Genomic DNA, 56,239 nt, shown 5'->3' with positions numbered 1-56,239 from the left:
GTTGATCCCCGGATCGTCGCCCAGGCTGATATCGCGGCTGCGCACCGGCGAACCGCTCATGATCTCCTGCGGTAGCAGGCGCATCGGCAGGCTGTCGGTCACCAACGGCAGCAGGCCGGTAGGACGCAGGGTCAGCACCAGGGTGGAGACCAGGATACTCGACGGCTCAAAGAAACCGCGAATGCGGTCCACAATGCTGGCCGCTTCGCCACAGGTGATCGACACCTCATCACCGTTGGTCATATCAATAAGGATTTCGCGGCGTTCGCCTGGCGACAGCGCCAGCTGCTTCACGGAAACCGGCGCCGGTAAAAAGCCCTGGTCGCCGGAGATGACGTGTAGCGCGCGGCCATCGCTCATTTGCAGCTGGTAGCGGCGCGAGTTAGAGGCATTCAGCAGACGCAGACGTACCCATCCGCGCGACACTTCGACATACGGACTTTGCGCGCCGTTAACCAGCAGCGTATCGCCAACGAAGCCACCGCTGCCCGGCTCGCTGTATTCCGGCGTGCCGAAATTATCCAGCCGTTTGTCCTGAATAATGACCGGAAAATCATCCACGCCATAGTGGTTCGGGATTGGCAGGGATTTACTGATTTCATCTTCCACCAGCCACATACCGGCCAGGCCGTTATATACCTGCTGGGCCGTGCGGTTAGGGGTATTGGCATGATACCAGAGCGTCGCCGCGCTCTGACGAATCGGCAGAACGGGCGCCCAGTCAGCATTAGGCGACATCATGCGTGCCGCGCCGCCAAGCAGCGGGCCAGGCACCTGTAAGCCACTGATGGTCATGGCGACATTTTCTGTCGTACGGTTACTGTAGATCAGCTTAACGTCATCGCCATTCCACACGCGTATGGTCGGCCCAAGGTAACGTCCGTTAATGCCCCACACCGGCGCACGCGTGCCCTGGGTAAAGGACCAGTGGCTGCGCTGTAGCGTCAGGAAAAGCGGCTGCCCGCGACGGGATTCTATTAACGGCGGAATGGGCAGCGGCTGTTGCTGCCCGGCGGCGTTGGCTGTCAGCGGCAGCGCACCCGCACAAAGGGCGATCCCGGAAGCCTGAATAAACTGACGCCGACTGAATGACATATAAGCTCCATCTGAAACGACTAACAACGCGGGAATTCGTTTTCCCTTTTAACGCCGGCTTACTTCTTACCGGCGGCTTCTCTCTCTGCGACTTCTTTGTCGAGCAGCGCAATATGCTGAGCCATCAGTTCACGGCAGTGTGCTGCCAGCTCGCGAACCTGATCTTTACCGTATTTGCTGGTATCCACCGGCGGCAGCATTTCGACAATCACCAGCCCGTTATTCAGGCGGTTAAGATTAATCTTATTAGAAGTATTGGAAACACACACAGGAATAATTGGAACACCTGCCGCAATTGCAGCATGAAACGCACCGGTTTTGAACGGCAGCAGGCCACGGCCACGGCTGCGCGTCCCTTCCGGGAACATCCAGATTGAGATCCTGCGCTTTTTGAAGTGATTAACCACTTCAGCAATAGTGCTGTGCGCTTTCGCGCGGTTGTTACGGTCAATCAGCAGGTTACCAGTCAGCCAGTACAGCTGGCCGAAAAAAGGGATCCACAGCAGGCTCTTTTTGCCCACGGTCACGGTCGGTGGCAGAACAATGTTGGAGGCCGTCACCATATCGTAGTTGTTCTGATGATTAGCGATAAAGATGGCGTTACCGAAGTTCTCAGCCCCTTCCGGCAGGCGTTTTTCAACCTTCAGGCCAAACAGCGGCGCAAGGCGGCCGAACATATGGCCGAAGGTGGCGACATGTTTCGGATTGCGCGGACTGAACAGGCAATAAATAGAGCCGAAAATACAGACCAGAATGCAGTAAATAATGGTAAGAATTAAACGAACAATGAATAGCATAGCGACCTCTGAAGCCCTGACAGCTGACAATTATACTTCACCTGTGGCCAGGTAAGGACTTTATTACGAGCGCGTATTGTTAATCGCAACGCACGAATTAACAACGATTTTACGGGAAATTTTATTGAAATTCCCCCTCCGGAACAGAGGGGGAGATAACGGCGTTACTCTTCGCTGTCGCCCGCGGTACTGCGCGCGGGAGAGTCAATCTCCACGCGGTCAATACGCTGCAGGCCGCGCATCAGCGAGCCGCGTCGACCGCGCTCGCCCACCACTTTCTGCAACTCTTCCGGACGAAGCTTGATTTTACGTTTGCCGACATGAATGGTCAGCGTGCTCTGCGGCGGCAGAATAAAGAGGTGCGCCAGACCATCTACCCCTTTCGCCGCTTCCGCTGACGGGATGCTGATGATCTTGTTGCCCTTGCCTTTTGACAATTCCGGCAGGTCGCTGACCGGGAACATCAGCATACGTCCGGCGGCAGTGATCGCCAGCAGCATATCGCTATCGTTTTCCACCACCAGCGGCGGCATCACATGCGCGTTGTCAGGCAGGCTGATCAGCGCCTTACCGGCACGGTTGCGGGAAACAAGATCGTTAAAGGTACAGATAAAGCCGTACCCCGCGTCAGACGCCAGCAGCAGTTTCTGGTCATCGGCTTCCATCAGCATATGGTCAACCGTCGCACCCGGCGGCAGCGTCAGCTTACCGGTAAGCGGTTCGCCCTGTCCGCGGGCAGATGGCAGCGTGATCGGGTCGATGGCGTAGCTGCGCCCCGTCGAGTCGATAAAGGCGACCGGCTGGTTGCTCTTACCTTTCACGGCCGCTTTAAAGCTATCGCCCGCCTTGTAGCTCAACCCTGGCGCGTCGATATCGTGACCTTTAGCACTGCGCACCCAGCCGCTCTGAGACAGCACAATGGTGACTGGTTCTGATGGCTGCATGTCGTGCTCATTCATCGCCTTCGCTTCTTCGCGCTCATGCAGCGGAGAACGACGGTCGTCACCGAATGCATCGGCGTCAGCCTGCAGCTCTTTCTTGAGCAGGTTGTTCATCTTGCGTTCGGACGCGAGGATCGCCTGCAGCTGATCGCGCTCTTTTTCCAGTTCGTTCTGCTCACCGCGGATCTTCATCTCTTCGAGTTTGGCGAGATGACGCAGTTTCAGCTCAAGGATTGCTTCGGCCTGGGTTTCACTGATGCCAAAGCGCGACATCAGCGCCGGCTTCGGCTCGTCCTCGGAACGGATTATCTCAATAACTTCGTCGATATTGAGGAACGCCACCAGCAAACCTTCAAGGATGTGCAGGCGTTTAAGCACTTTTTCCAGTCGATAGTTCAGACGGCGGCGAACGGTATCGCGGCGGAACGTCAGCCATTCGCTCAGGATCTCCAGCAGGTTTTTCACTGCCGGACGACCGTCGAGGCCGATCATATTCAGGTTGATGCGGTAGCTTTTTTCCAGATCGGTGGTGGCAAACAGGTGGTTCATCACCTGCTCCATGTCCACGCGGTTGGAACGCGGCACGATCACCAGACGCGTCGGGTTTTCGTGGTCGGATTCGTCGCGCAGGTCATCCACCATCGGCAGCTTTTTATTGCGCATCTGGGAGGCAATCTGTTCCAGCACTTTCGCGCCGGAGACCTGGTGCGGCAGCGCGGTGATGACCACTGCGCCGTCCTCTTTGGTCCACACCGCACGCATGCGCACGGAGCCGCGGCCGTTCTGGTAGATTTTGCGGATTTCCGCGCGCGAGGTGATGATTTCGGCCTCGGTCGGGTAGTCCGGCCCCTGCACGATATCCAGCAGATCGTCCAGCGTGGTTTTCGGCTGTTCAATCAGGGTGATGGCGGCTTTCGCCACTTCACGCAGGTTGTGCGGCGGAATGTCCGTCGCCATACCCACCGCGATACCGGTAGTGCCGTTCAGCAGGATGTTCGGCAGACGCGCAGGCAGCATTTTCGGCTCCTGCATCGTACCGTCGAAGTTTGGCACCCAGTCCACGGTTCCCTGACCCAGCTCGCCCAGCAGCACTTCAGCGTAGCGGGAGAGACGGGATTCGGTATAACGCATCGCTGCGAAGGATTTCGGATCGTCCGGCGCGCCCCAGTTCCCCTGACCATCCACCAGCGGATAACGGTAAGAGAACGGCTGTGCCATCAGCACCATCGCTTCATAACAGGCGCTGTCGCCGTGCGGATGGTATTTACCCAGTACGTCACCGACGGTACGGGCGGATTTTTTGAACTTGGCGGTCGCATTCAGCCCCAGCTCGGACATCGCATAGACGATGCGGCGCTGAACGGGCTTCAGGCCATCCCCGATAAACGGCAACGCCCTGTCCATGATGACGTACATGGAGTAGTTCAGGTAGGCGTTTTCCGTGAATTCATGTAGCGCGAGGCGCTCTGCCATATCGCTCATTATGTGTGATTCCTCAACTCAGAAACCGAAAGGTTTCAGGCAATATTGCCGCAGATACTACCTTATCTGGCGTGTTGAGTCACAAAGAAAAAGGGCCGCATCCGCGGCCCTTTCGGGGTTATTTGTTCAGTTTGATAACCTGCTTCACGTCGATTTCAAAATCGTTCCACTCTTTATCGACTTTACCCTGGATTTCCACCTTATCCTGCGGGGTTACGGTCACGCCGTTCCAGCGCTTGTGGTCAATCTCCACGTTAACCGTACCGGTCTCATCGCGGAAGGTGTAGCGGTCATCAGACAGGCGCTGAGTGATGTTCCCGCGCAGCTTCACCCAGCTGTCGTCCTTCATGTCCTTCACTTTCACCGCGGTGGTGAGGTTCGCGTCATTATCGACAAAACCGCCCGCCTGCGTCTGGGCCTGGGTTTGTGCGGCAGAGGGGCCGTTAAATCCGCCCTGTGCAGCAAAAACAGGGGCAGTGGTCATCATCATGATGGCGGCAATCGCAGCGAATTTTTTCATATTAACTCTCCCTTTAATGTGGTTTCGCAGTCCATTTAACAGGGTAAACCTTAACAACTTCTTAAGGGAAAAATTTATTTATTATTACTGTACAGCAGGCTGATGCAGAGGGTTTACTGACGTTATCAAGGAGGGAACATGCGCATTTTACTGGTTGAAGACGACAAGCTGATCGGCGATGGCATCAAAGCGGGGTTAAGCAAAATGGGCTTTAGCGTGGACTGGTTCACCGACGGAAAAACCGGCCAGACCGCGCTTCATTCTGCACCGTATGATGCCGTAGTGCTGGATCTGACGCTGCCGGAAATCGACGGACTGGAGATTCTGCGCGCCTGGCGCGAAAGCGGACGCCGCGAGCCGGTATTGATTCTGACGGCGCGGGATGCGTTGAACCAGCGTGTCGAAGGGCTGCGTCTGGGGGCGGATGATTACCTGTGCAAGCCCTTTGCACTGATCGAAGTGGCTGCCCGCCTTGAGGCGCTGGTGCGCCGAAGCCACGGCCAGACCCGCAGCGAGTTGCACCACGGAAAGGTCACGCTCGATCCCTCCAGTCTCGTGGCCACGCTGGACGGCGAAACGCTGACGCTCAAGCCGAAAGAGTTCGCCCTGCTGGAGCTGCTGATGCGTAACGCGGGCCGCGTGCTGCCGCGCAAGCTGATCGAGGAAAAGCTCTACACCTGGGACGACGACGTCTCCAGCAACGCCGTTGAAGTCCACGTCCACCATCTTCGTCGTAAACTGGGCAGCGAATTTATCCGCACCGTGCACGGTATCGGCTATACCCTGGGTGACGCATGAAACTGACCCAACGCCTGAGCCTGAAGCTGCGCCTGACGCTCCTCTTTTTAGTGCTGTCGCTGACGGCGTGGTTTGCCGCAAGCCTGGTCGCCTGGCAGCAGACCACCCACACGCTGGATAAGCTGTTCGATACGCAGCAGATGCTGTTTGCCAAACGGCTGTTGACCATGGATCTGGATGAGATCCGGGCCCCCGAACGGATGCGTGAGATCCCCAAAAAAGCGAAGCACGGTCGTCTGGATGACGACGCGCTGGCCTTCGCCATCTACGCCACCGACGGCAAGATGATATTAAATGACGGCGAAAACGGGCGGGACATTCCGTACCACTATCGCCGCGACGGGTTTGATAATGGACGGCTACAGGGCGACAACGACGAGTGGCGTTTTTTATGGCTCACCTCACCCGACGGGAAGTACCGCGTGGTGGTCGGCCAGGAGTGGGAGTATCGCCAGGAGATGGCGGTAGATGTGGTCAGCTCCCAGTTGACCCCGTGGCTGGTGGCGCTGCCCCTGATGCTGTTGTTGCTGATCGTTTTGCTGAGCCGGGAACTGAAACCGTTAAAAAAACTGGCACAGACCCTGCGCTCCCGCTCACCGGATGCCACCGACGCGCTCCCGACTCAGGGGGTTCCCACTGAGGTGCGCCCGCTGCTCGACTCGCTGAACCATCTGTTCACGCGAACCCAGGAGATGATGACCCGCGAGCGTCGTTTTACCTCAGATGCCGCGCACGAGCTACGCAGCCCTCTCGCGGCCCTGAAGGTGCAAACCGACGTGGCGCAACTGTATCAGGACGATCCGCAGGCGCAGCAAAAAGCGCTGGCGCAGCTGCATGCGGGTATCGATCGCGCATCCCGGCTGGTGGATCAGCTCCTTACGCTGTCGCGTCTGGACTCGCTGGATAACCTCGACGATATCGAACCGATCGTGATGGCCGATCTCCTGCAGTCGGCGGTGCTGGATATCTGGCATCCGGCACAGCAGGCCGGGATTGATATTCGCCTGAACATTCATGCCCCGCAGGTCACACGTCAGGGCCAGCCGCTGCTGCTGAGCCTGCTGGTGCGTAACCTGCTGGACAACGCCGTGCGTTATAGCCCGCATGGCAGCGTGGTGGACGTCACGCTGGACACCCGGCGTTTTACCGTGCGTGACACCGGCCCCGGCGTTTCCACCGATGCGCTGGCGCGTATTGGCGAGCGTTTTTATCGCCCACCGGGACAGGATGCAACGGGTAGCGGCCTGGGGTTATCTATCGTCAGGCGCATTGCCGCCCTGCATGGTATGCGCGTCGCGCTGGGCAATGCGGCAGAAGGCGGCTTCGAAGTGAAGGTCAGCTGGTAAGGGATTATTGCGTTTAATGCAAAAGACTTTGCACATTTTGCTCATTTAACCGCATCGCTCGCGCGCGTAGAATCCTCGCCATACTTTCATCTTCGAGGACACCTCATGAGCAACATTCTGATTATCAACGGTGCAAAAGAATTTGCGCACTCTAAAGGCCAGCTGAATGACACCCTGACCGAGGTCGCGGACGGTTTTCTGCGCGACGCCGGGCATGATGTTAAGGTCGTGCGCGCGGACAGCGATTACGATGTCAACGCGGAAGTGCAGAACTTCCTGTGGGCTGACGTGATTATCTGGCAGATGCCTGGCTGGTGGATGGGCGCCCCCTGGACCGTGAAAAAATACATGGATGATGTCTTCACCGAAGGCCATGGCGCACTGTACGCCAGCGACGGTCGCACCCGCTCCGATGCATCCAAAAAATACGGTTCTGGCGGCCTGATTCAGGGCAAAAAATATATGCTGTCCCTGACCTGGAACGCACCGCTGGAAGCGTTCACCGAGAAAGATCAGTTCTTCGAAGGGGTGGGCGTTGACGGCGCGTATCTGCCGTTCCACAAAGCTAACCAGTTCCTCGGAATGACGCCGCTGCCAACCTTTATCGTTAACGACGTCATCAAAATGCCTGACGTCCCGCGCTATATCGCAGAATATCGCAAGCATCTCGCGGAAATTTTTGCTTAACTGGTAACCTGGAATTAGAAGGAGTTAACCATGCTTACTGTTATTGCTGAAATCCGTACTCGTCCAGGCCAACATCACCGCCAGGCGGTGCTGGATGAGTTCGTGAAAATTATCCCCACTGTACTGAAGGAAGAAGGCTGCCACGGCTACGCGCCGATGGTCGACGCCACCACCACCGCCAGCTTCCAGGCTACGGCCCCAGACTCGATCATTATGATTGAGCAGTGGGAAACCGTGGCCCATCTTGAAGCCCACCTGCAGACCGCGCACATGAAAGCGTGGAGCGACGCGGTGAAGGGCGATGTGCTGGAAACGCATATCCGCATTCTGGAGCAAGGGGTGTAAGTTTACCCAGTTCCTGATTCCTGCCCTCCCCCTTCCGGGAGAGGGTCAGGGAGGCATATTACCAGTACAACTTCCAGCTTTGGGTAAACCTGACCAACGCCTCCACGTAGAAGTAGTCCCCCCAGCTCGCGCACTCGTCCACGCCTTTATTGCTTGCCAGATGATAAACGGAGTGCTTCAGCAGCCCAGTTCCCTTCTCATCTTTGCCCATCAGGTAGTGTTTCGTCAGTGACGACATCATTCCTTTTGCCCATTCAGAATACTGCTCGCGATCCGGGTCGGTCACCGGCAGGTGCTTCACCAGCTCCAGCAGGCCACATACCGCAATCGCCGCCGAGGACGCGTCGCGTAGCGCATCCGTGCCGACCAGCGCCAGGTCCCAGTGGCAGACGTAATCTTCCGGCAGACGGTTGAGGAAGTAGTTCGCCAGCCGTTTCGACAGGGCAATCATCGTCGCATCACCGGTATAGATGTAGCTCAACAGGAAGCCGTAAATTCCCCACGCCTGCCCGCGTGACCAGCAGGAGTCATCGGCATAGCCTTGCTGAGTATTGCCGTAGCGCGGCGCGCCGGTGTGCACATCCATATAGTAGGTGTGGAACGTTGAGGCATCTTCACGGATAAGGTACCTCGCTGCCTGCATCACGTGTGCTTTGGCGGCATCGGCAAAGCGCGGATCGCCCGTCTGTTCGCTCGCCCAGTAGAGCAGCGGCAGGTTCATATTACAGTCGATAATCATCCGCCCGGCCTGTTCCGGGTCAGCCAGATCGCCCCACGCCTGAATAATTTTTGCCTTCTCGTGGAAGCGCTCCAGCAGCGCCTCCGCCGCCAGCAGCGAGAAGCCACGCGCCTCACGGTTACCGGTCAGTCGCCAGGCCGCCACGCAGGAGAGCGTATACAAAAAGCCCAGATCGTGGGTGTTAGTGTCGTGGCGCCCGGCGATACGCAGGCCAAACGAGCGCACATGTTTTTCCGCCATCGCGCGGAATTTCGCTTCGCCGCTCATCTCCCACGCCAGCCACAGCTGCCCGGTCCAGAAGCTGGTGGTCCACTCCACGTTGTCGGTCAGCGGATAAAAACCCTGCTGGCAGGTTTCCGCCGGGAACTGCTCACCAAACGCCGTTAAATGGCGGCTAATCAGCGCGAGGACATGGTCGCGCGCTGAACTCAGTTCATCGCGGAATACGCGCGAATCAACGGGCACGGGGATAGCGGGCAGGCGTTCCTCTGCGATACGACTTAACATATTTCGGTTCCTTCTTTGACGGCTTAATTATCGTGATGAGGGTTCTGCTACGTTCAGCGCGCGGGGGCCGCGCCATTTACTCTGGCAGGCAGATAACGTAAAGGCAGAAATAAACGTGAAGATCAGCGCCGTGGCGCCCATGATGATATAGGTGTTCTCGAAACCAATGCGGTCATACATATAGCCGGCAGGCGACGAGACCACGACATTGCCGACGTACAGCATCGCCTGATATCCCAGCAAATACATGGTGGCGTTAACGCGCTTATCGAAATGTTCGGCAATATATTTAAAGACGGAGACCAGCAGCAGACAAATTTCCAGACCGTACAGCGGCTTAAGAATGGAAATTAACAGATGTGAATCACACAGACCGGAAATAATCAGACGCGCACCGACCACCAGCCCGACAATTAACAGCCCACGTTTGGCACCAATAGCGTTCACCAGCAGCGGGATCACCATATACATGACAAACTCCATTCCCGACTGCACGGTCCCCAGATAACCAAACACCGCATTGCCCTGGTGAATATCATCAAAGAAGGTCACGAAATAGCGCGAAAACTGCTGCTCGGCGATAAACATCATCCACGCCACACCGGCCACGTACAGACAGAAGGCCCAGAATTTACGGTTACGCAGCAGCGCGTAAACGTCTGACGGGGCAATTTTCTCTTTCGTCAGCACTTCGCCGGCATGTGCGGAGTTAGTGTTCACTTTCAGGCTCAACAGGACGATCAGCATCACCACCGATGCCACGCTGCCCATAATAAAGTTATACGCTGGGGAGAGATTAAACAGCAGGCCGGAGAAGGAGGACGCCACTGCCCAGCCAAGGGAGCCCCACATCCGGATCTGACCAAACTCCATACCGTTTAAACGGCTAAACCGGTCAGAATAGGATTCGCACGCCGCCACGCCCGCATACCAGGCAAAGCTTAAATAGAGTGCGCCAATAATAATCCCCAGCAGCGTGTTGGACATTAATAGCGGCTGATAGACATAAATAAAGAACGGCGCCATCAGGGCAGACATTGCCACCACAAAATAGAGCAGGTATTTGCTCATGCCGATCTTATCGAGAATATAGCCATAGATGGGCTTCAGAATGACGGAGAAAATACCGTTCACCGCAAATACGGTACCAATCACCGAACCACTGAGGTTCGCTTTCTGGCCTAACCAGATAGCCAGCAGGCCAATACTGGCAGACCAGGTAAAGAAATAGAGAAATATAAAACTGCTGATTTTGTAATATTCAGTTCTGTTTGTTGTAGCGGTCTTTTTCATATCATCCTCGCCGACGTGTAGGGTCAGAGTTTTTATAATGAGAACGACAGCTGTCGCTCACTGCCGGGCTCGCGGATAACAACCCGGTTCTCGCTAATATTCAGTTGTGGGACTGCCATAACCGGCTGGCTTTCGCCGGCGACGGCGGCACAACAGAGCCAGCTCTCCCCCTGCGCAAGCGTGGTTTTCAACAGCGGAATGGCAGCGCATTCCGGGAACATAATGCTGCTGTTCGGCGGTGTGACAATGCTGTCCGGTTCACGGTTAACCACCGGAGAGAGATCGACCAGCACGCTGGTGCCGTTACCGGCGACAAGCCAGCATCCGTTCTCACGGATCTGCGGTTCGGTGTTCATCACCGCAAAACCGCCCTCCGCCGTATTCAGTCGACGGGCGCTGTTGATACGGTGCAGGCGCAGGTGCCACTCACCAAACGGCACTTGCCAGGTTTCGATATGGACGTCATGCCACGGAGACCAGCGTGAGTAGAGATAATCGTCAGTGACCCGCACCGCTTCACACTCGCGGCGCCCGCGGAAATAGTTATCCCCGTCTGCCAGCAGCAGCATGGAGTCGCAGGCGGCATGTTTCAGGCCAAACCGTCCGCGCTCAATCGTGAAACCAAAGCGGCTGGAGTAGGCAAATTTGGTGTATTTGGCTTCCGTATTCACGTAGTTATTCAGCTCAAGCTGCCCGGCGGTAAGCAGGGTGACGTGCTGCGACTGACCGGCATGCATCAGGATCTGCTGTGCATGCGGGATGACGCGTTTTTCCGCAAGCGCGGGCAGCGGCTGCTCTTCAGCCTGCCAGAACGGATGGTCCTCCGGCATCGCCAGAATCAGGTAGGTTTTCAGCGCCCAGTATGGCGAGCCGGGGGCGTTATAGTCCTCACACATCGCCAGGTTCGGGTAAGCAAAACCGAGGGTCAGAATGCCGTCCCGATCGGTGATGGGCTGTTGCTGCCACCAGCGCAGATGGCGCAGCACGATGCCCTTCACAATCCCCGGGGTGAACACCTCCAGACCGGAAAAGGCGACGGCACTCCAGAAGGCGACCATTGCAAAGCGATAGGTCAGGCTGCGACCAAACGGTACCGAGGCACCGTCGGCGGCTGACCAGTAGATAAAGTCTTCGGCGAACAGGCGCGAACGCGCTCGCAGCACCTGCGCCCTCTCCTCGTCACCGCTCAGGGTGGCGTAAATCAGGCCGTAGAAATGGAATGCCATCGAGATGTAATAGTCTTTCGGCCGCCCCGGCCCGTCGGAATACCAGCCATCGCCCAGGTAATAGGCCTCCATCATCGCAAACCGTCGGTCAATCGCCGTCTGGTCATACGGCAGCCCGGCGCGCTTAAAACCGAGCTGCACCATAATGGCAAAGTAGTTCCAGTTGCTGTCCGGCATTTGCGCATGGGCGATCTGGTTGAGCCATGCGTGCAGGTTCATGACCTCGCGCCCGGTGAAGTGCGCGGTGAGTTTATCCCCCAGCAGGGCAAGCCCCAGACCGTAGGCCGCCATTTCGACCAGACGCTGATCGTAGGGGCCGGTTTCGCCCCAGTAACCGTCACTGTGCGGATCGGTGCCGAGTTTGATCGCGGTAAGGTATTTTTCGCAAAAGGGGCTGGCATCGCCGGATGCCAGCAGCGGAAACAGCCCCCATAGCGCACGTGAGAGTCCCTCCATCTGCGCGATATCCGTGCTGTAATGCGCACAGGTTTCGCCCAGCGAAAATCGTGAACTGTCCGGCGCAAACGCCTTATCCAGCGCACTCAACAGAGTATTCAGTGACGCCACGATATCCTGGCGTGAAGACAACGGATTTGATTTTTCTTTGTTTGCCGCCCACATACGCTCACCCTCGTAATCAACTGCGGCAAAGCATAGTGAATCCGCACGGGGCAGAAATGTTAGCCATGTCACAGCTAAGAGCGATGAATAAACCCGCAGTTAAGAAAATTTAAAAAGGTGGTTTATAAAGAGATTCTGACGGGAAAAAGTTGAGTTTTATTGCACTATGCGCGACACGCCAACATCCGATCATCTGGAGCTGATTACCTTAAATGACACCGTGGTGTCGTTTAGCCGCCTGTTCGCCAATACGGTGCGCTATCACCACTGGCATCAGTGTCTGGAAATTCTCTATGTGGAAGAAGGCTTTGGCGTGGCGATTGTCGATAACCGTCATTACACCATGCGCCCCGGGCGGCTGTTTTTCTTTCCACCGTTTACCCTGCATAAGGTGATGGTGGACGAGAAGGCAGAGGCCCTTTACAGGCGCACCATTATTCATCTCGACCAGCATGCCGTACTGAAAACCCTGCGTGATTTTCCGCAGGCTCAGCAGCGTCTGCAGAAGCTGTCTCGTCGTGGCGGCGAGGCCTGGGTCGCTGACCTGGCGCATTGCCAGAAGCATATCGATTATCTTCTTGGCTGTTATCAGCCGCCGCTGAACAGCGAAAACATTGCCGGGCTGTTGATTAGCCTGTTTGCCATGCTGCCGGATGATAACGACGGTGCCCCGGGGAGCAGTCAGGGGGTGGCAAGCCAGGTGATGTTCTGGCTGGATGAGCACTATCGGGAGAAATTTCGCCTGGATGCGCTGGCGGCTGAGCTGGGAAAATCACGCAGCTATGTATCGCGAAAATTCCATGCGGAAACAGGCGAGAAGATCCACGACTATCTGAATACGCTACGGCTGCGAAAAGCCTGCGAGTACTTGCTGCACAGTGATGCCAGCGTGCGTGAGATTGCCGCGCAGGTGGGATTTTCCGACGTGACGTGGTTTATCAGCGCCTTTAAAAAAGGAATTGGTGAGACGCCGCTGCAGTACCGGAAAAATCATGGCGCGGCGTGAACCCCTCACCCGCTCTTCTTGCCCGGTTTTAACCCGCGATGAAATTCGTTAATGCGCTTCATCGATCTGATGGTGCGCTGGGGCTCCGTTGACGCTACAGACAAAATGATCATCTCCAGACACAGCAGCACCGTGCCGTGGAGCGGAATTTTGCCCTTTTCACCGCCGCGCGGAACGTGGATCACCACGCTGGCCTCTTTGCTGAAGCGCGAGTCCGTAGCATTGGTCAGCAGTATCGTGGGAATACTCAGCCGTTTCGCTTCACGCAGCGTGGTTTGTCCTTCCCGGTGGGCCGATTTTTGCGCCATCATCACCAGCACGTCGCCGCGCTGTAAGGCTATCAGTTGCTCTGCCAGACCAATGCCGGTGCGGTTGAGCGCAATAGCGGGCAGGCCGATACGGCTGAACAGCCGGGAAGTGTACTCGGCCAGAATGCCGGAAGCCCCAATCCCAAAGATCGCGACCTGACGTGCCTGCGCCAGCAACGACACCGCCTGCGCCATTGCGTAGCGGTTGTGCGGCTCGGATAGCACGTCACAGGTATGCTGATGCCCTTCCAGCACAAAATCGATGCTCGCGTTCACGTCGCTGGTGAGCGTATTCACCGTGGTGGACATTTTTTCGCTGGAGGAGACCACCGGCCCAAACCACTGCTCCAGAGTCTGCTTCAGGTCACGCAGCCCGGCAAAGCCAAGAGCCTGAATGGCGCGAACCACCGTAGCGTCCGAGGTTTTCAGCAACGCGGCAATCTCCATCGCCGTCTGCTCCATCACCGCTTCGCGGTTTTCATTGATGTAACGCGCAACCTGCAGCAGGCGCGGCGTGAGCTGGTGCCCCCGCGAGCGAAAGCGGTCGCCATAGACATCAACCCGGGCTTTGTCTTTTCTGATCACTGTGACGCCTCCGGCAGCGGTCGACCGACAATCTGCGACTGCACCTGGGCGGCCATCAGTCCTAAGGAGGCAAAGGAGTTCGAGATGGCCTCTTCACGGGAGATCAGTATGTAGTGGCCGGTGCGACAGGCATTGAGGAACTGACACCAGCCAGGCATCACAGCATCCATCGCTGCCAGCTCATCCTGCGGTTTGCCGCCGGTATCCCCGCGCCAGGTGGCAAAGACAAAATCTGCATCCAGCTCGGGCAGACGCTCGGCGCTGACGTCAATTCGACCGCCGTCAGGGATGGACTCAATCAGCGGCGGGAATGTGAATCCTGCGTCGCGCAGCACGCGCCCCAGCGAGTGGTAGCTGTGCATGGCGTTGATTTTGCCCTGGTTGGCCTGTATCACCGACACGGTGATGTTGCGGGTGTCGATGGTCGCTTTCAGGGCGTTAATCTGCTCCTGATAGCGACGTTCAAGGATCTTCAGCCGGGCTTCAGTGCCCGTGAGCTGTGCCAGCTTGCGGTAGATCTCCGGCGCGCCGCCATCGAGATGATCGATACTCACCGTCGGGGCAATTTTCTCCAGCTGTTCAACCGGCGTGTTACGGGTCGGTTCGGTGATGATCAGATCCGGCTTTGCAGCGGCGATGGCCTCGATGTCGATATCCGCGGAGCCGATAAATTTGATGTCGGCGTTATCAAAATCAACGCCCGTCAGCATGCCGCTGGCGCGCAGAAAATGGCTACCGTCCGGCCGCGTGCGCCCGTGGCTTGCCACTGGCGGCACGCCGAGCTCAATCAGCGGAATGGTGATATCCAGATCGTGCAGCGAGACAATCCGCTTTGGGTGAAGGGGCACAGTCACCTTGCGGTTCAGATCGTCGGTAAACGTCTGCGTCGGCTCCGCCGCACTCACGGTAAACCCCACCAGCAACAACATCGAAAAAAGTATACGCATCTCCATCCCCTAAAATCTGTCCCGTCGCTGCCAGAGCAGCAGCAGGAAAAACGGTCCGCCAATCAATGAAATGACTACGCCTGCCGGCAGCTGCAGCGGCAGGAAAGCCAGACGTCCGACGTTATCTGCCAGCAGAACCAGCAGCGCACCCAGCACGGCACTTCCCGCCAGCAGCGCGGTTTGTCCGCCGCGCAGCAGCAGGCGTGCCATATGTGGCGCAATCAGTCCCACAAAACCGATACTGCCCACGCAGGAGACGCAGGCCGCGGTCAGCACCACCGGGGCAAGCACGCGCAGCAGCGCCAGCCGTGAGGTGTGTACGCCAAGCCCCGTTGCGGTGGGGTTGCCCATCAGGGCCACGTCTGCGGCGCGCGCGGTCAACAGCAATAGCGCAAATGCCGGCAGCGTCCAGGCTGCCGCAATGACCACCAGCGTCCAGTTTGCTGCATGCAGGCTTCCCGCCAGCCACAGCATCGCCGTCTGCACGTCACGCACGTCGGCGGTGGTCATGAAGACCCCCATTGCCGCGGCAAACGCCCAGGAAACGCCGATCCCCGTCAGGATAAATCGCGGCCGCGAAATATCGCGCGCCAGCGCCACCACCAGCAGCGCGGTGAGTATGCCCCCCGCCATTCCCGCCAGCGGTCGCCAGGCCAGGCTGAGCGCCGGGAACTGAAAAATCAGCACCAGCACCGCCGCGCTACATCCCTCTTTCACGCCGATAAGCCCCGGGTCGGCAAGGCCATTACGAGTGACAGACTGCATCGCTGCCCCCGCCATGCCGAGCATGGCACCGCATAACACCGCCATCAGCAGACGCGGCAGGCGGATATCCATCACGATGTAGCGCGTATCCGCCTCCAGACTTTGCGGATACAGCAGCGCCCGTCCGATGGCCGACGTCGGGATCGGCAGCGAGCCGTGCGTCAGGCCAAACCCGAGCAGGATAAAGGCCGCGAGCGAAATCAGCGCAAGGCAGGCCAGCGCCCTCGGGCGTACCAGCGTAGAAAAGGTGCCAATACGCAACGCGCGCAGTCCGGCCCGGCTCATTTGAACGCCCTCGAGGCCATAAAGATAAAGACGGGAGCACCGACCAGCGCGGTCATAATGCCGGTCGCCAGTTCATAAGGGGTAAACAGCGTGCGGGCGGCGAGATCCGCCAGCAGCAAAACCAACCCTCCACACAGGGCTGAAAGCGGCACCATCACGCGCAGATCCACCGTCACCAGACGCCGTATCAGCTGTGGCACCACGAGGCCAATAAAACCAATCGGCCCGGCAACGGAGACTGCCGCGCCGCACAGCAGCGCGATTGCCAGCAGCGCGAACAGGCGCGTCCTGAGAAGCGATACGCCAAGCCCCTGGGCCATCCGATCCCCCAGTGCCAGCATATTGAGTGACCGCGACAGCCAGAGCGCAAGGGCGAAACCCGCGCCAGCGGCCCACGAAGCGCTGCGAAGCGTTCTTTCTGTTATTCCGGCCAAATCCCCCGCCAGCCAGGTGCGTAAGGCGAGAAGCGTCTGCTCATCAAGGATCAGGACCGTGGCGGTAATCGAGGAGGCGAACGCCGACATCGCCACCCCGCACAAGGTGACTTTCATCGGCGTCAACCCGCCGCGTCCCGAAGAGGAGAGCATCAGTACCAGCAGAAACAGCGCGGCGGCGCCGGCGGCGGCAATCAGCGGGCGACCAAACGGCAGGGTGAACCCGAGTGCGCTTGTCAGCACGACGGCCAGCGCGGCACCGGCATTCAGCCCCAGAATATGCGGCTCGCCCAGCGGGTTACGAATAACGGACTGCAGCAAGACGCCTGCCACGCCAAGTGCAGCGCCGGTCAGCATGGCCGCAAGGAGGCGTAACAGGCGCAGCCTGATAATGATGTTATGGTCGAAATTGCGCGGGTCGAAATCGACAAAAGCCTGCACGACCGTCAGGGGAGAAATAACGCGCGCGCCCGTGCCCAGGTGTGCAATTGCGCCCATCACCAGCAGTAGCGCAAAGAGCAGAAAAGCCAGTGACGTTCGCATCATGATTTTTCTGCGACCTGGCGAAACGGCATGAAGAACGGTTTGCCGGTGAGCGGATTAACTGACATATGTACGTCAACCTCAAACACCGCTTTGATCAGTTCCGGCGTACAGGTATCACCCTCGTGAAGCACGCCCTCTACTTTCCCCTGGCGTAAAAAGACCAGGGAATCACCGTAGTTCACCGCGAAGTTAAGATCGTGCAGCACCACCACGACGGTGCGCCCGTGCTGACGGGTCAGCGTATGCAGCAGTTCAAGGATTTCCACCTGATAGCGGAGGTCAAGAAACGTTGTCGGCTCGTCGAGCAGGATATAGGGCGTTTGCTGCGCCAGCGCCATCGCAATCCAGCAGCGCTGACGCTGGCCGCCGGAAAGGCTTTCCACCGGCAAATGGGCAAACTCCGCCGTACCGGTCAGGCGCAGTGCCTCTTCCACGGCCTGCTCGTCTTCGTCACTCCACTGGCGCATAAAATTTTGCCAGGGGAAACGCCCGCGCGAAACCAGCTCAAACACGGTTAACCCTTCCGGCAACAGCGGTGACTGCGGCAGAATGCCCAGCTGACGGGCGACCGCTTTGGTTGGCTGTTGATGAATGGCTTTGCCATCCAGCAGCGCAGCTCCCCCGAGCGGTTGCAGCAGACGTGCGATCGTGCTCAGTAGCGTGGATTTTCCACAGCCGTTCGCGCCCACCAGAACGGTTATTTTCTGTGGGGGGATCGCAAGCGAGATCTCATCGACGATGATTTTTTTCTGATAGCCAGCAGAGAGGTTTTCAAGAACCAGCCCTGACTTATTCGTGTTGTGAGCCACGTGAACGCCAACTTAATAAAAAACTAACAAATAAAAATAAAACTCATTCTCTTTTGAGAGTTTGCCGCTGCGCCATGTAGTAGTCAAGAGAAGAAACACCCTTAAAACCCCAGGGTTATCGTGCAGGAACGGGAAAACCGCCAAACGCATTAATTAATTTATTTTCAACAGGTTAATTACTTACCTCGCTAAGCATCAGAGCGGAAGTACCGCTGTAGTCGATTTTTGCTTTTTTCCATTTACTACTACATCAGCGCATGATTGAATGATTCTCAATTACATGTTCGATGCCAGCGATGGCTAACGAGCAGACCGTAAAGGGCAATGACTCACACATTCTTCCGTGACGCTTCATTCGCGGGATATTTCGGGAAAACAGATGTAATGGCTACGTTCACTCCTTCACTCTCTGGGGTAAAAGGGCGCGCGCTCTTTTCACTGCTGTTTATGGCGCCGCTGGTGCAGGCAGCAGACAACACCGCGGCTCAGGACGGCGAAACGCTTACCGTCACCGCCGATCCTAATGCCGTGGCCGATGCCACCAACGGCTATCAGCCGCTGAACACCTCCACCGCCACGCTGACCAACATGCCGATGCTGGATATCCCGCAGGTGGTAAATACTGTCAGCGATAAAGTGCTGGAAGATCAGCACGCTACCACGCTGGATGAAGCCCTCTATAACGTCAGTAACGTGGTGCAGACCAACACGCTGGGCGGCACGCAGGATGCGTTTGTACGCCGTGGATTTGGCGCGAACCGCGACGGCTCAATCATGACCAACGGCCTGCGCACCGTGCTGCCGCGCAGCTTTAACGCGGCCACCGAGCGTGTGGAAGTCCTCAAGGGACCGGCCTCAACGCTGTACGGCATCCTCGATCCGGGAGGGCTTATCAATGTGGTCACCCGACGCCCGGAAAAACAGTTTGGCGGTTCGATCTCGGGCACCTCCTCAAGTTTTGGCGGCGGTACCGGCCAGGTCGATGTCACGGGTCCCATTGAAGGAACGCGCCTGGCTTACCGCCTGACGGGCGAGTACCAGGACGAAGATTACTGGCGAAGTTTCGGCAAGGCGCGCAGCACCTTTATCGCGCCCTCGCTGACCTGGTTTGGTGATGACGCCACCGTGACCGTGCTCTATTCACATCGTGATTATAAGACGCCGTTCGATCGCGGTACGATCTTCGATCTCACGACCAAACAGCCGGTGAATGTTGACCGTAAAACCCGGTTTGACGAGCCGTTCAACATTACCGATGGCCAGTCCGATCTGGCGCAGCTCAACGCGGAATACCGCCTTAACAGCCAGTGGACGGCGAAGTTCGATTACAGCTACAGCCAGGATAAATACAGCGATAACCAGGCGCGGGTAATGGCCTATGACGCGAAAACCGGCAACCTGACCCGCCGTGTGGATGCGACGCAAGGCTCAACGCAGCGCATGCATTCCACCCGTGCAGACCTGCAAGGGAACGTGGATATCGCGGGCTTTTACAATGAGATCCTGACCGGCGTGTCGTATGAGAATTACGACCTGCTGCGCACGGATATGATTCGCTGTAAGAATGTAAAAGATTTCAATATTTACCATCCGTCTTACGGCAATCTGAGCAAGTGTACGACCGTTTCCGCCGCGGACAGCGATCAGACGCTCAAGCAGGAGAGTTACTCCGCTTACGCTCAGGACGCCCTGTACCTGACGGATAAATGGATTGCCGTCGCCGGGCTGCGTTATCAGTACTACACCCAGTACGCGGGCAAGGGCAGACCATTCAACGTCAATACCGACAGCCGCGACGAGCAGTGGACGCCGAAGCTGGGGCTGGTCTATAAGCTCACGCCATCCGTCTCGCTGTTTGCTAACTACGCCCAGACGTTTATGCCGCAATCGTCCATCGCGAGCTACATTGGCGACCTGCCGCCAGAAACGTCCAATGCCTACGAAGTCGGCGCTAAATTTGACCTGTTCAACGGCATTACCGCCAACATCGCGTTGTTTGATATCCACAAGCGCAACGTGCTGTACACCGAAAGCGTGGCGGGTGAAAACATTGCTAAAACCGCTGGCCGCGTGCGCTCGCAGGGCGTGGAAGTGGATCTGGCTGGCTCTCTGACCGAGAACACCAATATTATTGCCAGCTATGGCTACACCGATGCGAAAGTGCTGGAAGACCCGGATTACGCCGGCAAACCGCTACCAAACGTGCCGCGCCATACCGGTTCGCTGTTCCTGACGTACGATATTCACAATGTCATCGGCGGGAATACCCTGACAATTGGCGGCGGTGGACACGGCGTGAGCCGTCGCTCCGCGACCAACGGTGCGGATTATTATTTGCCAGGGTACGTTGTTGCTGATGCCTTTGCGGCCTATAAAATGAAGCTACAGTATCCGGTGACGCTGCAGGTCAACGTGAAGAACCTGTTTGATAAGACCTACTACACCTCGTCGATTGCGACCAATAACCTCGGTAACCAGCCAGGCGATCCACGTGAAGTGCAGTTTACGGTGAAGATGGAATTTTGATGTAAAAAAGCCCGGTGGCGCTAGCGCCTACCGGGCCTTCGTTCCATCCCCTCTCCCGGTGGGAGAGGGGTAAAGAGAGGGCATCAGGCCTCAATATCCGCCATATCGCCTTTTTCCTGCAGCCAGTTGCGTCGGTCTTCCGAACGCTTCTTGGCAAGCAGCATATCCATCATGGCGTTGGTTTGCTGTTCGTCTTCGTCGCTGATGGTCAATTGCACCAGGCGGCGGGTGTTTGGATCCAGCGTGGTTTCGCGCAACTGCATCGGGTTCATCTCGCCCAGCCCTTTAAAGCGCTGCACGTTCGGTTTGCCCTTCTTACGCTTGAGCTGTTCCAGTACGCCCGCTTTTTCCTCTTCCGTCAGCGCGTAGTAGACCTCTTTGCCGAGGTCGATACGGTAGAGCGGCGGCAGCGCCACGTGGACGTGACCGTTTTTCACCAGCGTCCTGAAGTGCTTCACAAACAGCGCGCACAGCAGCGTGGCGATGTGCAGACCATCGGAGTCCGCATCCGCGAGGATACAGATCTTACCGTAGCGCAGCTGGCTCAGATCGTCGCTGTCCGGATCGATACCGATCGCAACGGAGATATCATGCACTTCCTGCGAGGCCAGCACTTCATCCGACGACACTTCCCAGGTGTTCAGGATCTTACCCTTGAGCGGCATGATCGCCTGATACTCACGATCGCGCGCCTGCTTGGCAGAGCCTCCTGCCGAGTCCCCTTCCACGAGGAACAGCTCGGTGCGGTTCAGATCCTGCGCGGTACAGTCCGCCAGCTTGCCCGGAAGCGCCGGGCCACTGGTCAGTTTTTTACGCACCACCTTCTTGGCAGCACGCAGGCGTCGCTGGGCGCTGGAAATGGCCATTTCTGCCAGCATCTCGGCGGCCTGCACGTTCTGGTTCAGCCACAGGGTGAAAGCATCTTTGACCACGCCGGAGACGAACGCCGCACACTGACGTGAGGACAAACGTTCTTTGGTCTGACCGGCGAACTGTGGATCCTGCATCTTCACCGACAGGACGTAGGCGCAGCGATCCCAGATATCTTCCGCCGACAGCTTCACGCCGCGGGGCAGAATGTTGCGGTATTCGCAGAACTCGCGCATTGCATCCAGCAACCCCTGACGCAGACCGTTGACGTGCGTACCGCCAAGCATGGTCGGGATCAGGTTGACGTAGCTTTCGGTCAGCAGCTCGCCGCCTTCTGGCAGCCACAACAGCGCCCAGTCCACCGCTTCCGTATCACCGGTGAAATTACCGACAAACGGTTTTTCCGGCAGGGTTGGCAGGCCGTTAACGGCTTCGCACAGATAGTCGTTCAGACCGTCTTCATAGCGCCAGGTCTGTTCGGTGTTGTTGACGTTATCTTTAAAGGTAATTTCCACGCCAGGGCACAGTACCGCTTTGGCTTTCAGCAGGTGCGTCAGGCGTGAAACAGAGAAACGAGGACTGTCGAAGAAGCTTTCGTCAGGCCAGAAGTGGACGCTGGTTCCGGTATTGCGCTTGCCGCACGTGCCGACGACCTGCAGATCCTGCACCTTCTCGCCGTTTTCAAAGGCGATGTTATACACCTGACCGTCGCGGCGGACATTGACTTCCACGCGTCTGGACAGGGCGTTAACCACGGAGATCCCCACGCCGTGCAAACCACCCGAGAACTGGTAGTTTTTGTTGGAGAACTTACCGCCCGCATGAAGACGACAGAGGATCAGCTCAACGGCTGGCACCCCCTCTTCCGGGTGGATATCCACCGGCATGCCGCGTCCGTCGTCGATGACTTCCAGCGACTGATCGGCATGGAGGATGACGTCAACGCGTTTGGCATGGCCAGCCAACGCTTCATCCACACTGTTATCAATAACTTCCTGGCCCAGATGGTTTGGGCGTGTCGTATCGGTGTACATCCCAGGGCGGCGGCGAACCGGCTCAAGCCCGGTGAGTACCTCAATGGCATCAGCGTTATAGGTTTGCGTCATGATTTAAACTAGCAGTTCGCATTGATTGTCAGTGGCTGTGCAGTCCAAGAAAATCGACAATCTGGGTGAAATGATTCTCAAAGCCCGTGAAAGCATGGTTTCCGCCTTCTTCTATAGTCTGGCGGCAGGATGCGTAATACGCCACTGCCTGGCGGTAATCCAGCACTTCATCACCCGTCTGTTGCAGCAACCAGATAAGATCGGGCGCTTCAAGCGGGTCTACCTGCATAACTTTGAGATCGTAAATATGGCGTGACTCTAGCACATATTGTTGGCCGGTGTAGGGGTTCTCGTTTTGCCCGAGAAAGTCCCGCAGCAGCTCAAATGGCCGAACCGCCGGGTTAACCACCACCGCAGGCAGCATAAAACATTGCGAGAGCCAGGTGGCGTAATATCCGCCCAGCGAAGAACCGACCACGCCGAACGATTCGCCGCCGTGTTCCATCACAACCGATTCCAGCATTTCTGCGGCTTCCGCCGGGTAAGGCGGCAGTTGTGGGACGATCATCTCAACGTGCGGGTGATGTTCGCTCAGCCACTGGCGAAACTGCGTCGCTTTCGCGGAGCGCGGCGAACTGTTGAATCCGTGCAGATAGAGGAGCGTAGACATCAATAGCCTTCTGAAGCGGTGTCCGGGCGGAATTTTGCGCCGGTTAAACGGCAGACTTCCGTGGTGAGCAGGCCATCGGGATGCAGTTCGAGCCAGCGCCAGCCCGGTGCGATGGTGTCCAGGGTAAAGTTTGCGCAATGCGGCTTGAACTGAACGCAGGTCGAGGGCGTGGCCAGCAGTCGGCGGCCATTCCAGTCGAGATCCTGTTCCTGATGAATGTGTCCGCACAGGAGATTCTGCACCCGCGGGAATTTCGCCAGCACTCTGTCCAGCGCGGCAGAGTTGCGCAGGCTGTGTTGATCAAGCCAGCTACAGCCCGCCGGCAAAGGATGATGATGCAGCAACAGCAGCGTATGACGTTCAGGTTCGGCAGACAATTTGGTCTCAAGCCAGTCGAGTTGAAAGTCGCTTAACTCACCGTGTGGGACGCCAAAGACCTGGCTGTCCAGCAGCAGGATCTGCCAGTGGTCACCCACAAAAACACATTTTGCCGGAGAGATCCCCGCATCCTGCAGAGAGCTGTACATGGCAGGCTGGAAATCGTGATTTCCCGGTAGCCAGACGCAAGGCACGCTAAAACTCGCGATGCCTTCAGCGAAATGCTGGTAGGCCGCGGAGGATTGGTCCTGCGCCAGATCGCCCGTCGCGACAATCAGATCGCATGGGCGATTTTCAGCGTGAATGGCGCTAAGTACCGCCTGATAGCTCTCCCAGGTATTCACCCCAAGCAGAGTTTCATGCTTTTCGGCAAAAAGGTGGGTATCGGTGATTTGTAATATCCTGACTGGTGCCCCACCAGCAACAGTCAGGTTCAACAGGCTTTCCAAATGGTGTCCTTAGGTAGGTTTATGACGCTAACAAACCGGAATCGCCATTGCTCCATGTGCTAAACAATATCTTAGCCAGTCGGCTAAAAACTGGTTAATTTGATGCTTTTCGTCGCGTTGATGCAACTTTTTATTCGGATAATCATACCGCGCTTTGAAGCGAAAGATCTGCTGGCTTGAACACACTTCAGCGACCATCGCGTCATGGTAAAGGCGCACCGTCATCGACGGCAGGCTCCAGTAGCTAATGCTGGGCGCCGTTTGTTCAATTTCGACAAGCGTAGTGTAGCGCGTTGATTCTGTTATCGTTAATCGATACTGCGCGTTGCTCACCTGATAGCTCACCGTTTCGCCGGGTGCGTCGTTTTTCGGCAGCAGGCGGCGCAATTGTGCGAAATTGGTTTCGCACAGGCGCATCATTTCTGGGAAGTCAGGTGTATAACGCTTCATTTTTTCCACTCGTTTCGTAAAGTCTGATAATGCAGTTGCAGCCATTGCAGAGCGATGACAGACGCTGCGTTGTCGATTTTCCCCTCTTCTACCCACTGATAAGCCTGCTCCCGACTCACCACATGAACCCGAATATCTTCGTTTTCATCTGCCAGACCGTGGATCCCTTCCGCCGTCGTGGCGTCCACTTCGCCCACCATAATGGACAAGCGCTCGCTGGTGCCGCCTGGGCTTGCCAGATAACTCAGCACCGGTTTTGTCCGGCCAACCACCAGCCCCGCCTCTTCCAGCGCCTCGCGGCGGGCAACGTCTTCGACCGATTCGCCCTCTTCAATCATGCCGGCCACCATCTCCAGCAGCCAGGGGCTGACGCTGACGTCATACGCGGCAATACGGATCTGCTCCACCAGCACGACTTCATCACGCACTGGGTCAAAGGGTAGCAAGACTGCCGCATGCCCGCGCTCAAAAATTTCGCGTCTGATTTCACCGCTCATTTCGCCGTTAAACAGGCGATGCCTGAAACGGTAAAGTTCCATTGAAAAAAAACCGCTATAAAGCGTTTCTCGTGCAATAATTTCTACATCGTTTTTCGCGAATGTCACGGGCAAGTTTTCTGGTTTTTGCATGAGTCGAGTCCTGGTAGCAATGGTGATGAAATTATGAATTTCAAGGCTGTTTGGCTGCCGTTTGTAAGGCTATATGGTAGATTGGTGCAAATTACCGCCAGATGGCACGTAACGCCAACCTTTTGGTATGGAAGATTCTGTTAGAATCGGCAATTATTTTTTAATTAGATCAGCGCTAATACTGCTTCACAACAAGGAATGCAAATGAAGAAATTGCTCCCCATCCTTATCGGCCTGAGCCTGACGGGCTTCAGTGCAATGAGCCAGGCGGAAAACCTGTTACAGGTCTACCAGCAGGCACGTCTGGGCAACCCTGATTTACGTAAATCAGCGGCCGATCGTGATGCTGCGTTTGAAAAGATTAACGAAGCGCGTAGCCCATTGCTGCCACAGTTAGGTTTAGGTGCAGATTATACCTACAGCAACGGTTTCCGCGACGCCAATGGCGTTAACTCCAATGCTACCAGCGCCTCACTGCAATTAACACAGACGCTGTTTGATATGTCCAAATGGCGTGCCCTGACCCTGCAGGAAAAGAGCGCGGGCATCCAGGATGTGACGTATCAGACCGATCAGCAGACGCTGATCCTGAACACCGCCACCGCATACTTCAACGTGCTGAGCGCAATTGACTCGCTCTCCTACACCGAAGCGCAGAAACAGGCGATTTACCGCCAGTTAGATCAAACCACCCAGCGTTTCAATGTGGGTCTGGTGGCAATCACTGACGTTCAGAACGCCCGTTCACAATACGATAGCGTCCTGGCCAACGAAGTGACTGCACGTAACAACCTCGATAACGCGCTGGAATCCCTGCGTCAGGTTACCGGGAATTACTACCCTGAGCTGGCGTCGCTGAACGTCGACAGCTTCAAAACGGATAAACCGCAGGCCGTTAACGCCCTGCTGAAAGAAGCGGAAAACCGCAACCTGACGTTACTGCAGGCGCGTCTGAGCCAGGATCTGGCCCGCGAGCAAATCCGTCAGGCACAGGACGGCCACCTGCCGACCCTGAGCCTGAGCGCGTCTACCGGCGTGTCTGATACCACTTACAGTGGTTCTAAAACGAACACCTCCCAGTACGACGACAGCAACATGGGTCAGAACAAAGTGGGTCTGAACTTCTCGCTGCCACTGTACCAGGGCGGCCAGGTGACCTCTCAGGTGAAACAGGCGCAGTACAACTTTGTTGGCGCGAGCGAACAGCTGGAAAGTGCCCACCGCAACGTGGTACAGACCGTTCGTTCGTCCTTCAACAACGTGAATGCCTCTATCAGCAGCATCAACGCCTATAAACAGGCCGTTGTGTCTGCGCAGAGCTCTCTTGATGCCATGGAAGCGGGTTACTCCGTGGGTACGCGTACCATCGTTGACGTCCTGGACGCGACCACCACGCTGTACAACGCGAAACAGCAGCTCTCCAGCGCACGTTACCAGTACCTGATTAACCAGCTGAACATCAAACAGGCGCTGGGTACGTTGAACGAGCAGGATCTGCAGATGCTGAACAGCACCCTGGGTAAACCTGTCTCTACTTCTCCGGAAAATGTCGCGCCAGAGAACCCTGAGCAGGTTGCCGCCGTTGATAACTTCAACGGTAACGGTGCTGCACCTGCCGCGCAGCCAGCTGCCGCACGTACGACTGCACCCGCCAGCAGCGGTAACAATCCGTTCCGCAATTAAGCATGTCATCGGGCCCACTGCGGCCTGATGCCTTCGCCATACCCCTCTCCTTTCGGGAGAGGGCGTACGTAAATCACACCTGAACGTAAGCCAACGTAAAGATCCCCCTCATTCCGGCCATCATCGCTTCATTTTCAACCACTCATCCTCTATCCTGAGCGTTATTACCACTGGGTCCAGGAAGACAACGATGAAACGGACAAAATCTATCAATCACGCTTCGTTCCGCAAAAGCTGGAACGCGCGTCATCTCACCCCTGTTGCGCTGGCCGTCACGGCTGTCTTTATGCTGGCAGGCTGTGAGAAAAGCGATGAAACAGTTTCGCTTTATCAAAACGCGGACGACTGCTCTGCTGCAACCGGCAACGCCGCAGAGTGTAAAACGGCGTATACCAACGCCCTGAAAGAGGCGGAACGTACTGCGCCGAAATATGCTTCACGTGAAGACTGCGTGGCAGAGTTCGGTGAAGGTCAGTGCCAGCAGGCACCGGCTCAGGCAGGCACGGCCCCTGAAAACCAGGCACAGGCCCAGTCCAGCGGCAGTTTCTGGATGCCGCTGATGGCAGGTTACATGATGGGCCGCCTGATGAGTGGTGGTGCGGGTTACCAGCAGCAGCCGCTGTTTAGCTCGAAAAACCCGGCCAGCCCGGCTTATGGTCAATATACCGATGCCAGCGGCAAAGGCTATGGCGCAGCCACCCCTGGCCGCTCCGTAACCGTACCGAAAACGGCGATGGCTCCGAAACCCGCGACCACCAGCACCATTACCCGTGGCGGGTTCGGTGAGTCTGTGGCGAAACAGACCAGCATGCAGCGTAGCGCGTCAGGCACGTCCACTCGCTCAATTGGCGGCTGATCATGGAACGAGTCAGTATCACCGAGCGCCCGGACTGGCGCGAAAAAGCGACCGAATACGGTTTTAACTTCCACACCATGTACGGCGAGCCGTACTGGTGTGAAGACGCTTACTACAAGCTCACGCTTGCCCAAGTGGAGAAACTGGAAGAGGTGACCGCCGAGCTGCACCAGATGTGCCTGAAAGTGGTGGATAAAGTCATCGACAGCGACGCGCTGATGACGAAGTTCCGCATTCCGAAGCACACCTGGAGTTTCGTCCGCCAGTCGTGGAAAACCCACCAGCCTTCGCTTTACTCACGTCTCGATCTGGCGTGGGACGGCGTGGGCGATCCTAAGCTTCTGGAAAACAATGCTGATACGCCAACCTCGCTGTACGAAGCGGCGTTCTTCCAGTGGATCTGGCTGGAAGACCAGGCCAATGCCGGCAACCTGCCGCAAGGCAGCGACCAGTTCAACAGCCTGCAGGAAAAGCTGATTGAGCGTTTCGCTGAACTGCGCGAACAGCATGGTTTTAATCTGCTGCACCTTGCTTGCTGCCGCGACACGGAAGAAGACCGTGGCACGGTGCAATATCTGCAGGACTGCGCGGCCGAAGCTGAAGTGGCGACCGAGTTTCTCTATATCGAAGATATCGGCCTGGGTGAGAAAGGTCAGTTTACTGACCTGCAGGATCAGGTGATAAGCAACCTGTTCAAGCTCTACCCGTGGGAATACATGCTGCGTGAAATGTTCTCCACCAAGCTGGAAGACGCCGGCGTGCGCTGGCTGGAGCCGGCGTGGAAGAGCATCATCTCCAACAAAGCCCTGCTGCCGATGCTGTGGGAGATGTTCCCGAACCATCCGAATCTGCTGCCGGCTTACTTTGCGGAAGACGATCACCCGCCGATGGAGAAATACGTCGTTAAACCGATCTTCTCCCGCGAAGGGGCGAACGTGTCGATTATTGAAAATGGCAAAACGCTGGAAGCCGTTGAAGGGCCTTACGGCGAGGAAGGAATGATCGTCCAGGCGTTTTATCAACTGCCGAAGTTTGGTGACAGCTATACCCTGATTGGCAGCTGGCTCATCAACGATCAGCCAGCCGGGATTGGCATCCGCGAAGATCGCGCGCTGATCACGCAGGATCTGTCACGGTTCTATCCGCACATTTTCGTCGAGTGATCGGGTGTGCCGGGGTGCGAGCGGAAGCCCTCACCCCGGCCCTTTCTCTTTGGGAAAGGCATGCATACGTTATCCAATCTGCACCGACAACATACTTAAGCTTCCCATCTCAATGCCATCGACCGGTATGCTAATCGGCTCCTGACCATCCCACGCGCCCAGTACATACAGCAACGGCAGGAAGTGTTCCGGCGTCGGGTTAGAGAGTGAACCGCCTTCGTGATCCAGATAGTTCACCAGCGGATGCTCCTCAACCGGCCCTTGCCAGGTCAGATTCGCTTTCACGTAATCGTTAAAAGATGTCGCCCACGGGTATGGCGTGTTCTCACCGTGCCAGCGCGCTGTACGCAGGTTGTGTACCACGTTGCCGCTTGCGATCAGCATGATACCCTCGTCGCGTAAGGTCGCCATTTTTCGCCCCATCTCCAGGTGCCAGGCCGCCGGTTTAGTGCTGTCGATACTCAACTGCACCATTGGGATATCCGCCTCGGGATACATCTTTATCAGTACGCCCCACGAGCCATGGTCAAAGCCCCAGGCTTCGTTATCCAGCGCCACAGGCACAGGCGCGAGTAATTCCACCAGCTGTCTAGCCAGCGCTGGCGAGCCGGGTGCCGGATAGTGCGTGTCGTACAACGCCTGCGGGAAGCCGCCGAAATCATGAATGGTTTTTGGCGTTTCCATTGCGGTCACGCCCGTGCCCCGGGTAAACCAGTGTGCAGACACCACCACAATCGCTTTCGGACGCGGTAGCGTCTCGCCCAGATGACGCCATACTCGGGTATAGACGTTGTCTTCCAGAACGTTCATTGGGCTACCGTGGCCTAAAAACAGTGCTGGCATACGGGAAGAAGTCATGGTGATATCCTTACAGAAGGTGTCAATTTAATGGTTCTACATTACGCGCAATCTCGCCCGGATGAACGCTGATAAGCGTGAAGATCATCATCAGAAAATTTGAATGTAAGAAATGTGTAAAGCAGGGTTTCGCCTCTCGCTTTGACCGAAATGAACCATTAATATTAATGATAATCATTATCATAAGGAGCAATGCATGTCAGTCCCCTTGATCCTGACTATACTGGCGGGCGCCGCAACGTTCATCGGTGCCATTCTCGGTGTGCTTGGTCAAAAGCCGTCTAACCGCGTGCTGGCCTTCTCATTGGGCTTTGCTGCCGGGATCATGCTGCTCATCTCTCTGATGGAGATGCTCCCTGCCGCACTGGGCACCGAAGGCATGTCTCCGGTGCTGGGGTATGGCATGTTTGTATTCGGCCTGCTTGGCTACTTTGCCCTCGACCGCATGCTGCCGCACGCGCATCCGCAGGATTTAATGCAAAAAAGCGTGACCCCGATGCCGCGCAATATTAAGCGCACGGCCATTCTGTTAACGCTCGGCATAAGCCTGCACAACTTCCCGGAAGGCGTGGCAACCTATGTCACCGCCAGCAGCAATCTGGAGATGGGCTTTGGTATCGCCCTGGCGGTAGCTTTGCACAATATTCCTGAAGGACTGGCGGTGGCCGGGCCGGTTTATGCCGCCACGGGCTCGAAACGGACCGCGGTCTTCTGGGCGGGGATCTCGGGGATGGCCGAAATTCTCGGCGGCGTGCTGGCGTGGTTGATTCTGGGCAGCCTGGTCTCGCCTGTGGTGATGGCCGCTATCATGGCCGCCGTGGCCGGGATAATGGTGGCGCTCTCCGTGGATGAGCTGATGCCGCTGGCGAAAGAGATCGATCCGAATAATAACCCGAGCTATGGCGTGCTGTGCGGTATGTCGGTGATGGGCTTGAGCCTGGTGCTGCTGCAAACAGCAGGGATCGGCTAAGACAATCGCGCATTAACGTCTCACAACAAAAAAGCCGGGTTTCCCCGGCTTTTTCACATCAGCCCTTTCAGCTGGCTTTGCGCGCGTGCGCCTGGCGATACTCCACCAGATCTTCAATCGTCACCACGGGCATATTATGCAGACGGGCAAAGGTGATGCACTCCGGCGCACGTGCCATGGTGCCATCGTCGTTGGTGAGTTCACACAGTACGCCCGCAGGTTTAAAGCCTGCCAGGGTCACGAGGTCAATGGTCGCTTCGGTGTGACCGCCACGGGTCAATACACCGCCGGCCTGCGCACGCAACGGGAAGACGTGGCCTGGACGATGCAGGTCTGATGGCTTCGCATCATCGGCAATCGCGGCACGTACGGTGGTCAGACGGTCAGCCGCCGACACGCCGGTGGTCACGCCATGTGCCGCTTCGATGGTCACGGTAAAACCGGTTCCAAAGGCGCTGGTGTTGTTTTCAACCATCATGGGCAGGTCGAGCTGCTTACGACGGTCTTCGTTGATACACAGGCACACGATGCCGCTACCGTGACGGATGGTCAGCGCCATCTGCTCAACGGTCATGTTTTCGGCGGCGAAAATCATGTCGCCTTCATTTTCACGGTTTTCATCGTCAAGCACCATCACGCCGCGGCCTTCGCGCAGTGCATCCAGTGCATGTTCAACACGTTCAATAGAAGTGCCAAAAGAGGAAAGTAGCGTCTGATTCATGGTAAAAAAACCTCATTAACATTATGGTTACCAGAATCAGGGCAGTCTTAGGAGCGCCGTATAAGCGGCAAAAAGATAACGTGAGCGGGCCAGGCCCGACTTGATCGTTACTCTCTCCCATCCGGACTCTAACCGTCGGCCCCGGAATTACACCGGATCTGCTGTCCTTTGAGTGGTGACCCAAAGCGCTCGCGGGCTTTCAGCGTTACGCTGATTTACCGCCGGTGGGGAATTTCGCCCCGCCCTGAGAATAAGCGAGATAACTATAACGCGATTGATTACCCTGGGCAATGCGCAGACATAAAATCTCCTTTATCCTGGGGCATGACGCGCTACAATGTTCATTAACACCGTCTTATCAAGGGAAGCCACAATGATTGACCCGAAGAAAATTGAGCAAATTGCGCGTCAGGTTCATGAGTCTATGCCAAAAGGCATTCGTGAGTTTGGGGATGACGTAGAGAAGAAAATCCGCCAGACGCTGCAGGCGCAGTTGGTTCGCCTTGATTTAGTCAGCCGCGAAGAGTTTGACGTGCAGACGCAGGTTCTGCTGCGTACCCGCGAGAAGCTGGCCCTGCTGGAGCAGCGTCTGAACGAGCTGGAAAACCGCAATACGCCAGCGGAAGTAAAACCGGCACCGGCCATTCCACCGGTTGATGAAGCAGAATAACAGCCGCGTATAACGGGCTGTTTGCGAAGATACCCTCTCCTGCAAAGAGAGGGTGAAAAAAACGGGCCAGATGGCCCGTTTTTTATTGGCTGACTTTATTTGCTGTCTTTCTGGATCTTCTTGATGATGTTGGTGGTTGAGCACCCGTCCTCAAAGTTGAGCACCATCACTTCACCACCATTAGCCCAGACCTCTTCGCTGCCTGCGATTTGATCCGGTTTGTAATCGCCGCCTTTCACCAGCAGATCCGGCAAAATACCGGCAATCAGGCGCTGCGGGGTATCTTCTTCAAACGACACCACCCAGTCCACCGCTTCCAGCGCACCCAGTACGATCATGCGCTGCTCCAGCGGGTTCACCGGACGCGTTTCACCTTTAAGACGTTTCGTCGACGCATCGCTGTTCACCGCCACAATCAGACGGTCGCCCAGCTTACGCGCATTGGCCAGATAAGAGACATGACCGGCATGCAGGATGTCGAACACGCCGTTGGTCATCACCACTTTTTCACCGCGTTTACGGGCGGCGGCAACGGCCACTTTCAGCTCATCTTCGCTCATCACGCCAAAACCGGTATCGGCACGACCGCGCACCGCGTTTTCCAGTTCGATCGGCGAAACGGTGGAAGTCCCCAGCTTGCCGACGACCACGCCTGCTGCCGCATTAGCGAAGTAGCACGCTTCTTCCAGAGAGTTCCCTGCCGCCAGCGTCGCCGCCAGAACGCCAATGACCGTGTCGCCGGCACCGGTCACGTCATACACTTCCTGCGCCTGGGTCGGCATATGCAGCGGCGCTTTGCCAGGCTGCAGCAGCGTCATCCCCTGCTCGGAGCGGGTCACCAGCAGCGCGGAGAGTTCGAAGTCAGCAATGATCTTCATGCCGCGCTCAACGAGCTCTTCTTCCGTCTTACATTTGCCCGCCACCGCTTCAAACTCAGAGAGGTTTGGCGTCAGCAGCGTTGCGCCACGATAGCGCTCAAAGTCAGTACCTTTCGGGTCGATCAGCACGGGCACATTGGCTTTACGCGCGAGCTGGATCATCTGCTGTACGCTTGCCAGCGCACCTTTGGCGTAGTCGGACAGCACCAGCGCGCCGATAGTGCTCAGCGCCTGGTTAATGCGCTCGTGCAGCGGCTCAGGATCAACGCCCTCAAAGCCTTCCTCGAAGTCGAGGCGGATCAGTTGCTGGTTACGCGACAGAACGCGCAGTTTGGTGATCGTCGGGTGTGTCGGAACCGAAACGAAGTCGCACTTCACGTTCACGTCCGCCAGCGACTTGCTCAGCGCACGCGCCGCATCGTCAATGCCGGTTAAGCCAACCAGACGCGACTGCGCGCCCAAAGAGGCAATGTTCATCGCCACGTTTGCCGCGCCGCCAGGACGCTCTTCAATGGTGTCGACCTTAACTACCGGTACCGGTGCTTCCGGAGAGATGCGGCTGGTCGGCCCGTACCAGTAGCGATCCAGCATGACATCCCCGACAACCATAACTCCAGCACGTTCAAACTCTGGCAGTGTTACTTTCATTCCTGACTCCAGAAAGATTCACAATTTGCGCGCGATAATATCACACTTGTTTTGTTACGCACGGTTCCACCAGCCACTTCTGCCAGCTGGCGGTGACCTGCGCGCGTTCAGTGGCGAAACAGTCCAGCGCGACGTGGCCAGGCTGCTCCTGTAAGGCCAGGTGGTGCAGCTCGTCGCGCAGCGTGGTATAGGCGCGCGTTAAGGCCTGCGCCTCCTGCTCATCCATAATGTCGTTTTGCGCCAGCAGTTCCAGAATACGCACATTATCAGACCAGCGGGTCAGCTTCGGTTTAGCGTGCGCATGGCGTAGCACCAGATATTGCGTAATAAATTCAATATCGGTAATGCCGCCCTCATCCGCTTTAATATCAAAGCGATCGCGATGCTTATTGCCCAGGTGCGCGCGCATTTTCTCGCGCATCTCTCGCACCTCGGTCTGCAGCGTGCTGCCGTCACGCGGGGTCGTCATAATCTCCCGACGAATGGCATCAAACTGCGTTTTCAGCGACGGATCGCCGTACACCACGCGGGCACGCACCAGCGCCTGATGTTCCCACGTCCAGGCTTCATTCTTCTGGTACTCAGCGAAGGACTCCGTTGAGGTCACCAGCATGCCGGCCGCGCCGGAAGGACGCAGACGCGCATCCACTTCATATAAAATGCCGGATGACGTGCGGGTGCTGAACAAATGCATAATGCGCTGGGCCAGACGCAGGTAGAACTGACGCCCGTCGATTTCACGCTCGCCGTCGGTCATGACGTCTGCCGGGCAGTCATGCAGGAAGATTAAATCGAGATCCGAGCTGTACCCCAGTTCCCATCCGCCGAGCTTACCGTAACCCACAACGGCAAAACCGCGGCCTTCGCGGTCAGCAAGGTGTTTCGGCTGGCCGTAGCGCGCCACCATCTGAATCCATGCCTGATGCACCACCGCATCAATGATCGCTTCTGCAAGCCAGGTTAAGTGATCGCTCACTTTCATCACTGGCAGCGTTCCGGCGATATCTGCCGCCGCCACGCGCAGCATTTGCGCCTGCTTAAACTGACGCAGCGCCTCCAGCTGTTGCTCTTCGTCCTCTTCCGGTACGCGCAGCAGATACTGACGCAGCTCGTCACGGTAGGCGTCCGTTGCCGTCGGCTGGTAGAGCGTATTGGGATCGAGCAGCTCATCCAGCAGCAGCGGATACCGCGCCAGCTTGTTGGCCACCATCGGTGAGGCGGCGCAAAGCGTAATCAGATGCTTGAGCGCGCCCGGGAACTCGCTCAGCAACTCAAGATAGGTCGTACGGGTGATGATGCCGCTCAGCAGCGGCATCATGCGCGACAGCGGGACCGGCGCATCCGCACGCGAGCAGACGTTGCTCAGCAGGTGCGGCATCAGATGATCCAGCACCTGACGACCGCGCGGACCAATGGCCCGTTTATTCAGTTCGAGACGGAAATCAGCAATTAACGCCACCACACGATGGCGATCGTCGTCGCTCAGGTGCGCCAGCACCGGCGTGGTGTCATCTTCCTGCAGCGCGTCCTGCCACAATTCGCGCCAGTGTTCAGAGAGCGTATCGTCCTGCGATTCACTTTCATCGTCACCAATCAGCGCGTTAAAGACACGGCGCACGCCGGCCATATGCGCATCCAGTTGCCCGGTCAACGTTGACCAGTCGTCGACGTGCATCCCCCAGGCCAGCCGCGCCCGGTTCAGATCATCGCCTGGCAAAGTCTGGGTCTGCTCGTCATTGATGCTTTGCAGCAGGTTTTCCAGGCGGCGCAGGAACAGATAGGCCTCACGCAAGATCTGCGCGTCGCCTTCCGGCAGCAGATGCAGTTGCTCTATGGCTGACAGCGTCGGCAGCAGCGAACGGGATTGCAGTGAAGGCTCACGTCCGCCGCGGATCAGCTGGAAGACCTGAACGATAAATTCGATTTCGCGAATGCCGCCCGCGCCGAGCTTGATGTTGTCCTTCAGACCCCGACGGCGCACTTCACGGGCGATCATTCCTTTCATGTTGCGCAGCGACTGAATAACGCTAAAGTCGATATAGCGACGGAATACGAACGGGCGCAGCATGGCGCGCAGCTCGTTGGCGTAGGCATCGTCGCTGTCTCCCATGATCCGCGCTTTGACCATCGCGTAACGCTCCCAGTCGCGCCCCTGCTCCTGATAATAATCTTCCAGTGCCGCAAAGCTCAGCACCAGCGGACCGCTGTCGCCAAACGGGCGCAGACGCATATCCACGCGATAGACAAAACCATCCTGGGTAGGTTGATCCAGCGCTTTAATCAGACGTTGCCCGAGACGGGTAAAGAACTGCGCATTGTCCAGTTCACGGCGGCCCCCGCGTGTGGAGCCGTTCTCCGGCCAGGCAAAAATCAGGTCGATATCCGAGGAGAAATTCAGTTCGCAGCCCCCGAGCTTGCCCATGCCCAGAATCAAGAGTGGCTGAGGAACCCCATCCTCATTGCACGGCGTGCCCCACTCTTTACAGCAGGCGGCATAGAGCCAGTCCCGTGCGGCAACAATCAGCGTCTGTGCCAGCTCGCTCAGCTGCTGCAGGGTACTTTCTTCGTTGACCAGTTCCAGCGCCTGAGCCCAGGCAATACGCACCATCACCCGGCGGCGGAACTGGCGCAGGACGCGCATCAGTGTTGCTTCATCCGCGACCTCTTCAAGTGCGGTTTGCAACCAGCCCGCATAATGCCGCCACTCGTCTGCCTGCGGTGGGGTGCTCTCAAGCGCCTCCAGCCAGTCCGGGTAAGCGGTGATACTTTCCTGCACAAAATCACTGAAGGTGAGCACGCTCCTGGCCTGCTCGCTTAACGATGACGCCGGTAATGACTCAGGCAGACGTTCGCAAACGGTCTGCCACTGCTGCTGTAACTGCGAAGAAAGCGGCATTATAGGGTTCCTTGCCAGAGTTAACGTTTTCCGCTGTGCAGCCAGAACGGCTCCTGCGAAATGGCTTCATTGCGGAAATGCTCAATCTCAATGTGCTGACGGGTTTCGATAGCATGTTTCAGCCCCTGCCAGTTCTCCAGCCAGGCCTGCGCTTTAGGGCCGTCATAGGCACCCGACAACAGCAGCATGCTGTCGATATTGCGCGACAGGCGGATCAGCTGATCGCCATACTGGTCTCCCAGCGGATACGCAAAGGTGGTTTTAAGCTCCGCCGCGTGGCGTGAAAGATGGATATCCGCGAAACGTTTGAAGTTATCTTCAATTTTGGCCTGCGCTTTTGCATCCAGGAAGGCACGCCAGCTGCGCGTCACCAGAAACTCGGTCAGCGCCAGCCTGGCGGCGGCGTTTTGCGGGCTGTAGAGCGCCGTTTGCGCGGATACGTCAGAGAGCAGCAGCGCTTCGGTCTGGGTCAGCAGGTCACGTAAGTGAGCGCTCGCTTTACGAGGTACGATGCCGCCGAACAGCGCCAGGGTATGACGCACAAGGCTCATCGCCGCTAACACGTGCGCTTTTGCGTTTTTCACATTACGCACCCACAGCTCTTCATTATAAAGCCACTGTGAGAGCGCCAGTTCCAGCGCCGCCTCCATGCCCTGCTCAACGCTGGCTTTCGGTGCCACGTGCAAAATAGTCGTCTCTTTCAGCAGGCGCGGCGCATTCCCGGCGGCCAGATGATACCCCCGCGCCGCTTTGCTCAGGCTGCCCTGACGCAGGCCCGGCTGGCTTACCAGCTTACGCGCCAGCTTCAGTACGTCCTGGACTTCACCTTCCAGCAGTTCAAGCTCCAGCTCGCAAATCGACTCCTGAAGCTCACCCGCTTTTACCTCACCCTGATCGAGGGCGATTTCAATGCGGCTTTTCCCTTCCGTTACCAGCCATTTTTCACGCCAGAAATCGGTGCTAAACAGCGGTTTCACCTCGGCGGATAAGGTTTCTGGCAGCACGCCGTCCGGCCAGACTTCTGCCGGGAAACGATCCAGCTCAAGTTCTGGCTGATTGATGTCGATATTGTATTCCGGGCGCTGATGCAAACCGCCGACCACGCGGCCAGCGATTTTCATCGTCATCTCGTAGCGCCCGTTCGCGCCACGGATGCGCAGTCCCATATCATGGCGGCGCAGCCAGTTGTCTGGCGTTTCGTAATAGATATTAAGCAGTTGTACCGGTTCATGGTGTTCGCCGGAAAGGATCTGCAGATGCTGACGGAGTGCGTCAACGCTGTCTTTTTCGACGATAAATTTTAATTCGATTTCTTGAGCCATAGCCTTGTACTTTTGCAGGCGTCACAGACGCGTCAATGAGGGCGAACTTCCTCGCCATTTGTTTGTCAGTACATAGTATTTTGCGCCAAATTGCCACGCAATGAGCAATTTGACGGGCGTAAATGTTTAGGGTCGTGACACAGATGATTCTGATTGCTGACGAATGCTTTGCGTAGAGACACTGTTGCCACTACTATCGTTCCACTATTTATGAAAATAACGACTAATGATGCTTAAATTACGCCTGATTGGACTTACTTTCCTCGCTTTTAGCGCCGCAACCACCGTGCACGCTGAAGAGAAGCGTTACGTTTCTGACGAACTGAACACCTGGGTACGCAGTGGCCCTGGAGATAATTATCGCCTTGTGGGTACGGTCAATGCCGGCGAGGAAGTGACGCTGTTACAGACCAACGCGGAGACCAATTATGGTCAGGTTCGCGACAGTACTGGCCGCACGTCCTGGATCCCACTGAAAGAGCTGAGCGCGGTGCCAAGCCTGCGCACCCGCGTGCCGGATCTGGAAAATCAGGTGAAAACGCTGACCGACAAGCTGAACAATATCGACGGTACCTGGAACCAGCGCACCGCGGAAATGCAGCAGAAAGTGGCCCAGAGCGACAGCGTGATTAACGGTCTGAAAGACGAAAATCAGAAACTGAAAAACGAGCTGATTGTCGCGCAGAAGAAGGTGAACGCCGCCAATCTGCAACTTGATGACAAACAACGTACCATCATCATGCAGTGGTTTATGTACGGTGGCGGTGTGCTGGGCGTTGGCCTGGTGCTGGGTCTGGTGCTTCCTCACCTGATCCCAAGCCGTAAGCGTAAAGACCGCTGGATGAACTAATTCGTCTTCTCTGCCAGACTTACGTATTATCTTGCGAAAAGAGAAAACGGGAGTACAGGGCGTGAAGAGTTATCTGGTCGGTGGTGCGGTACGTGATGCGTTGTTAGGTCTGCCGGTCAAAGATAAAGACTGGGTGGTGGTGGGAGCCACACCTGAAGAGATGCTTAACGCGGGCTACCAGCAGGTAGGCCGCGATTTTCCCGTGTTTCTGCACCCGCAAAGCCGTGAGGAGTACGCCCTGGCGCGTACCGAACGGAAATCCGGTTCGGGTTATACCGGCTTCACCTGCTATGCCGCACCGGACGTCACGCTGGAGCAAGATCTCCTGCGTCGCGATCTCACCATCAACGCGCTGGCGCAGGACGAAGACGGCCAGATCATTGACGCGTATGGCGGTCAGGACGATCTGCGTAATCGACTGCTGCGTCACGTCTCCCCGGCGTTTTCTGAAGATCCGCTCCGCGTGCTGCGCGTGGCGCGCTTTGCGGCGCGTTACGCGCATCTGAGCTTCCGCATTGCCGATGAGACCCTGGCACTGATGACCGCCATGACCGAGGCGGGCGAACTGGCCCACCTCACGCCAGAGCGCGTCTGGAAAGAGACGGAAAACGCCCTTACTACCCGCAACCCGCAGGTCTTTTTCCAGGTGCTGCGTGACTGTGGCGCACTGAAAGTGCTGTTCCCGGAAATTGACGCGCTGTTCGGCGTGCCCGCCCCGGCGAAATGGCACCCGGAAATCGATACCGGCGTGCATACCCTGATGACCCTGAGTATGGCTGCCATGCTCAGCCCCGAGGTGGATGTGCGTTTTTCAACGCTGTGCCACGATCTCGGCAAAGGATTAACGCCAAAAGCCATGTGGCCGCGCCACCATGGCCACGGTCCTGCCGGGGTGAAGCTGGTCGAAGGGCTTTGCCAGCGCCTGCGGGTACCCAACGAGATCCGCGATCTCGCCAGACTGGTGGCGGAATTTCACGACCTGATCCACACCTTCCCGATCCTCAAACCGGCCACCATCGTTAAGCTGTTTGATAACATCGACGCATGGCGCAAACCCCAGCGCGTCGAGCAGATCGCGTTGACCAGCGAAGCCGACGTACGTGGCCGCACCGGTTTTGAAGCCAGCGATTATCCGCAGGGGCGGCTGTTACGCGCAGCGTGGGAAGTGGCAAAAGCGGTACCGACTAAAGCGGTTGTCGAGGCGGGCTTCAAGGGACCGGAAATCCGGGAAGAGCTGACGAAACGTCGAATTCAGGCGGTGACGGACTGGAAGGAAAAGCATTGCCCTCAGCCTAAAGACTGAGGGCCGTCGGTCAGAAGAAGACCACGTAAACCGCAGCCGCCACGATAAAGCGATAGATCGCGAACGGAATAAACGAGATACGCTTAATCAACTGCAGGAAGGTTTTGATGGCGATCAGCGCCACAATAAAGGCAGTGACAAAGCCCACGGCGAACATCGGAATGTCACCCGTGGTGAGGAAGCCAATGCTTTTATAGACGTCGAGTGCGGTCGCGCCCATCATCATCGGTACCGCCAGCAGGAACGAGAACTCCGACGCAGCATAGCGGCTAACGCCCATCAGCATCCCGCCAGAGATGGTCGCGCCTGAGCGTGAAAAGCCCGGCCACAGCGCCAGACACTGGAAACAACCAATGATAAACGCCTGACGGTAGGTCATGTCATCCAGACCTTCCGCGCGTGGCGTTTTCGGCTTCAGCAGTTCTGCCGCGATCAGCAGGAAACCGCCGACGACCAGCGCATACATGACGTTAATCGGGTTAAACAGCGATTTAATGGTGTCGTGGAAAACCAGGCCCAGAACCACTGCCGGAACCATGCCAAGCAGAATATGGATAAGCGTCAGGCGACCTTTGCTTTCACCCTCGCGCTGAGGAAGACGGCCAAAGTGGATACCGATAAGCCCGAACAGACGACGCCAGAACATCACAACGACCGCCAGAATAGACCCCAACTGAATGACAACTTCAAACGTCTTTGCGGTATCGCCTTCAAAGCCCAGCAGATGGCCAACGATAATCATATGGCCCGTACTGGAAACCGGCAAAAACTCCGTCAATCCTTCGACCACACCCAGTATTGCCGCCACCAGCAGCGAGTGCATATCGCTCATCTATAAACCCCTAAAAAGATATAAAAAAAACGGTGTCCCACGCGGACAACCGTGAAAGATACAGCTTTAAGACCGGTATAACCTAAAATGGTTTAGCTATTATGACGTTAAATCTTCCCTTTCAGATTTGTGCCACGCTCAATGATCACGCCGACGTTAGCGGCACGCGCCACGGCGCCCGGTTTGCTCAACTTGATGCGTACCCACGGTGCGTTGAACTTGCTCAGCAGCAGCTCGGCCACCTCTTCTGCCACACGCTCCACCAGCGCAAAACGTTGCCCTTCGACGTGGCCCACGACCGTTTCACTGATATCGGCGTAGCTCAGACAGTCATTCACGTCGTCGCTTTTTGCTGACTTGCGGTTATCCCAGCCCATTTCGATATCGAACACGAGTTTCTGCTCAATGGTCTGTTCCCAGTCGTAAACACCAATAGTGGTGATTACCGAAAGTTGCTCTATAAATACAATATCCATCACGACCTGCCTGCTTTTTGGCTAAACCGGATACCACTTCCGGCGAATTATGCGTATTATCCACAGATGCTGAGAATACAGATACATTTTCAAAACGGAACAGCGTTATGAGTGCAATCGCGCCTGGAATGATCCTCCTCGCCTACCTTTGCGGCTCAATCTCCAGCGCCATTCTGGTCTGCCGCATTGCCGGGTTACCTGACCCGCGCGAAAGTGGTTCCGGGAATCCGGGGGCGACCAATGTACTACGAATTGGCGGCAAGGGAGCAGCCGTAGCGGTATTGATTTTTGATGTTCTGAAAGGAATGTTACCCGTCTGGGGAGCGTATGCGCTGGGCGTAACGCCGTTCTGGCTGGGGCTCATTGCTATCGCCGCCTGTGTCGGCCATATCTGGCCTGTATTCTTTGGTTTTAAAGGCGGTAAAGGCGTCGCCACCGCCTTTGGTGCTATTGCCCCAATCGGCTGGGACTTAACCGGCGTGATGGCCGGCACCTGGCTACTGACCATTCTTCTGAGCGGTTACTCATCACTGGGCGCCATCGTCAGCGCGCTGATCGCGCCATTCTATGTCTGGTGGTTCAAACCGCAGTTCACCTTCCCGGTGTCGATGCTCTCCTGCCTCATCCTGCTGCGTCATCACGATAATATTCAGCGCCTGTGGCGTCGCCAGGAGACCAAAATCTGGTCGAAGCTCAAGAGAAAGAAAAAAGACGCCCCGTAAGGGGTTAGTTATGCCTTATAACCAAATGTGATTTTGGTCACCCTCTGCCTGTGGTAACTGTTAATGACACAACACAACCACACAAAAAGAAAATGGCAGACATTACAGACACAACTCCCCTTTCAACGGCAGGACATTCGCCTGATGGCGACATCAAGTGGGTACGTAACGCCTCTGACGTTTCACGTCTGGTCAACGACGGTTCTCAGGGTCGGGCCAACGCCCGCATCGTAGTCGGTATCGCGCTGGGCGGTATTTTCCTCGATGCGTACGACCTTGGTGCGCTGGCGTTCGGCATCAAAGACATCACCCGCGAATTTAATCTTACCCCTGCCGGTACCGGCATGGTGGCCTCGGCCATTACCTTTGGTGCGATTGTCGGGGCGCTGCTGGGTGGCTATCTCACGGACAAGATCGGACGCTACCGCGTCTTTATGGCCGATATGCTGTTCTTCGTGGTAGCGGCCATCGCCTGTGCACTGGCACCGAACGAATATGCGCTGGCGGGCGCACGCTTTGTGATGGGCCTCGGCGTGGGGATCGATCTGCCGGTGGCGATGGCGTTTCTTAGCGAGTTCGCCAGGCTCAAAGGCCCCGGAAACAAGGCCTCTAGCGTGGCAATGTGGTGCCCAACCTGGTATGCCGCAATCAGCATCTCTTACCTGTTGGTGTTATTCTTCTACGCCGTACTGCCAGAAAGTCACAGCGACTGGCTGTGGCGCTTAATCCTGGGGTTTGGCGCGGTGCCTGCGCTGATGATTATCGCCATTCGTAGCCGCTACATGAGCGAGTCCCCGGTCTGGGCGGCGAATCAGGGCAACCTGAAAGAGGCGGCCGCTATCTTGCGGCAATCGTATAACATCAACGCCCACGTGCCGCAGGATGCGCTTAACCAACCGGCACCGGTGGTCAACAAGGCGAAGTGGGCAAACTATCTGAACCTGTTCCGTGGCGTCTATTTGCGACGTACCACGCTCGCTACCCTGCTCTCGGTGGTGTCGTCTTTCGCCTATAACGCCGTCGCATTTGGTCTGCCGGTCATTATCTCCAGCTTCTTTGTGCAGTCGATGCTGACCACTATTCTGATCTCACTGGTGCTAAACCTGCTGTTTGCCTTCGTCGGCGGATTGCTGGCAGTACGCTATGTTCCGCGCTTCGGCGCGTGGCGGATGTCACTGGCGGGCTACGCCTGTCAGCTTGTTGCTCTGCTGGGGCTGGCGCTGATTGGTCGTCCGGAAGGCGTATCGGAAGGCGTTATCGCCGTCGCGATGCTGGCGCTGTTCCTGTTCGGTCAGGGATTTGGGCCCGGTGCCCATACCATGACGTTTGCGTCCCTGAGCTATCCCACCTCTCTGCGCGGCGTGGGCGTGGGCCTTAACCAGACGCTGATGCGCAGCAGTTCTACGCTCTCGCTGTTTCTGTTCCCTCTGCTGGTGGCCTCTCTTGATACCGCCGTGTTCTGGGTGATCGCCCTGGCACCGTTTATCGGGCTGGCTGCGCTGCTGGCGATCCGCTGGGAACCGTCCGGCTATGATGTGGATGCAGAGGATTATCGATAACCTTCTCAACCGGCTCCTTGAGCCGGTTTTTTTATCCATAAGCGACTCATATGACAGCCTTCATTTCTGCCAGGGCATACTGAAACGTCTCCCGATGATGAGCAGATGGATGCAGCATGTTAGCAGCTCAGGTCACTGATAATTCTTACAAAGGCTGGCAGGCATCGCTTGCCCTGCAGTTTTGTTACACCCCTGAGAAAACCCTCCTGCACGCTGCTCATCACATCGGGCCCCTCACCGTACAGCGACCTTTTTATCCCGAAGGCGACACCTGTCACCTGTATTTACTGCACCCGCCAGGCGGGATAGTCGGCGGCGATACGCTGGATATTTCGGTGCATCTGGACGCGAAAAGCCATGCGCTGATCACCATGCCCGGCGCGAGCAAGTTCTATCGCAGCAGCGGCCCGCAGGCCTGTCTCAATCAGCACTTCTGGCTCGACGATGAGGCTACGCTGGAGTGGCTGCCGCAGGACACCATTATCTTTCCCGGTGCGAATGCCGCCCTGCGTTCCGTTTTTCATCTGAAGGCTTCCAGTACGCTGCTGGCGTGGGAATTGTACTGTCTGGGTCGCCCGGTGATCGGCGAAACCTTCAGCCACGGCACGCTGGAAAGCCGCCTTGAGATCTGGGTCGACGATGAGCCACGGCTGATTGAACGTCAGCACCTCAGCAATGGCGATCTCACGCCCGTTGCAGGTCTCCCGTGGGTCGGCACGCTGCTGTTCTTTCCGGCCAGGGAAGCGCACCTCGAAACGGTGCGCGAGCTGCTGACGCCGCTGAGCCACTTTGCCGGGGCAACGCTCACAGACGATCTGCTGTCGGTGCGTTTTCTCTCCCACGACAACCTGATTTGCCAGCGGGTGATGCGCGATATCTGGCAGTCGCTTCGCCCGCTTTTAACCCCCAAAACCGCCTGTTCGCCGCGTATCTGGCAGACATAAGGGAAACGTTATGGAACTGACCCCCAGAGAAAAAGACAAGCTGTTGCTGTTTACCGCTGCGCTGGTTGCCGAACGCCGCCTTGCGCGCGGGGTAAAACTGAATTACCCGGAATCAGTCGCGCTGATCAGCGCGTTTATTATGGAAGGCGCCCGCGATGGCGAAACCGTCGCCTCACTGATGGAAGCGGGCCGTCACGTCCTGACGCGCGACCAGGTGATGGAAGGCGTACCGGAGATGATCCCCGACATTCAGGTGGAAGCGACGTTCCCGGACGGATCAAAGCTCGTCACCGTCCATAACCCGATCGTATAAGGAGCGCGTGATGATCCCAGGCGAATACCAGATCCAATCCGGAAACATTGCGATCAACGTTGGGCGAGACACGCAAAACGTGATCGTCGAAAACCATGGCGACAGGCCAATCCAGGTGGGATCGCACTACCACTTTTATGAGATTAACCCGGCGCTGAAATTCGACCGGGAAGCCACCAAAGGCTATCGGCTGAATATTCCGGCAGGCACCGCCGTGCGTTTCGAACCCGGACAGAAGCGCGAGGTGACGCTGGTTCAGGTCAGCGGCGCGCAGCGTATTTTCGGCTTTCGCGGCGAGGTGATGGGAGAGGTGAAAAATGGCTGAAATTTCACGCCAGGCCTACGCCGATATGTTCGGCCCCACCACTGGCGATAAAGTGCGTCTGGCCGACAGCGAGCTGTGGATAGAAGTGGAAAACGATCTCACCGTCTACGGCGAAGAGGTCAAATTCGGCGGCGGGAAGGTGATCCGCGACGGTATGGGCCAGGGGCAGATGACATCCGACGGCTGCGTGGATCTGGTGCTGACCAACGCGCTGATTATCGATCACTGGGGGATCGTTAAAGCCGATATTGGCGTAAAAAACGGACGGATCTTTGCCGTGGGTAAAGCCGGTAACCCGGATATACAGCCCGGGGTCACGATCCCGATTGGCGCAGCGACAGAAGTGATCGCCGCCGAGGGGAAAATTGTCACCGCCGGCGGGATCGACACGCACATCCACTGGATCTGCCCGCAGCAGGCGGAAGAGGCGCTGGTCTCTGGCGTCACCACCATGATTGGCGGGGGCACGGGCCCTGCGGCAGGCACCAACGCCACGACCTGTACGCCGGGGCCCTGGTATATCGCGCGAATGTTGCAGGCGGCCGATACACTACCGGTGAATATCGGCCTGCTTGGCAAAGGTAACGGTTCCAACCCTGATGCCCTGCGCGAGCAGATCGCAGCGGGTGCCATCGGGCTGAAGATCCACGAAGACTGGGGCGCGACGCCGGCCGCCATCAACTGCTCACTGGCGGTGGCGGAGGAGATGGATATTCAGGTGGCGCTGCACAGCGACACGCTGAACGAATCCGGGTTTGTTGAGGACACGCTGGCGGCTATCGGCGGACGGACCATTCACACCTTCCATACGGAAGGGGCGGGCGGCGGACATGCACCGGATATTATTACCGCCTGCGCGCACCCGAATATTCTGCCCTCCTCCACTAACCCGACGCTGCCCTACACGGTGAATACCATCGACGAGCATCTCGACATGCTGATGGTGTGTCACCACCTCGACCCGGATATCGCCGAGGACGTGGCCTTTGCTGAATCACGCATTCGCCGGGAGACCATCGCCGCGGAAGATGTCCTTCACGATATCGGAGCCTTCTCGCTGACCTCGTCCGATTCCCAGGCAATGGGTCGCGTCGGCGAAGTGATTATTCGTACCTGGCAGGTGGCGCACCGTATGAAGGTTCAGCGCGGCGCACTGCCGGAAGAGACCGGGAACAACGATAACTACCGCGTGAAACGCTATATCGCCAAATACACCATTAACCCGGCGCTAACCCACGGGATTGCCCATGAAGTGGGCTCGATTGAGGCCGGGAAACTGGCGGATTTAGTGGTCTGGCCCCCCGCGTTCTTTGGCGTCAAACCCGCCACCATTGTGAAAGGCGGGATGATCGCCTGCGCGCCGATGGGGGATATCAACGCCTCTATCCCAACGCCGCAACCGGTCCATTACCGTCCGATGTTTGGCTCGCTGGGTGCCGCACGCCATGCGACACGGCTGACGTTTGTCTCCCAGGCTGCCGATGCGAAGGGCATTTCGCACCAGCTCAGCCTGCAGAGCGGCATAGCCGTCGTAAAAGGCTGCCGCACGGTGAAAAAGGCCGACATGATCCACAACAGCCTGCAGCCCAACATCACCGTTGACGCACAAACTTACGAGGTTCGCGTTGATGGCGAGCTCATTACCAGCGAGCCGGCAGACGTTCTGCCGATGGCCCAACGCTATTTCCTGTTTTAAGGAGTGACGATGATCTACCTGACCCAACGCCTTGACCATGCCCATCCGATAACCGCCAGCGTCACGCTGCCGATTGATGTCCGGGTAAAAAGCCGTGCCCGCGTGACGCTGAATGACGGTCGCGAAGCCGGGCTGATGCTGCCGCGCGGCCTGCTGCTGCGCGGGGGAGATCTGCTGACCACTGACGACGGCAGCGAGGTGATCGAGGTGATCGCCGCGCCGGAATCGGTCTCCGTGGTGCGCTGCGACGATCCGTTCCTGCTCGCCCGCGCCTGCTACCACCTCGGCAACCGCCACGTGCCGCTGCAGATCATGCCCGGCGAGCTGCGCTATCACCACGATCATGTGCTCGATGACATGCTGCGCCAGTTCGGGCTCGAGGTGACATTTGCCACCCTCCCGTTTGAACCGGAAGCGGGGGCGTATACCAGCGATGCCCACAGCCATAGCCATAGTCACTCTCACGCTCATTCACATTAAGGATTCATCATGCGTACGTTTTTACCTCTGTTACTGCTGGCCTTTTCTCTTCCTGCCCTGGCGCATCCCGGACACGGCACAGACAGCTTTCAGGCCGGTTTTTTCCATCCGCTGACGGGTCTTGATCATCTGCTGATGCTAACCGGTGCGGGCGTACTTTCGGCCCTGAGCGGGCGCAAGCTGCTGCTGCCTCTTGCCACTCTCGGCATGATGCTGGCCGGGGCCGTTGCAGGCAGCCTGCTTGGCGGCTTTAGCGGCATGGAAATGCTGATTATCGCCTCGCTGGCGGTCTGCGGCGCAATGATGTTTAAAACCGAAAATCGCCTGCTGTTGGCCGTGCCGGCGCTGGCAATGTTCCACGGCTGGGCGCACGGGGTAGAGATGTCTGGCCACAACTTCTGGCTCTTCACCAGCGGCTTTATGTTTGCCAGTGCCACGGTGCTGTGCGCCAGCTTCGCCGCCGGGTTGCTGCTGCGCCGTCACGACGGGTTACGTAAAACCTTTGGTGGCGGGCTGATTGTCTCTGCGCTGCTGGCGCTGATGGGCTGATGGAGCACGTCCGCCAGCGGCTGCGCCTGATGCAGCTCTCCAGCAGCAGCCTTCCGGTCGGGTCATTCACCTGGTCGCAGGGGCTGGAGTGGGCCGTTGAAGCAGGCTGGGTCCCCGATGCTGAGGCGTTCAAAAACTGGCAGATCCTGCAGATGGAGCAGAGCTTTTTCTGTGTCGATCTGCCGCTGTTTTCCCGACTTTATCAGGCGTGCGAGCAAAACGATTTGGCGACGGCAACACGCTGGACGGCCTACCTTCTCGCCTGCCGGGAAACGCGTGAACTGCGTGAAGAGGAACGCAACCGCGGGGCGGCCTTTACGCGCCTGCTCAAAAGCTGGGAGCCAGACTGTCCGGCAGAGTGGCAGACGCTGTTTATGCAAAGCCAGCTCAGCGGCATGGCGTGGCTCGGAGTACGCTGGGGCATTAGCGCCCATGAGCTGGCCCTGAGCCTGGGCTACAGCTGGATTGAGAGCGCGGTCATGGCGGGCGTCAAGCTGGTGCCGTTCGGGCAACAGGCGGCGCAGCAGCTGATTATCGACCTGAGCGACCACTTTGCTGCCGGGCTTGAACCGGCATTTTTGCGTGGCGACGACGCGCTGGGTGCGGCAACGCCGCTGTCGGCCATCGCCTCTGCGCGCCACGAAACACAATATTCACGATTATTCCGTTCCTGAGGAGACAACATGGCTGATTACAAACATCCCCTGCGCGTGGGCGTGGGCGGCCCGGTGGGGTCGGGTAAAACCGCGTTACTGGAAGCACTCTGCAAAGCAATGCGCGACACCTATCACCTGGCAGTGGTGACTAACGATATCTACACCAAAGAGGATCAGCGCATTCTCACCGAAGCGGGTGCCCTTGAGCCAGAGCGCATCGTGGGCGTGGAGACGGGCGGCTGCCCGCATACCGCAATCCGCGAAGATGCCTCAATGAACCTGGCGGCAGTGGAAGCGTTAAGCGAAAAGTTCGGCAATCTGGACCTGATCTTCGTTGAAAGCGGCGGTGACAACCTGAGCGCCACCTTCAGCCCGGAGCTGGCTGACCTGACGATCTATGTGATTGACGTCGCTGAAGGGGAGAAGATCCCGCGTAAGGGCGGCCCAGGGATTACCAAATCCGATTTTCTGGTGATCAACAAAACCGACCTGGCACCCTATGTGGGGGCCTCACTGGAGGTGATGGAGCGTGACACCAACCGCATGCGCGGCGAGCGCCCGTGGACCTTCACCAATCTGAAGGCGGGCGACGGACTGGCGACGATCGTGACATTTCTGGAAGAGAAAGGGATGTTGCGGGTGTAACCGTATAACTCCCCTCTCCCTGGCGGGAGAGGGTTAGGCATTACGCCTCCGGCAACTCCGCCAGCGGCCAGCGTGGACGTACAGAGACGCTCAGATCGGCGGTCGCGCCAGCGTTCAGACGTACCATGCCCGCGTAGGCGATCATCGCCCCGTTATCGGTACAGAATTCCGGACGGGCATAAAATACTTCCCCACCACGCTTTTGCATCATCTGCGCGAGTTTTGCACGCAACGTGCGGTTGGCGCTGACGCCCCCGGCCATCACCAGACGCTTAAAGCCGGTCTTTTCCAGTGCGCGTTTGCATTTGATCATCAGGGTATCGACCACCGCGTCTTCGAACGCACGGGCGATATCAGCACGGGTCTGCTCGCTATCGTCATTATTGCGAATGGTATTGGCCGCGAAGGTTTTCAGACCAGAAAAGCTGAAATCCAGCCCTGGACGGTCAGTCATCGGACGCGGGAAGACGAAACGCCCTTCCGTGCCCTGCGATGCCATTTTCGAGAGCATCGGACCGCCAGGATAATCCAGGCCCAGCAGTTTGGCCGTTTTGTCGAAGGCCTCACCGGCTGCGTCGTCAATGGACTCGCCGAGCAGTTCATACTTGCCAATCCCCGTTACGCTAATCAGCTGGGTATGGCCACCTGAAACCAGCAGCGCCACAAAAGGAAACGCAGGCGGATTATCTTCCAGCATCGGCGCCAGAAGATGCCCTTCCATATGGTGAACCGGAATGGCCGGCACATCCCACGCGAACGCCAGCGAACGGCCCACCGTTGCGCCGACCAGCAGCGCACCCACCAGGCCCGGGCCTGCGGTATACGCTACAGCATCAATATCAGTAGAGCTCAACCCGGCTTCTTTCAGCGCCGCCTGAATCAGGGGAACCGTTTTACGCACGTGGTCACGAGAAGCCAGTTCAGGCACGACGCCGCCGTAGTCAGCGTGTAATTTCACCTGACTATACAGTTGGTTGGCAAGAAGCCCTTTTTCGTCGTCGTAAATGGCGATGCCGGTCTCATCGCAGGATGTTTCAATACCCAGTACACGCATGACTTGTTTTACCTCGTTTCAATACCGCGCAGTGTAGGGCCAATGCGGATTGATGTAAAACTTTGTTCGCCCCAGGAAGAAGCCTCGTGTATACTCTTCACCCTTATTAAAGTCCCTTTCAAAAACGCGTCGGTGCTTTACAAAGCAGCAGCATTTGCAGTAAAATTCCGCACCATTTTGAAATAAGCTGGCGTTGATGCCAGCGGCAAACCGAATTTATCAAAGGTGAGAGTTACATGCCGGTAATTAAAGTACGTGAAAACGAGCCGTTCGACGTTGCACTGCGTCGCTTCAAACGTTCATGCGAGAAAGCAGGTGTTCTGGCTGAAGTTCGTCGTCGTGAGTTCTATGAAAAACCAACGACCGAACGTAAGCGCGCTAAAGCTTCTGCTGTGAAACGTCACGCGAAGAAACTGGCTCGCGAAAACGCACGCCGTACTCGTCTGTACTAATCAGTTGAGGGCCTCAGCCCTCAATGACAGACAGAGTTGTAGTCGTAAGGCCGTGCTTCCGGAAGGAATGCGCGGCTTGTTTTCGTTTATGAGTTACTAAAATTTTTGGGGCATATGGCCGGACGAATCCCACGCGTATTCATCAATGACCTGCTAGCCAGAACCGACATCGTCGATCTCATCGACGCGCGGGTAAAGCTGAAAAAGCAGGGCAAGAACTACCATGCGTGCTGTCCTTTCCATAACGAAAAAACCCCCTCCTTCACCGTTAACGGTGAAAAGCAGTTTTACCATTGCTTCGGCTGTGGTGCTCACGGTAATGCTGTCGATTTTTTAATGAACTACGACAAGCTCGAGTTCGTTGAAACCGTCGAAGAGCTGGCGGCGATGCACAACCTTGAAGTGCCGTATGAAGCAGGCAGTGGGCCAAGCCAGATCGAGCGCCATCAACGGCAAACGCTGTACCAACTGATGGATGGTCTGAACTCGTTTTATCAACAGTCTCTTAAGCACGCTGCTGCTGAGCCTGCGCGTCAGTACCTGACAGCGCGCGGACTGAGTGACGATGTGATTGCGCGTTTCGCTATTGGTTACGCCCCGCCCGGCTGGGACAACGTGTTAAAGCGTTTTGGCGGCAATAGCGAAGATCGTAAGTCTCTTATCGATGCCGGCATGCTGGTCACCAATGACCAGGGACGAAGCTACGACCGCTTCCGCGAACGGGTGATGTTCCCGATCCGCGACAAGCGTGGCCGGGTGATTGGTTTTGGTGGTCGCGTGCTGGGTGATGCCCTGCCGAAGTACCTCAACTCCCCGGAGACCGATATTTTTCATAAAGGCCGCCAGCTTTACGGTCTTTATGAGGCGCTGAAGGATAACGCGGAACCTCCGCGCCTTCTGGTCGTCGAAGGCTATATGGATGTCGTCGCGCTGGCGCAGTACGACATCAACTATGCGGTTGCATCTCTGGGCACCTCGACCACAGCCGATCACATTCAGCTGCTGTACAGGGTGACTAACAATGTCATCTGCTGTTACGACGGTGACCGTGCAGGGCGCGACGCCGCCTGGCGTGCGCTGGAAACCGCACTGCCTTATATGACCGACGGGCGTCAGTTACGCTTTATGTTCCTGCCCGACGGTGAAGACCCGGATACGCTGGTGCGTAAAGAGGGCAAAGCGGCGTTTGAAGCGCGGATGGAGCAGGCTCAGCCGCTCTCCACGTTTTTGTTTAACAGCCTGATGCCGCAGGTCGATTTGAGTACCCCTGACGGGCGCGCGCAGCTCAGCACGCTGGCGCTGCCGTTAATCAGTCAGGTGCCCGGCGAAACGCTGCGCATCTATCTGCGTCAGGAGCTAGGCAACAAGCTCGGCATTCTGGATGACAGTCAGCTTGAACGTTTAATGCCTAAACAGTCTGAAAACGGTGCGGTTCGTCCCGCGCCTCAGCTAAAACGCACAACCATGCGTATACTGATAGGGTTACTGGTTCAAAACCCCGAACTTGCTCCGCAAGTGCCATCACTGGCGGGTTTGAACCACGAAAAATTGCCCGGGCTTGGCTTATTTTCAGAATTGGTCAACACTTGTTTGTCTCAGCCAGGTCTGACCACCGGACAACTTTTAGAACATTATCGCGGCACAAAAGAGGCTGCTACCCTTGAAAAACTGTCGATGTGGGACGATATAGCAGATAAGGACATTGCAGAAAAAACGTTCACCGACTCACTCAACCATATGTTTGATTCGATGCTTGAGCTGCGCCAGGAAGAATTGATAGCTCGCGAGCGCACACACGGCTTAAGCAGCGAAGAACGCCGGGAACTCTGGATGCTGAACCAGGAGCTGGCAAAAAAATGAATTCAACGGCTTAAGTGCCGAATATCGATCGGGAAGCCCCCGGCAGCCGCACTGAGAGGCAGCGGCACAAATATAAGTACGCCCTCGCTTTAAAGGTTGGCAGCCCCATCGCCGACACCAATCAAACGAATTAAGTGTGGATACCGTCTTATGGAGCAAAACCCGCAGTCACAGCTGAAACTTCTTGTCCAACGCGGTAAGGAGCAAGGCTATCTGACCTATGCCGAGGTCAATGACCATCTGCCGGAAGATATCGTCGATTCAGATCAAATCGAAGACATCATCCAAATGATCAATGACATGGGTATTCAGGTGATGGAAGAAGCACCTGATGCCGATGATCTGTTGCTGGCTGAAACCTCCAACAACACTGACGAAGATGCGGAAGAAGCTGCTGCACAGGTCCTGTCCAGCGTGGAATCTGAAATCGGGCGTACCACTGACCCGGTCCGCATGTACATGCGCGAAATGGGTACCGTTGAACTGTTGACCCGCGAAGGCGAAATTGACATCGCGAAACGCATCGAAGACGGGATCAACCAGGTTCAGTGCTCTGTTGCCGAATACCCTGAAGCGATCACCTATCTGCTGGAGCAGTACGATCGTGTTGAAGCGGAAGAAGCGCGCCTGTCTGACCTGATCACCGGTTTTGTCGACCCGAACGCTGAAGAAGATATGGCACCGACCGCCACTCACGTGGGTTCTGAACTGTCTCAGGAAGAGATGGATGATGACGAAGACGAAGATGAGGAAGATGCCGACGACGACACCGCCGATGATGACAACAGCATCGACCCGGAACTGGCGCGCGAGAAGTTTGCCGAGCTGCGTACCCAGTACGAAGTCACGCGTGACACCATCAAAGCAAAAGGTCGCAGCCACGCAGCCGCACAGGAAGAGATCCTGAAACTGTCTGAAGTCTTCAAACAGTTCCGTCTGGTGCCTAAACAGTTCGACTACCTGGTTAACAGCATGCGCGTGATGATGGATCGCGTACGTACCCAGGAACGCATCATCATGAAACTGTGCGTTGAGCAGTGCAAAATGCCGAAGAAGAACTTCATCACCCTCTTCACCGGCAACGAAACCAGCGAAACCTGGTTCAACGCGGCTATCGCGATGAACAAGCCGTGGTCTGAAAAACTGCATGACGTGAAAGAAGACGTGTTCCGCGGCCTGCAGAAACTGCATCAGATTGAAGAAGAGACCGGCCTGACCATTGAGCAGGTTAAAGACATCAACCGTCGTATGTCCATCGGTGAAGCGAAAGCCCGCCGTGCGAAGAAAGAGATGGTTGAAGCGAACCTGCGTCTGGTTATCTCTATCGCCAAGAAGTACACCAACCGTGGCCTGCAGTTCCTGGATCTGATTCAGGAAGGCAACATCGGTCTGATGAAAGCGGTTGATAAGTTTGAATACCGTCGTGGTTATAAGTTCTCCACCTATGCTACCTGGTGGATCCGTCAGGCTATCACCCGCTCTATCGCGGATCAGGCGCGCACCATCCGTATTCCGGTGCATATGATTGAGACCATCAACAAGCTCAACCGTATCTCCCGCCAGATGCTGCAGGAGATGGGCCGCGAGCCAACGCCGGAAGAGCTGGCTGAGCGCATGCTGATGCCGGAAGACAAGATCCGTAAAGTGCTGAAGATCGCCAAAGAGCCAATCTCCATGGAAACACCAATCGGTGATGATGAAGATTCGCATCTGGGTGATTTCATCGAGGATACCACCCTCGAGCTGCCGCTGGACTCTGCGACGACCGAGAGCCTGCGTGCTGCAACGCACGACGTTCTGGCTGGCCTGACCGCCCGTGAAGCAAAAGTGCTGCGTATGCGTTTCGGTATCGATATGAACACCGACCATACTCTGGAAGAAGTGGGTAAACAGTTCGACGTTACCCGCGAACGTATCCGTCAGATCGAAGCGAAGGCGCTGCGTAAACTGCGCCATCCAAGCCGCTCTGAAGTACTGCGTAGCTTCCTGGACGATTAATCGATCCTGTCAGTGAAAAAGCTCCCCAAAGGGAGCTTTTTTTTTGCATTTTCTCCGCCCCTCAGGAACAAGGAAACACCGCCCTACAGCCCACGCACAACAAGGGCCTCATCCAGTTCCCGATACGCCTCCACCAGCTTATCCAGCGTTGCCCTGTTAAGCCCGCTCGGGTTTGGCAGCACCCACACCTGCGTGACGCCAATGGTGATGGCCTGTTTGCCCCACTGCGCACCGCGCTGACTGAACGCCTGTTCGTAAGCCTGCTTACCCAGGATTGCCAGCGCTGCCGGCTGATAATCTTCAATCTTCTTAATCAGCTCCCGCCCACCGCTGCGCAGTTCATGCAGGTTCACCTCACTCGCCTGTACCGTGGGCCGCTCAACCAGCATGGTAATCCCGCAGCGCGTATCCAGCAGGTGCTGCTCCTCTTCAGGCTTCAGTAGCCTGTCGGTAAACCCGGCCTGATAGATAACCTTCCAGAAGCGATTCCCCGGATGGGCAAAGTGAAAACCGGTGTGCGCCGAGGACTTCCCAGGGTTAATCCCGCAAAACACCACCCGCAAGCCCGGGGCCAGAATATCGTTGATCATCTCTACTCCCTTTGATACATCCTTATGGAAGTATAAAGGATTGATTATGCATTGTTTATAAAAACAGCAGGCAGGTGTGAATGGCTGGATTGCTGAAGGGAGTTCCTCTATAATTCACCGCCACGGCCCCTTAGCTCAGTGGTTAGAGCAGGCGACTCATAATCGCTTGGTCGCTGGTTCAAGTCCAGCAGGGGCCACCAAATTTAAGCAGTAAATACATACAGTTAGGCCACTCTCACGAGTGGCCTTTTTGTTTATTCAAATCTCATTGGCAGCAAAATGGCAGCAGGAATTTCATAAAAAAACCCGCCAGCAGCGGGTTAGTACGAAAGTTGTTGCTGCAAACCCTTCGGATGCGGAGGTGCAGAACTGATTTTTTGAGGGCGACAAACAGACCTGACGAACGTTTCATGAGTAACAAAAGTGTGCCCGCATTCAATGTTTGTGCACTGGTTATAACGCTCTTTGGTTTGGCGGGAAACTTCAAAGCTGCTGCGTGTATGTGCGGCCTGACCACACAATGGACAATTCATCATTTTAGACTTTTCCCCACTTTTGCTGTAATCGCAATAATGATACAACATAATTCCATTTTGTGAAGTAATCATTCCATTTCGAGATCGTCAATTTTCACCTCAAAATCAATGCTGGTTGTGAAACCACTTTCAGCGCTGACCGTATGCGTGAGCGTGGTGATCGTCCATTCCGCTTCATCAATGGGCTGCTTAAAACCGCTTACCTTCACTGGCATTTCCGTGTAGAGATCGGCCCGGCCCTCTGCCAGTTGCATGGAGAAGGACGCCACACCACGCTGCAGGCGTTCCCACTGCATTTTAGCTGCCCGTTCAGCGTTGGCCCGGTTGGCATAGGTCCGGTTCAGTACCAGCACGTTTTCATCCGTGCCGACCAGATAATCTCCCTGCTTTGCCTCCGGCTCCTTTGTTGTCGTGGTTTTCTTCCGACGCTTAACGCTTGTGGTTTCCTTCTTTGCTGGCTCCCGCGTATGCAGCCAGCTGGCGATAACGCCCGTATAGGCTCCACGATCTGCCAGGCTGAAACGGTGACTGTCCCCGGCCTTGCGGGTGAGGGTGATTACCGGCAGTGGCTTTCCGCTGGCAGTTCTGCCCTGCCCCTGGCGGATAAACAGCAGATGCCCGTCCTTCACAGAGG

At 56.8% G+C, this 56,239-nt stretch carries 54 protein-coding genes, 1 tRNA gene and 1 riboswitch (2 of these 56 cut by a window edge); of the genes, 27 read left to right on the top strand and 28 right to left on the bottom strand.

The genetic code is table 11. The features are described from left to right. From ftsP to L466_RS17405, 4 genes are all read right to left on the bottom strand, one after another. Positions 1 to 1,095: the 5' portion of a cell division protein FtsP gene (gene ftsP / locus L466_RS17390; protein WP_020883655.1), read on the bottom strand. It extends 318 nt beyond the left edge of the window; the window shows 1,095 of its 1,413 coding nt (coding positions 1-1,095); the start codon lies at positions 1,093 to 1,095; the stop codon falls past the left edge of the window. Between the two features lie 59 nt (positions 1,096 to 1,154). Further along, a complete protein-coding gene (gene plsC / locus L466_RS17395; protein ID WP_020883654.1) occupies positions 1,155 to 1,892 on the bottom strand; it encodes a 1-acylglycerol-3-phosphate O-acyltransferase in 738 nt (245 codons plus the stop codon). 164 nt (positions 1,893 to 2,056) lie between these two features. Next, complete coding sequence (gene parC, locus L466_RS17400; protein ID WP_014171622.1) at positions 2,057 to 4,315, bottom strand: DNA topoisomerase IV subunit A; 2,259 nt, start codon at positions 4,313 to 4,315, stop codon at positions 2,057 to 2,059. 118 nt (positions 4,316 to 4,433) lie between these two features. Beyond that, positions 4,434 to 4,835, bottom strand: a complete 402-nt coding sequence (locus L466_RS17405) for a YgiW/YdeI family stress tolerance OB fold protein (protein WP_020883653.1) — start codon at positions 4,833 to 4,835, stop codon at positions 4,434 to 4,436. Positions 4,836 to 4,973: 138 nt separating this feature from the next. Here L466_RS17405 and qseB point away from each other — a divergent pair, with 138 nt between their 5' ends. The 4 genes from qseB (at position 4,974) to L466_RS17425 (ending at position 8,011) form a co-directional block, all read left to right on the top strand. Continuing rightward, positions 4,974 to 5,633 carry a quorum sensing response regulator transcription factor QseB gene (qseB, locus tag L466_RS17410; protein ID WP_020883652.1) on the top strand — a complete coding sequence of 220 codons (660 nt, stop codon included), beginning with the start codon at positions 4,974 to 4,976 and terminating at the stop codon, positions 5,631 to 5,633. Further along, positions 5,630 to 6,979: a quorum sensing histidine kinase QseC gene (qseC, locus tag L466_RS17415; protein ID WP_032680289.1), complete on the top strand. Its 1,350-nt coding sequence runs from the start codon at positions 5,630 to 5,632 to the stop codon at positions 6,977 to 6,979. The genes qseB and qseC overlap by 4 nt, the downstream gene beginning before the upstream one ends. Before the next feature lie 105 nt (positions 6,980 to 7,084). Beyond that, positions 7,085 to 7,666 (top strand): NAD(P)H-dependent oxidoreductase, encoded by a 582-nt coding sequence (locus L466_RS17420; protein WP_014171626.1) that lies wholly within the window; start codon positions 7,085 to 7,087, stop codon positions 7,664 to 7,666. Between the two features lie 30 nt (positions 7,667 to 7,696). Beyond that, on the top strand, positions 7,697 to 8,011 hold the full coding sequence (locus L466_RS17425; RefSeq protein WP_014171627.1) for a putative quinol monooxygenase: 315 nt from the start codon (positions 7,697 to 7,699) through the stop codon (positions 8,009 to 8,011). A gap of 58 nt (positions 8,012 to 8,069) precedes the next feature. Here L466_RS17425 and L466_RS17430 read toward each other — a convergent pair whose 3' ends face one another. The 3 genes from L466_RS17430 to L466_RS17440 are packed head-to-tail and all read right to left on the bottom strand — an operon-like array spanning position 8,070 to position 12,397. Further along, positions 8,070 to 9,257, bottom strand: a complete 1,188-nt coding sequence (locus L466_RS17430) for a glycoside hydrolase family 88 protein (protein WP_032680288.1) — start codon at positions 9,255 to 9,257, stop codon at positions 8,070 to 8,072. 27 nt (positions 9,258 to 9,284) lie between these two features. Further along, positions 9,285 to 10,550 carry an oligosaccharide MFS transporter gene (locus tag L466_RS17435; RefSeq protein ID WP_025203155.1) on the bottom strand — a complete coding sequence of 422 codons (1,266 nt, stop codon included), beginning with the start codon at positions 10,548 to 10,550 and terminating at the stop codon, positions 9,285 to 9,287. A 32-nt stretch (positions 10,551 to 10,582) separates the two neighbouring features. Next, positions 10,583 to 12,397: a DUF2264 domain-containing protein gene (locus L466_RS17440; RefSeq protein WP_032680287.1), complete on the bottom strand. Its 1,815-nt coding sequence runs from the start codon at positions 12,395 to 12,397 to the stop codon at positions 10,583 to 10,585. Positions 12,398 to 12,563: 166 nt separating this feature from the next. Here L466_RS17440 and L466_RS17445 point away from each other — a divergent pair, with 166 nt between their 5' ends. Beyond that, positions 12,564 to 13,403 (top strand): AraC family transcriptional regulator, encoded by an 840-nt coding sequence (locus L466_RS17445; protein ID WP_032680286.1) that lies wholly within the window; start codon positions 12,564 to 12,566, stop codon positions 13,401 to 13,403. A gap of 5 nt (positions 13,404 to 13,408) precedes the next feature. Here L466_RS17445 and L466_RS17450 read toward each other — a convergent pair whose 3' ends face one another. The 5 genes from L466_RS17450 to L466_RS17470 are packed head-to-tail and all read right to left on the bottom strand — an operon-like array spanning position 13,409 to position 18,082. After that, entirely contained in the window at positions 13,409 to 14,296 is an 888-nt protein-coding gene (locus L466_RS17450; protein WP_032680284.1) for a MurR/RpiR family transcriptional regulator, read from the bottom strand. Further along, positions 14,293 to 15,243, bottom strand: coding sequence for an iron-siderophore ABC transporter substrate-binding protein (locus L466_RS17455; protein ID WP_032680282.1), 951 nt, complete (start codon positions 15,241 to 15,243; stop codon positions 14,293 to 14,295). Before L466_RS17455 ends, L466_RS17450 begins: the two co-directional genes overlap by 4 nt. A gap of 9 nt (positions 15,244 to 15,252) precedes the next feature. Continuing rightward, the gene (locus L466_RS17460; RefSeq protein WP_032680281.1) at positions 15,253 to 16,293 is read right to left on the bottom strand and encodes a FecCD family ABC transporter permease; all 1,041 of its coding nucleotides are present in this window, start codon (positions 16,291 to 16,293) and stop codon (positions 15,253 to 15,255) included. After that, positions 16,290 to 17,273: a FecCD family ABC transporter permease gene (locus L466_RS17465; RefSeq protein WP_032680280.1), complete on the bottom strand. Its 984-nt coding sequence runs from the start codon at positions 17,271 to 17,273 to the stop codon at positions 16,290 to 16,292. The genes L466_RS17460 and L466_RS17465 overlap by 4 nt, the downstream gene beginning before the upstream one ends. After that, positions 17,270 to 18,082, bottom strand: coding sequence for an ABC transporter ATP-binding protein (locus tag L466_RS17470; RefSeq protein WP_014171637.1), 813 nt, complete (start codon positions 18,080 to 18,082; stop codon positions 17,270 to 17,272). Before L466_RS17470 ends, L466_RS17465 begins: the two co-directional genes overlap by 4 nt. Positions 18,083 to 18,466: 384 nt before the next feature. Between L466_RS17470 and L466_RS17475 the strand changes: the two genes are divergently transcribed. Then, complete coding sequence (locus tag L466_RS17475; protein ID WP_020883641.1) at positions 18,467 to 20,608, top strand: TonB-dependent siderophore receptor; 2,142 nt, start codon at positions 18,467 to 18,469, stop codon at positions 20,606 to 20,608. Positions 20,609 to 20,691: 83 nt separating this feature from the next. Here the strand turns inward: L466_RS17475 and parE are convergent, their stop codons facing one another. Genes parE through nudF form a run of 5 tightly spaced genes read right to left on the bottom strand, consistent with a single transcriptional unit; the run spans position 20,692 to position 25,100 of the window. Next, the gene (gene parE, locus L466_RS17480; protein ID WP_020883640.1) at positions 20,692 to 22,584 is read right to left on the bottom strand and encodes a DNA topoisomerase IV subunit B; all 1,893 of its coding nucleotides are present in this window, start codon (positions 22,582 to 22,584) and stop codon (positions 20,692 to 20,694) included. 28 nt (positions 22,585 to 22,612) lie between these two features. Further along, on the bottom strand, positions 22,613 to 23,194 hold the full coding sequence (yqiA, locus tag L466_RS17485) for an esterase YqiA (RefSeq protein WP_032680279.1): 582 nt from the start codon (positions 23,192 to 23,194) through the stop codon (positions 22,613 to 22,615). Beyond that, positions 23,194 to 24,021, bottom strand: coding sequence for a 3',5'-cyclic-AMP phosphodiesterase (gene cpdA, locus L466_RS17490; RefSeq protein WP_014171641.1), 828 nt, complete (start codon positions 24,019 to 24,021; stop codon positions 23,194 to 23,196). The genes yqiA and cpdA overlap by 1 nt, the downstream gene beginning before the upstream one ends. A gap of 27 nt (positions 24,022 to 24,048) precedes the next feature. Beyond that, the gene (locus L466_RS17495; protein WP_014833293.1) at positions 24,049 to 24,471 is read right to left on the bottom strand and encodes a DUF1249 family protein; all 423 of its coding nucleotides are present in this window, start codon (positions 24,469 to 24,471) and stop codon (positions 24,049 to 24,051) included. Continuing rightward, on the bottom strand, positions 24,468 to 25,100 hold the full coding sequence (nudF, locus tag L466_RS17500; RefSeq protein ID WP_032680277.1) for an ADP-ribose diphosphatase: 633 nt from the start codon (positions 25,098 to 25,100) through the stop codon (positions 24,468 to 24,470). The genes L466_RS17495 and nudF overlap by 4 nt, the downstream gene beginning before the upstream one ends. A gap of 204 nt (positions 25,101 to 25,304) precedes the next feature. Between nudF and tolC the strand changes: the two genes are divergently transcribed. The 3 genes from tolC (at position 25,305) to L466_RS17515 (ending at position 28,802) form a co-directional block, all read left to right on the top strand. Further along, a complete protein-coding gene (gene tolC, locus L466_RS17505) occupies positions 25,305 to 26,783 on the top strand; it encodes an outer membrane channel protein TolC (RefSeq protein WP_020883637.1) in 1,479 nt (492 codons plus the stop codon). A 190-nt stretch (positions 26,784 to 26,973) separates the two neighbouring features. After that, positions 26,974 to 27,639 (top strand): DUF1190 family protein, encoded by a 666-nt coding sequence (locus L466_RS17510; protein WP_032680276.1) that lies wholly within the window; start codon positions 26,974 to 26,976, stop codon positions 27,637 to 27,639. 2 nt (positions 27,640 to 27,641) lie between these two features. After that, positions 27,642 to 28,802 (top strand): glutathionylspermidine synthase family protein, encoded by a 1,161-nt coding sequence (locus L466_RS17515; protein WP_032680275.1) that lies wholly within the window; start codon positions 27,642 to 27,644, stop codon positions 28,800 to 28,802. A gap of 69 nt (positions 28,803 to 28,871) precedes the next feature. Here the strand turns inward: L466_RS17515 and ygiD are convergent, their stop codons facing one another. Continuing rightward, the gene (gene ygiD, locus L466_RS17520; RefSeq protein ID WP_032678980.1) at positions 28,872 to 29,660 is read right to left on the bottom strand and encodes a 4,5-DOPA-extradiol-dioxygenase; all 789 of its coding nucleotides are present in this window, start codon (positions 29,658 to 29,660) and stop codon (positions 28,872 to 28,874) included. A gap of 196 nt (positions 29,661 to 29,856) precedes the next feature. Here ygiD and zupT point away from each other — a divergent pair, with 196 nt between their 5' ends. After that, positions 29,857 to 30,630 carry a zinc transporter ZupT gene (zupT, locus tag L466_RS17525; RefSeq protein ID WP_014171648.1) on the top strand — a complete coding sequence of 258 codons (774 nt, stop codon included), beginning with the start codon at positions 29,857 to 29,859 and terminating at the stop codon, positions 30,628 to 30,630. 67 nt (positions 30,631 to 30,697) lie between these two features. Here zupT and ribB read toward each other — a convergent pair whose 3' ends face one another. Beyond that, entirely contained in the window at positions 30,698 to 31,351 is a 654-nt protein-coding gene (gene ribB / locus L466_RS17530) for a 3,4-dihydroxy-2-butanone-4-phosphate synthase (RefSeq protein ID WP_014171649.1), read from the bottom strand. 105 nt (positions 31,352 to 31,456) lie between these two features. Continuing rightward, positions 31,457 to 31,607: riboswitch (FMN riboswitch) on the bottom strand. A gap of 117 nt (positions 31,608 to 31,724) precedes the next feature. Between ribB and ubiK the strand changes: the two genes are divergently transcribed. Continuing rightward, positions 31,725 to 32,021, top strand: a complete 297-nt coding sequence (gene ubiK / locus L466_RS17535; protein ID WP_020883634.1) for a ubiquinone biosynthesis accessory factor UbiK — start codon at positions 31,725 to 31,727, stop codon at positions 32,019 to 32,021. Positions 32,022 to 32,116: 95 nt separating this feature from the next. Here ubiK and hldE read toward each other — a convergent pair whose 3' ends face one another. From hldE to L466_RS17550, 3 genes are read right to left on the bottom strand one after another with little or no spacing between them, the layout of a single operon-like run. Next, positions 32,117 to 33,547 carry a bifunctional D-glycero-beta-D-manno-heptose-7-phosphate kinase/D-glycero-beta-D-manno-heptose 1-phosphate adenylyltransferase HldE gene (hldE, locus tag L466_RS17540; protein ID WP_020883633.1) on the bottom strand — a complete coding sequence of 477 codons (1,431 nt, stop codon included), beginning with the start codon at positions 33,545 to 33,547 and terminating at the stop codon, positions 32,117 to 32,119. Between the two features lie 40 nt (positions 33,548 to 33,587). Then, positions 33,588 to 36,446 carry a bifunctional [glutamate--ammonia ligase]-adenylyl-L-tyrosine phosphorylase/[glutamate--ammonia-ligase] adenylyltransferase gene (gene glnE, locus L466_RS17545; protein WP_155962750.1) on the bottom strand — a complete coding sequence of 953 codons (2,859 nt, stop codon included), beginning with the start codon at positions 36,444 to 36,446 and terminating at the stop codon, positions 33,588 to 33,590. Between the two features lie 17 nt (positions 36,447 to 36,463). Beyond that, on the bottom strand, positions 36,464 to 37,765 hold the full coding sequence (locus L466_RS17550; RefSeq protein ID WP_032680271.1) for a CYTH domain-containing protein: 1,302 nt from the start codon (positions 37,763 to 37,765) through the stop codon (positions 36,464 to 36,466). Between the two features lie 229 nt (positions 37,766 to 37,994). Between L466_RS17550 and L466_RS17555 the strand changes: the two genes are divergently transcribed. Both L466_RS17555 and L466_RS17560 read left to right on the top strand, forming a co-directional pair. Then, positions 37,995 to 38,615, top strand: a complete 621-nt coding sequence (locus L466_RS17555) for a TIGR04211 family SH3 domain-containing protein (RefSeq protein ID WP_032681945.1) — start codon at positions 37,995 to 37,997, stop codon at positions 38,613 to 38,615. Between the two features lie 61 nt (positions 38,616 to 38,676). Continuing rightward, a complete protein-coding gene (locus tag L466_RS17560; RefSeq protein ID WP_032680269.1) occupies positions 38,677 to 39,918 on the top strand; it encodes a multifunctional CCA addition/repair protein in 1,242 nt (413 codons plus the stop codon). Between the two features lie 10 nt (positions 39,919 to 39,928). On the opposite strand, the gene bacA is transcribed toward L466_RS17560, so the two are convergent. Next, positions 39,929 to 40,750 carry an undecaprenyl-diphosphate phosphatase gene (gene bacA, locus L466_RS17565; RefSeq protein ID WP_014171656.1) on the bottom strand — a complete coding sequence of 274 codons (822 nt, stop codon included), beginning with the start codon at positions 40,748 to 40,750 and terminating at the stop codon, positions 39,929 to 39,931. 107 nt (positions 40,751 to 40,857) lie between these two features. Then, the gene (gene folB, locus L466_RS17570) at positions 40,858 to 41,226 is read right to left on the bottom strand and encodes a bifunctional dihydroneopterin aldolase/7,8-dihydroneopterin epimerase (protein ID WP_020883629.1); all 369 of its coding nucleotides are present in this window, start codon (positions 41,224 to 41,226) and stop codon (positions 40,858 to 40,860) included. A gap of 107 nt (positions 41,227 to 41,333) precedes the next feature. Between folB and plsY the strand changes: the two genes are divergently transcribed. From plsY to ureG, 10 genes are all read left to right on the top strand, one after another. After that, positions 41,334 to 41,948: a glycerol-3-phosphate 1-O-acyltransferase PlsY gene (gene plsY, locus L466_RS17575; protein ID WP_020883628.1), complete on the top strand. Its 615-nt coding sequence runs from the start codon at positions 41,334 to 41,336 to the stop codon at positions 41,946 to 41,948. Positions 41,949 to 42,040: 92 nt separating this feature from the next. Next, positions 42,041 to 43,507 (top strand): MFS transporter, encoded by a 1,467-nt coding sequence (locus L466_RS17580; protein ID WP_032680268.1) that lies wholly within the window; start codon positions 42,041 to 42,043, stop codon positions 43,505 to 43,507. A 116-nt stretch (positions 43,508 to 43,623) separates the two neighbouring features. Further along, positions 43,624 to 44,451 carry an urease accessory protein UreD gene (locus L466_RS17585; protein ID WP_014171660.1) on the top strand — a complete coding sequence of 276 codons (828 nt, stop codon included), beginning with the start codon at positions 43,624 to 43,626 and terminating at the stop codon, positions 44,449 to 44,451. 10 nt (positions 44,452 to 44,461) lie between these two features. Next, complete coding sequence (locus tag L466_RS17590; RefSeq protein ID WP_003862556.1) at positions 44,462 to 44,764, top strand: urease subunit gamma; 303 nt, start codon at positions 44,462 to 44,464, stop codon at positions 44,762 to 44,764. Positions 44,765 to 44,774: 10 nt separating this feature from the next. Next, the gene (locus L466_RS17595; RefSeq protein WP_020883624.1) at positions 44,775 to 45,089 is read left to right on the top strand and encodes an urease subunit beta; all 315 of its coding nucleotides are present in this window, start codon (positions 44,775 to 44,777) and stop codon (positions 45,087 to 45,089) included. Then, on the top strand, positions 45,082 to 46,785 hold the full coding sequence (gene ureC, locus L466_RS17600) for an urease subunit alpha (protein ID WP_032680266.1): 1,704 nt from the start codon (positions 45,082 to 45,084) through the stop codon (positions 46,783 to 46,785). The genes L466_RS17595 and ureC overlap by 8 nt, the downstream gene beginning before the upstream one ends. Before the next feature lie 9 nt (positions 46,786 to 46,794). Beyond that, positions 46,795 to 47,265, top strand: a complete 471-nt coding sequence (ureE, locus tag L466_RS17605; protein ID WP_032680264.1) for an urease accessory protein UreE — start codon at positions 46,795 to 46,797, stop codon at positions 47,263 to 47,265. Positions 47,266 to 47,274: 9 nt separating this feature from the next. After that, entirely contained in the window at positions 47,275 to 47,814 is a 540-nt protein-coding gene (locus L466_RS17610) for a HupE/UreJ family protein (RefSeq protein WP_032680263.1), read from the top strand. Further along, positions 47,814 to 48,488 (top strand): urease accessory protein UreF, encoded by a 675-nt coding sequence (locus L466_RS17615; protein WP_032680262.1) that lies wholly within the window; start codon positions 47,814 to 47,816, stop codon positions 48,486 to 48,488. Before L466_RS17610 ends, L466_RS17615 begins: the two co-directional genes overlap by 1 nt. 9 nt (positions 48,489 to 48,497) lie before the next feature. After that, a complete protein-coding gene (gene ureG / locus L466_RS17620) occupies positions 48,498 to 49,115 on the top strand; it encodes an urease accessory protein UreG (RefSeq protein ID WP_014171666.1) in 618 nt (205 codons plus the stop codon). 40 nt (positions 49,116 to 49,155) lie between these two features. On the opposite strand, the gene tsaD is transcribed toward ureG, so the two are convergent. Next, positions 49,156 to 50,169 carry a tRNA (adenosine(37)-N6)-threonylcarbamoyltransferase complex transferase subunit TsaD gene (tsaD, locus tag L466_RS17625; RefSeq protein ID WP_020883618.1) on the bottom strand — a complete coding sequence of 338 codons (1,014 nt, stop codon included), beginning with the start codon at positions 50,167 to 50,169 and terminating at the stop codon, positions 49,156 to 49,158. A 236-nt stretch (positions 50,170 to 50,405) separates the two neighbouring features. Between tsaD and rpsU the strand changes: the two genes are divergently transcribed. From rpsU to rpoD, 3 genes are all read left to right on the top strand, one after another. Then, entirely contained in the window at positions 50,406 to 50,621 is a 216-nt protein-coding gene (rpsU, locus tag L466_RS17630; RefSeq protein ID WP_001144069.1) for a 30S ribosomal protein S21, read from the top strand. 114 nt (positions 50,622 to 50,735) lie between these two features. Further along, positions 50,736 to 52,481, top strand: a complete 1,746-nt coding sequence (gene dnaG / locus L466_RS17635; protein ID WP_025202985.1) for a DNA primase — start codon at positions 50,736 to 50,738, stop codon at positions 52,479 to 52,481. A gap of 150 nt (positions 52,482 to 52,631) precedes the next feature. After that, positions 52,632 to 54,479 (top strand): RNA polymerase sigma factor RpoD, encoded by a 1,848-nt coding sequence (rpoD, locus tag L466_RS17640; protein WP_020883616.1) that lies wholly within the window; start codon positions 52,632 to 52,634, stop codon positions 54,477 to 54,479. A gap of 83 nt (positions 54,480 to 54,562) precedes the next feature. Here rpoD and mug read toward each other — a convergent pair whose 3' ends face one another. After that, positions 54,563 to 55,069 carry a G/U mismatch-specific DNA glycosylase gene (gene mug / locus L466_RS17645; RefSeq protein WP_025202984.1) on the bottom strand — a complete coding sequence of 169 codons (507 nt, stop codon included), beginning with the start codon at positions 55,067 to 55,069 and terminating at the stop codon, positions 54,563 to 54,565. 124 nt (positions 55,070 to 55,193) lie between these two features. Between mug and L466_RS17650 the strand changes: the two genes are divergently transcribed. Next, positions 55,194 to 55,269 (top strand) — tRNA-Ile (locus L466_RS17650). Between the two features lie 120 nt (positions 55,270 to 55,389). On the opposite strand, the gene L466_RS22935 is transcribed toward L466_RS17650, so the two are convergent. Together L466_RS22935 and L466_RS17655 are read right to left on the bottom strand one after the other, a co-directional pair. Then, positions 55,390 to 55,605, bottom strand: coding sequence for an ogr/Delta-like zinc finger family protein (locus L466_RS22935; RefSeq protein WP_032681944.1), 216 nt, complete (start codon positions 55,603 to 55,605; stop codon positions 55,390 to 55,392). 68 nt (positions 55,606 to 55,673) lie between these two features. After that, positions 55,674 to 56,239 carry the 3' portion of a phage late control D family protein gene (locus L466_RS17655; protein WP_032680260.1) on the bottom strand. Its footprint extends 532 nt past the window's final position, so the window shows 566 of its 1,098 coding nt (coding positions 533-1,098); the start codon falls outside the window, past its right edge; its stop codon occupies positions 55,674 to 55,676.

It is taken from the genome of Enterobacter sp. BIDMC 30, from assembly GCF_000534355.1.
In the GTDB taxonomy this organism is placed as follows: domain Bacteria; phylum Pseudomonadota; class Gammaproteobacteria; order Enterobacterales; family Enterobacteriaceae; genus Enterobacter; species Enterobacter ludwigii.
This window is presented reverse-complemented; position numbering and strand designations above follow the sequence as displayed.

What these genes read in the sequence shown, in the direction of transcription:
- plsC (WP_020883654.1), bottom strand. Translation starts at nt 1,892, where the DNA reads ATGCTATTCATTGTTCGTTTAATTCTTACCATTATTTACTGCATTCTG.
- parC (WP_014171622.1), bottom strand. Translation starts at nt 4,315, where the DNA reads ATGAGCGATATGGCAGAGCGCCTCGCGCTACATGAATTCACGGAAAAC.
- L466_RS17405 (WP_020883653.1), bottom strand. Translation starts at nt 4,835, where the DNA reads ATGAAAAAATTCGCTGCGATTGCCGCCATCATGATGATGACCACTGCC.
- qseB (WP_020883652.1), top strand. Translation starts at nt 4,974, where the DNA reads ATGCGCATTTTACTGGTTGAAGACGACAAGCTGATCGGCGATGGCATC.
- qseC (WP_032680289.1), top strand. Translation starts at nt 5,630, where the DNA reads ATGAAACTGACCCAACGCCTGAGCCTGAAGCTGCGCCTGACGCTCCTC.
- L466_RS17420 (WP_014171626.1), top strand. Translation starts at nt 7,085, where the DNA reads ATGAGCAACATTCTGATTATCAACGGTGCAAAAGAATTTGCGCACTCT.
- L466_RS17425 (WP_014171627.1), top strand. Translation starts at nt 7,697, where the DNA reads ATGCTTACTGTTATTGCTGAAATCCGTACTCGTCCAGGCCAACATCAC.
- L466_RS17430 (WP_032680288.1), bottom strand. Translation starts at nt 9,257, where the DNA reads ATGTTAAGTCGTATCGCAGAGGAACGCCTGCCCGCTATCCCCGTGCCC.
- L466_RS17435 (WP_025203155.1), bottom strand. Translation starts at nt 10,550, where the DNA reads ATGAAAAAGACCGCTACAACAAACAGAACTGAATATTACAAAATCAGC.
- L466_RS17440 (WP_032680287.1), bottom strand. Translation starts at nt 12,397, where the DNA reads ATGTGGGCGGCAAACAAAGAAAAATCAAATCCGTTGTCTTCACGCCAG.
- L466_RS17445 (WP_032680286.1), top strand. Translation starts at nt 12,564, where the DNA reads ATGCGCGACACGCCAACATCCGATCATCTGGAGCTGATTACCTTAAAT.
- L466_RS17455 (WP_032680282.1), bottom strand. Translation starts at nt 15,243, where the DNA reads ATGCGTATACTTTTTTCGATGTTGTTGCTGGTGGGGTTTACCGTGAGT.
- L466_RS17460 (WP_032680281.1), bottom strand. Translation starts at nt 16,293, where the DNA reads ATGAGCCGGGCCGGACTGCGCGCGTTGCGTATTGGCACCTTTTCTACG.
- L466_RS17465 (WP_032680280.1), bottom strand. Translation starts at nt 17,273, where the DNA reads ATGATGCGAACGTCACTGGCTTTTCTGCTCTTTGCGCTACTGCTGGTG.
- L466_RS17475 (WP_020883641.1), top strand. Translation starts at nt 18,467, where the DNA reads ATGGCTACGTTCACTCCTTCACTCTCTGGGGTAAAAGGGCGCGCGCTC.
- parE (WP_020883640.1), bottom strand. Translation starts at nt 22,584, where the DNA reads ATGACGCAAACCTATAACGCTGATGCCATTGAGGTACTCACCGGGCTT.
- yqiA (WP_032680279.1), bottom strand. Translation starts at nt 23,194, where the DNA reads ATGTCTACGCTCCTCTATCTGCACGGATTCAACAGTTCGCCGCGCTCC.
- L466_RS17495 (WP_014833293.1), bottom strand. Translation starts at nt 24,471, where the DNA reads ATGAAGCGTTATACACCTGACTTCCCAGAAATGATGCGCCTGTGCGAA.
- nudF (WP_032680277.1), bottom strand. Translation starts at nt 25,100, where the DNA reads ATGCAAAAACCAGAAAACTTGCCCGTGACATTCGCGAAAAACGATGTA.
- tolC (WP_020883637.1), top strand. Translation starts at nt 25,305, where the DNA reads ATGAAGAAATTGCTCCCCATCCTTATCGGCCTGAGCCTGACGGGCTTC.
- L466_RS17510 (WP_032680276.1), top strand. Translation starts at nt 26,974, where the DNA reads ATGAAACGGACAAAATCTATCAATCACGCTTCGTTCCGCAAAAGCTGG.
- L466_RS17515 (WP_032680275.1), top strand. Translation starts at nt 27,642, where the DNA reads ATGGAACGAGTCAGTATCACCGAGCGCCCGGACTGGCGCGAAAAAGCG.
- ygiD (WP_032678980.1), bottom strand. Translation starts at nt 29,660, where the DNA reads ATGACTTCTTCCCGTATGCCAGCACTGTTTTTAGGCCACGGTAGCCCA.
- zupT (WP_014171648.1), top strand. Translation starts at nt 29,857, where the DNA reads ATGTCAGTCCCCTTGATCCTGACTATACTGGCGGGCGCCGCAACGTTC.
- ribB (WP_014171649.1), bottom strand. Translation starts at nt 31,351, where the DNA reads ATGAATCAGACGCTACTTTCCTCTTTTGGCACTTCTATTGAACGTGTT.
- ubiK (WP_020883634.1), top strand. Translation starts at nt 31,725, where the DNA reads ATGATTGACCCGAAGAAAATTGAGCAAATTGCGCGTCAGGTTCATGAG.
- hldE (WP_020883633.1), bottom strand. Translation starts at nt 33,547, where the DNA reads ATGAAAGTAACACTGCCAGAGTTTGAACGTGCTGGAGTTATGGTTGTC.
- L466_RS17550 (WP_032680271.1), bottom strand. Translation starts at nt 37,765, where the DNA reads ATGGCTCAAGAAATCGAATTAAAATTTATCGTCGAAAAAGACAGCGTT.
- L466_RS17555 (WP_032681945.1), top strand. Translation starts at nt 37,995, where the DNA reads ATGCTTAAATTACGCCTGATTGGACTTACTTTCCTCGCTTTTAGCGCC.
- bacA (WP_014171656.1), bottom strand. Translation starts at nt 40,750, where the DNA reads ATGAGCGATATGCACTCGCTGCTGGTGGCGGCAATACTGGGTGTGGTC.
- folB (WP_020883629.1), bottom strand. Translation starts at nt 41,226, where the DNA reads ATGGATATTGTATTTATAGAGCAACTTTCGGTAATCACCACTATTGGT.
- plsY (WP_020883628.1), top strand. Translation starts at nt 41,334, where the DNA reads ATGAGTGCAATCGCGCCTGGAATGATCCTCCTCGCCTACCTTTGCGGC.
- L466_RS17580 (WP_032680268.1), top strand. Translation starts at nt 42,041, where the DNA reads ATGGCAGACATTACAGACACAACTCCCCTTTCAACGGCAGGACATTCG.
- L466_RS17585 (WP_014171660.1), top strand. Translation starts at nt 43,624, where the DNA reads ATGTTAGCAGCTCAGGTCACTGATAATTCTTACAAAGGCTGGCAGGCA.
- L466_RS17590 (WP_003862556.1), top strand. Translation starts at nt 44,462, where the DNA reads ATGGAACTGACCCCCAGAGAAAAAGACAAGCTGTTGCTGTTTACCGCT.
- L466_RS17595 (WP_020883624.1), top strand. Translation starts at nt 44,775, where the DNA reads ATGATCCCAGGCGAATACCAGATCCAATCCGGAAACATTGCGATCAAC.
- ureC (WP_032680266.1), top strand. Translation starts at nt 45,082, where the DNA reads ATGGCTGAAATTTCACGCCAGGCCTACGCCGATATGTTCGGCCCCACC.
- ureE (WP_032680264.1), top strand. Translation starts at nt 46,795, where the DNA reads ATGATCTACCTGACCCAACGCCTTGACCATGCCCATCCGATAACCGCC.
- L466_RS17610 (WP_032680263.1), top strand. Translation starts at nt 47,275, where the DNA reads ATGCGTACGTTTTTACCTCTGTTACTGCTGGCCTTTTCTCTTCCTGCC.
- L466_RS17615 (WP_032680262.1), top strand. Translation starts at nt 47,814, where the DNA reads ATGGAGCACGTCCGCCAGCGGCTGCGCCTGATGCAGCTCTCCAGCAGC.
- ureG (WP_014171666.1), top strand. Translation starts at nt 48,498, where the DNA reads ATGGCTGATTACAAACATCCCCTGCGCGTGGGCGTGGGCGGCCCGGTG.
- tsaD (WP_020883618.1), bottom strand. Translation starts at nt 50,169, where the DNA reads ATGCGTGTACTGGGTATTGAAACATCCTGCGATGAGACCGGCATCGCC.
- rpsU (WP_001144069.1), top strand. Translation starts at nt 50,406, where the DNA reads ATGCCGGTAATTAAAGTACGTGAAAACGAGCCGTTCGACGTTGCACTG.
- dnaG (WP_025202985.1), top strand. Translation starts at nt 50,736, where the DNA reads ATGGCCGGACGAATCCCACGCGTATTCATCAATGACCTGCTAGCCAGA.
- rpoD (WP_020883616.1), top strand. Translation starts at nt 52,632, where the DNA reads ATGGAGCAAAACCCGCAGTCACAGCTGAAACTTCTTGTCCAACGCGGT.
- mug (WP_025202984.1), bottom strand. Translation starts at nt 55,069, where the DNA reads ATGATCAACGATATTCTGGCCCCGGGCTTGCGGGTGGTGTTTTGCGGG.
- L466_RS22935 (WP_032681944.1), bottom strand. Translation starts at nt 55,605, where the DNA reads ATGATGAATTGTCCATTGTGTGGTCAGGCCGCACATACACGCAGCAGC.